Source organism: Thalassospira sp., from assembly GCF_030690045.1.
Classification (GTDB): domain Bacteria; phylum Pseudomonadota; class Alphaproteobacteria; order Rhodospirillales; family Thalassospiraceae; genus Thalassospira.
In genome coordinates, this window is the sequence record NZ_JAUYHK010000021.1 from 229,901 (window position 1) to 287,571 (window position 57,671).

The following is a 57,671-nucleotide window of genomic DNA, read 5'->3' on the forward strand; positions in this document are numbered from 1 at the left end:
GCGGCATAATAAAGCGCATTAAGGCCCGACAGCTTGCCCATGGCGGCGCGCACATCTTCGATCTTGTCGGTGTAATCGATCATGAAATAACGCAGCCCGTCAGCTTTAAGGCGGTTAAGATAACCCAGAATATAGTCGCTTTCGCTTTTTTCCGTCGCCACGCCATAGCTATCGATGCCGTAAAACGGGCTTTCGATCATCAGACCGTCCAGCGACCGGATATAATTTCGTGCCGGTTCGGCGGTGCCGCGGGTTGCAAACAGGCTGGTTTCTAAAAATTCGGTCAGTTCCAGCCCGTTCAGGGCGATGACTGAGAAATCTGTCCGGTATGTCTTTGCCCAGCGGCTGAGTTTGATGACGAAATTGCGCATTTCTTCTTCAAACGCGACGGCGGGTTTGTCATCAACCTGCGGGATGCTGTTGGGTGCTGTGCGACTCAGGCTGTTGGGCGGCGGCAGGAACGGTTCAAGCTGTTGCGACCGGGCAAGGTCGGGTGCCGCCAGCCAAAGGCCGGACAGGGCCAAAAGGCTTGCACAGGCCCGTATTGCAAACTGTCGGCTAAGGGGCTGGATCATGCGGTTGCTCGTGCCTGCTGTGGAATCAGAAGGTTTTTTACATGGTCGGCGATTGCAAGGCATGACGTCAATCCCGGTGATTCAATCCCGTATAGTGCGATCAGCCCGGACAGACCGTGATCGGCAGGGGCCGAAATCATGAAATCGCGGGCTTCTTCGCCCCGCGCCTGAATTTTGGGGCGAATACCGGCATATCCGGGCTGCAATGCCGTTTCATCCAGATCGGGGTAATAGCGCCGGATCGCCTCGGCAAAGGCCGAACGCCTTGCGGGATCGACGCTGTATTCCGGCTGATCAATCCAGGTGACATCGGGGCCAAAACGCGCCTGTCCCCCCATATCAAGGGTCAGATGAATGCCAAGTCCCGCCTGCTCGGGGGCCGGATAAATCAGGGTAGAAAAGGGCGATTTCCCCGACAGGGTGAAATAACTGCCCTTGGCATAATGTTGCGGCGGGATCGCACGCGGATCAAGGCCGGTAATATGATGCGCCAGGGTCTGCCCGTGCAGGCCGGTCGCCAGAACCAGTTCGGCACAGGTGACTGTCATGGCTTCGCCCCGTGCATCACGGGTTTCAACGGCAAATCCACCCGGAATTGCTGTGGCACCGATAACATCGGTATGCAGGGCAAGGCTGGCGCCGTTATTTTCGGCATCGCCCAGCAAACTGACCATCAGGGCATGCGAATCGATAATACCGGTAGACGGGCTTTCAAGGGCCGCAAAACAGCGCAATGCCGGTTCGCGGGCCATGGCGGTGGCCCCGTCCAGCCATGCCAGATCATCAACCCCGTTACGCCGTGCGGCGGTTTCGATATCGCGCAGTTTGGCCATTTGTGTTTCATCGCTGGCGACAATCAGTTTGCCGGTGCGTTTGTGCGCAATGCCGCGTTCGGCACAATAGGCATAAAGCGCCTTTCGGCCCTGGACACAAAATCGTGCCTTGAGGCTACCTTGCGGATAATACAGCCCGGCATGGATCACCTCGCTGTTGCGCGAACTGGTTTCGGTGCCAATCGCGTCATGGCGTTCGATGATCATGACTTCACGCCCGGCGGACGACAAGGCGCGGGCGCAGGCAAGGCCAATGACGCCGGCACCAATGATGATGGTTTCGATATCGGGTGTCATGTCGGCTTATTCATCCATCTGACGAAAAAACACGGTCTGGTCCTGATTGTCCTGACCTTCGCCAACCACAATGGTCGGGGACTGGCTGGTGTAATGGCCGCGTGCCGATGCACCATCGCTGCAAAAGATATACCAGCGGCCAAAGGGCATGGTGTCGGATTGATAATTGCCGCCTTCATGACGCCAATATCCCTCGCAATAGCGTGCGCCAATTTCAAGGATCATCGACCCTTCGCCAGAAGGCTGATCAAACTTCAACATGCCATTCCCGGTTTCATTGTTCCAGCGCCCGACGATATCAATGCCTTCATTCGGGTCAAGCCGCGCTGCGGCGGTCGGGGTGGCGGTACCCGGTTCGGCAATAATCGCCACGCCAATTTCATCGGGCAGGGTCAGGTTGAACCGGCCAAAAAAGGATGCGGTAAATTGCTGTGCGTCACCATCGGCAATCGGCATGATTGCGGGGGCCTCGCCCTGTGCAGTTCGGGGTGCTGGGGCATCAATCGGGCGGGCGGCAAAGGGCAGGCAGTAATAACCCAGCAACCGGCTGCCGCGTTTTTCCGGGGTGGTGGGGCTCCATTCGCCGACAAAGCTGATGCATTGGGTATTGTTGCGGATGAACGGGACAACGGCGACCGGGCCAAAACGGGCTTCGTGGACAAAACTTGCGCCATTGACCGTGCTGTTGCCCTGCAACCCTTCAAACATGGTCAGCAATTGTTCGGGCGGGGTTTGCGTTGCAAAGGCAAAACCGGGGGCGGATGTTGAAAACACTGATTCCAGAAAAATTTCACGCGCAACAGCCTGTTCTGGCGTGCTTTTATCAATCCACCGACTGACAAAAACCGTGCTGTTGGGGCGGTATTGGCGCATATGAACGGGTTCGATATCGAACGGGGACCGATAGGATGCCGGGCTTTCGGTTTCCGGGATGGTTTCAAACGGGCCGACATCCTGTGCGGAGGCCATGACCGCCTGACTGACAATGGCCAGCATGATCAGGCTGCCTGTAACGAGTCCCCGGTAAATCACTTTTTGCCTCTCCCGATATCGATGCGGTTTCGCACCGGTTTGGTTTCACTACATTATCTTTACCTGTGGCGGGTGCATTTGGCTAGCAAAGCGCGATACAAACAAGAGAGATCTGTCATATGCCTTACAGGCAAACAATGCTTCGTCATGTCATTAAGACTTGATTTTTGGTTATAAAGGCGTTCATTCACGGATCAGGGACAGTTATGATTCGACCAGAACGGAGCAAGGCGCGATGACGGGGCAGCCGACCGACGCGACGGGGGAAAACACCACCGCGACAAAGCCGCGCAAGCGTGCGCATGTCATTGTGATTGGCAATGAAAAAGGCGGATCGGGTAAATCGACCACGGCAATGCATTTGGTCGTTTCCCTGTTAAGAATGGGGTTTCGGGTTGGCTCGATGGATATCGATGCCCGGCAGGGAACCCTGACGCGCTATGTCGAGAACCGGGTAGCTTTTAATGCGGCGCGCAAATTGTCGATGCCGATGCCCGAACATCGCAGCGTACCGCGCAGTGAGATTGAAGACGGAACCGCCGCCAAACTGGACGAGCGGGACCGCTTTACCAATGCGCTGGGTGAACTGGTGATGACGTGCGATTTTGTCATCCTCGATTGCCCCGGCAGTGACAATTACCTGTCGCGGCTTGGGCATTCCTGCGCCGATACGCTGGTGACGCCGATCAATGACAGTTATATTGATCTCGATATGTTGGCCCGTGTCGATTCCGAAACCCTTGAAATCAAGGGACCCAGCATTTACGCCGAAATGGTCTGGGATGCGCGCAAGCGCCGGGCGGCGGTGGATGGCGGCACCATCGACTGGGTGGTGATGCGCAATCGCCTGTCGCATCTTGATGCACGCAACAAACGCGATATTGCCGATATCCTTGATAAACTGGCCGAACGCATCCGGTTTCGGGTGGCCCCCGGTTTTGGGGAACGGGTGATTTACCGTGAATTGTTCCTCAAAGGGATGACCCTGCTGGATTTGCGGGAAAAGGGCACGGGCATTTCGCTCAGCATGTCGCATATGGCGGCCCGGCAGGAAGTTCGGCAATTGCTCGAAGTGATCGGCTTCTCACCTGCCGAGGGTGAAGAGTTGCCGATCTGATGTAAACTGCCGATATTATATCGCAGGATTTCATCACACACAGACCGGCATGACGAAAAACAAGGACGTAACATCTTCTTCATCCCCTGCGGATGCCGTTGCCGAATTTCTGGGCAAGGCACGGGCCTTGTCGGCTGTTGCTCCGGCATCGGGTCCCGCACAGGCGCGGCTGATTTTTGCGATGGATGCCACCGCCAGCCGCCAGCCCAGCTGGGACAAGGCCGCCGACATTCAGGCCGGTATGTTTGACGCGGTGGCGCGTCTGGGCACACTTGATATTCAACTGGTGTATTTTCGCGGTTTTGGCGAATGCAAGGCCAGCAACTGGTGTCGGGATGCCGCGATGTTGCGCGACCGCATGACGGCGGTGGAGTGTCGGGCCGGGCATACGCAGCTTGGCCGGGTTTTGGAACATGTGATCCGCCAGCATCAAAAAAAGCCGGTCAATGCCCTGATTTATGTCGGTGATTGTCTGGAAGAAGATGCCGATCATCTGGGCCATCAGGCCGGGCAACTTGGCCTGACCGGGGTGCGGGCCTTCATGTTTCACGAAGGATCGGACCAAAAGGCCGAACAGGTTTTTCGCGATATTGCCCGTGTCACCGGTGGGGCATTTGCCCGGTTTGACAGTTCGGCCCCTGACCGGCTGAAAGAATTGCTGGGCGCGATTGCCGCCTTTGCGATGGGCGGGTTTGATGAACTGACTCGTTATGAGGCCCGTCAGGGGTCGCCGGAATTGCGTTTGTTGACCGACCAGTTACGGCGGGACCGGTAATGGCTTGGCTGTTATTGGGAATTGCGTTGTTTGTGGCTGTCGGGTTTGTAGTTCGCTGGGCTGGCAATGCCGAACCGGCGGATGTCAAAAAGGCCGGATTTTATCTGGTTATTGCGGTTTTTGCCCTGCTTTTGGGCTGGCTTGTGCTGTCGGGCAAGTTGGCGGCGATGATTGCTGCCGTATTTGCGTCCCTTCCTTTCCTTTTTCGTGCCCTGAAAATTGGCTTATTGTGGCCATTATTGCGACGCATGGTTGCGGGAACACAGGGTGTGGGCGGCATGGGACAATCCCGCAACGGGGGTGGTTCCGGTCGTGTTTCTGAAATCAAAACCGCATTTTTGCAGATGCGCCTTGACCATGATTCCGGCCAGTTGGGTGGATTTGTCGTGGCAGGCAGTCTGGTCGGTCGCGATCTTGACACCTTGGGGATACAAGACTTGCAAACCCTGTTTGTGGAATGTTGCGGGGCAACAGATCAAAGCCATTCGGTTCTGGAAACCTATCTGGACCGGCGGCGCGATTGTCCGGGCTGGCGAAACTGGGAATGCGTGCGTCGCGCCAGTGGTTCCGGCACGTCGTATCACGATCAAACAGGAGATGACCGGGCAGAGGCGGCAGGCAGATTTCAGGATGGCACCATGGATGCGGTCGAGGCTCGCCGCATTTTGGGAGTTCCTGAAACGGCAAGCCGCGCTGAAATCAATCAGGCGTATCAAAATCTGATCAAGGCCTTTCATCCCGATCATGGCGGTTCGGATTATCTGGCCGCCAAAATCAACGAGGCGCGCAGTTTGTTACTGAAATTGTGCGGAGATTGATGCGGATGATCTCACGGCTTGCTTGATTGCCGGTTGTGAAATGTGGCAGAACAGGGGGCATGGCAATATGCGACCTGATACGGCAAATCCTGCTGTTTATGCCGCTAAAAACAAAGGAAAGAAGGCATGACGAAAAAAATCAGAAAGGCAGTGTTCCCGGTGGCTGGCATGGGGACGCGGTTTTTACCTGCGACCAAGGCGATGCCCAAGGAAATGTTGCCGGTTGTGGATAAGCCGCTGATTCAATACGCCGTTGAAGAAGCCGCCGCCGCAGGAATTGAAGAATTTATTTTCGTCACCGGTCGCGGCAAAACCGCGATCGAGGATCATTTCGACCGCTCTGGCGAACTTGAAGCCATTCTGGAAGAACGCGGCAAACTGGATCTGCTGGAAACCGCGATGGCGATGATTCCCAAGAATGGCCGGGTTTCCTATACCCGTCAGGGTAATCCGCTGGGGCTGGGGCATGCGGTTTTATGTGCGAAATCGCTGATTGGCGATGAACCCTTTGTGGTGTTGCTGGCCGACGATTTGATTCAGTCAGATACCCCCTGCATGAAACAGATGATCGAAAGTTATGGCCGGACCGGCGGCAACATGGTTGCCGTGATGGATGTCCCGCGCGAGGAAACCCAACGTTACGGCGTTCTGGAGGTCGAAGGCACCAATGGCCGTCTGGTCAGTGCGTGCGGCATGGTTGAAAAACCCAAACCCGAAGATGCGCCCTCCACCCTGTCGGCAATTGGTCGCTATATTCTGGATCCGGGTATATTTGAAACTCTGGAAACCATCCCGCGTGGGGCCGGTAATGAAATTCAGCTGACCGATGCACTGGCCGCGATGATCGGCAAGGTCCCGTTTTACGGATACCGGTTTGAAGGCCGCCGATTTGATTGCGGCAACAAGATAGGCTTTTTGCAGGCGACCATTGCCTTTGCCCTTGAACGTCCGGATTTGCGCGATGAAATGCGCGCCGTTGTCCGGGAATTTGTCGAAAGCGGCGCTGCGGAATAATCCTCTTTCACCTCGCTTTGATTAAAAAACATAAGGTAAAACCTCGATGCGCGTTGCTATGATTGGTACCGGTTATGTCGGTCTTGTGTCCGGTGCCTGTTTTTCGGAATTCGGTACAGATGTGATCTGTGTCGATAAGGATGCCGAAAAAATCAAACGTCTTGAAGACGGCATCATGCCGATTTACGAGCCGGGTCTTGAGGTTGTCGTTGAAAATAACGTCAAGGCGGGTCGCCTGACCTTCACCACTGATCTGAAAGAAGGGGTAAAGGGGGCTGACGCCGTCTTTATCGCCGTGGGAACGCCGACCCGCCGGGGCGACGGCCATGCCGATCTCAGCTATGTCTATGCCGCCGCCGTCGAAATTGCCGAGGCGATGGAAGGTTTCACCGTGATTGTCACCAAATCGACAGTCCCGGTTGGCACCGGGCGCGAGGTGGAACGCATCATCCGGGAAACCCGCCCGGATGCCGATTTTGCCGTCGTCTCGAACCCGGAATTCCTGCGCGAAGGATCAGCAATCGAGGATTTCATGCGCCCGGACCGGGTTGTCATTGGTACCAGTGACGAACGGGCCCGTGAGGTGATGCGCGATCTGTACCGTCCGCTTTTCCTGATCGAAACCCCGATTGTTTTCACCACCCGTGAAACATCGGAAATGATCAAATATGCCGCCAATACCTTTTTGGCAGCCAAAATCACCTTCATCAATGAAATCGCCGATCTGTGTGAAAAGGTCGGGGCCGATGTTCATGATGTCGCCCGCGGCATTGGCCTTGATGGCCGGATTGGCAAGAAGTTTTTGCATGCCGGTCCGGGCTATGGCGGGTCCTGTTTTCCCAAGGATACGCTGGCACTGGTGCGCACCGCCCAGCAACATTCATCCCCCTTGCGGATTATCGAGGCGGTGGTCGCCGTGAATGATGCCCGCAAGAAATCAATGGCAGGGCGGATTATCGAGGCCTGCGGCGGGTCGATTGCGGGTAAAACCATCGGTATTCTGGGGTTGGCGTTCAAACCCAATACCGATGACATGCGCGATTCACCCAGTCTGGATATCGTACCGATGCTGATCGAGGCCGGGGCGACTGTGCGTGGTTATGATCCCGAGGCGATGGGCGAGGCGGCCAAACTGTTGCCCGATATCACCTTTTGCGACAGCGCCTTTGACACGATCGAAGGGGCCGATGCCATGGTGATTGTCACTGAATGGAACGAGTTTCGCGGTCTTGATCTGAAACGGGTCAAGGCGGCATTGAAAACGCCTGTGGTCGTTGATTTGCGCAATGTTTATGAACCGCGCGAAATGCGTGAGCATGGCTTTGCATATAGCTGTATTGGCCGGGCCAATATTGGAGGTAAGGAATAATGGCAGTCTCTGCCGGACATAAATTCGATCCGTCTGTCTTGCGCGAATATGACGTGCGCGGCGTTGTCGGTAAAACCCTGCATGCCGAAGATGCCCGCGCCCTTGGCAAGGCATTCGGCACCAAGGTTCTGCGCAGCGGTGGCAAACGGGTTGCGGTTGGTCGCGATGGCCGTCTCAGTTCGCCTGATATGGCCGATGCACTGATCGATGGATTGCGCAGCACGGGTTGTAATGTCATCCGCATCGCGATGGGCCCGACCCCGATGCTGTATTTCACGGTCTATGACCAGAAAACAGACGCCGGAATCATGGTTACCGGGTCGCATAATCCGTCGGATTATAATGGTTTTAAAATGCTGAATGGCGGCAAGTCAGTGTTTGGCGACGCCATTCAGGAATTGGGTAAAATGGCCGCGGCGGGAGATTTTGAAACCGGCAATGGCACGCTGGAAGATGTCGATGTCGAAGACCGCTATGTCGAACGTCTTGTCGCGGAACTGGATGTCGATGTTGCCAAACCGATGACGATTGTCTGGGATTGCGGCAATGGTGCCAGTGGCAATGTTGTGCGCAAACTGACGGCAAAACTGCCGGGGAACCACCATTTACTGTTTGATGATATTGACGGCACTTTCCCCAATCACCATCCGGACCCGACGGTCGAGGCCAATCTGGTGGATATCAAGGCCGCCGTTAAGGCCCATAAGGCCGATTGGGGTGTGGCGTTTGACGGCGATGGCGACCGGATTGGTGTGGTCGATGGCCGGGGCAAGGTTCTGTGGGGCGATCAGCTGTTGCAGATTTATGCTGCCGACGTGTTGCAGCGTCAACCGGGGGCCGCGATCATTGCCGATGTCAAGGCCAGCCAGACCCTGTTTGACGAGGTGACCCGTCTGGGGGGCGAGGCCATCATGTGGAAAACCGGCCATTCCCTGATCAAGACAAAAATGATCGAATCCAAAGCCCCGATTGCCGGGGAAATGAGTGGCCATATCTTTTTTGCCGAACGGTATTATGGTTATGACGATGCGATGTATGCCGCCGTGCGGCTCTATCGCATTCTGGTACAAAGCGGCAAAAGCCTTGATATGTGGCATGATGCGATGCCGGTGGCCGTCAATACGCCGGAAACCCGGATAGAGTGCCCCGATGATCGCAAATTTGCCCTGATCGAAGAAGTCCGCGCCCGCCTGTCGCAGGCCGGGGCAGAGGTCAATGGCATTGATGGTGTGCGGGTGCGAACCGATGATGGCTGGTGGCTGTTGCGGGCCTCAAACACCCAGCCCGCCATTGTTGCGCGTTGCGAGGCCGCTGATGAAGCGGGCCTTGTCCGTTTGAAGGAACAGGTGACGATCCAGCTTGCCCAAAGCGGCCTGCGTGGGGATTTCTTTGCGCCGGGGGGCGGTCACTGATTTTGTGATTCTCTTCCACCCAAAACAAAAGGCCGCCGAAATTTCCGGCGGCCTTTTTCGTGGAGTGTCGCAGAAGAAACTCAGCCAGCTTCACCGGTTGCAACCGGGATGCAGGCAACCTTTTCCTTGATCAGAACACTACATGCATTCCGGGCTTCGGCTTCGGCCTCAAATCCAATCAGGCGGGCTCGATAGACAACCCCGTTGCTGGAATTTTGCCGTTCAACAGCCGCACGGGTCAGGCGCAGGACATCCGGTGCACTGCGGGCTGCTGCAAGGACTGCCTCTTGTGCCCGGCGCTGGTCGCTGAATGCGCCAACCTGAATGCCCCAACTGCCTTCAGTCGGACGCAGGCGCGTCACAACGGTTTCGGTATCGATCCGTGAGGGCTGCTGTTCGGCCTCGGTGGCGTTGTTCAGTTTGGCAATCAGCAATTGGGCATCGGCGGGCAGAATTTTGTTTTCCGGGCTGAAACGCGGGCGAGGGGGCGCAATGTCGCCGCCTTTTTTCAGATCAAGATAAGCCTGATCCAGTAATTTTTTCATCTGGTCATCGCGCGACCGCGCCGTGCGGCCACCAAAAACAACCCCGATCAGGCGTTTGTCATTGCGGTTGACCGATGCCAGCAGATTAAAGCCCGATGCATTGATATAGCCGGTCTTGATGCCATCGGTGCCGTAATAGGACGCCAGCAAATTATTGTGGTTGCCATAGGTGCGGTTGGCATAGGTGAATTTGGCGGTGCTGAAATAATGGTAATAATCACCAAAATTTTCACGCAACGCCACACCCAGTCGGATCATGTCCCGCGCCGTGGTCATCTGTCCACGATCCGGAAGGCCCGATGCATTGCGAAATGTGGTGCTATTCATGCCAATGGCTCGGGCCTTGGCCGTCATCATCTGGGCAAATTTGATTTCGGTTTCGCCCAGATGTTCGGCGACGACGACCGCAATATCATTGGCCGATTTGGTCACCAGCGCAAAAATCGCATCTTTGACGGTAATGGTTTGTCCGGCACTGAGGCCCAGTTTCGACGGTGCCTGACCCCAGGCGCGTTTGGAAACTTTCATCTTGGTCGACAGGCTGACCTTGCCCGAATCCAGAGCGTCAAACACCATATACAGCGTCATGATCTTGGTCAGGGAGGCCGGATAAACTTTTTGATCGGGCAGGTGTTCATACAAAACATTGCCGGTATCGGCATCAATCACCATCCCGGCATAGGTTCGTGCCTGTGCCGGTGTCACCATCATGCCAAAACACAGCATCAGGGCGAATGCAGCCATCAGGGTACGCAAGACGGGCGTACGCTTGAAAAGGCTGATTTTTTGCATCGCCGGTATCATGGCGACAAGAAGCGGAAGATGCATGACGTCTGTCCGACCTGATTAAGGAACCCCGAATAACGAATTACACTAACATGCCCGCATCGTGTTAAAAAAATGCTTAACGGATGTTAAATAGGTAGCTTGAAATGCGCCTTGCCGCTGCCTTAATTACACATAACCTTAGGCGCGTATGCGGGGTCTGTCAAAATAGAGGTATGGAATGACACATAAATTTCCCGGAAAAGGCAAAGGGTTGGGCCGGTCTGCCTTGCGGTTTGCGTCGGGGGTATCCCTTGTTGCGGCGGCGGCGATATTGGCCGGATGTGCGTTTACGGGCACCAATGACATTGCGAATCCTGTGACGCGCAAGGCGACGTGGTTTTCCTTTCTGAATGCCGATGATCTGCGAACGGCCTGCGATGCCGGACAGGCCGATGGGTGGATTCGGCTGGTTTATAACGCCAGATATTATGACGAAACCCGCAGCTTTGATCTGAGCCCGGCACCCGATGGTAGTGACCGTTTCGAGATGACATCGCGGATTTTTGGCCCGATTGATGTCAGTTCGGTTGATGTCACGGTCAATGCGCCGCTGGGCGCGTTTGGCGGTGATGAAGTCCGCAAAACCATCAGCCGGGATGACTATCTGGCCCTGACCGATGCCTTGCAGCAGGATGGGTTTGGCTATCAGAGTCGCGACGGCTTGCGGTTGAATTCCAACGATTATTACTGGGTTGCGATTGGCTGTTCGACCGGCAATGTCACGCTGGCGGCATGGACATCGGCCAGTGATGATCTTGGCGGCCTGCATTTCCCTGATGTCGTGGCGCAGATTTCCGGGCAAACCAGCCCGTTGCCACAGCCGCCATCTGCGGATGCTCCCAAATTACCGGACCCGGTTTATGGCGGCAATGATCGCAAAAATGACGGGCGTGATTTTTACCGGACGGTGCGCGGCAATATGCTGCGATAACCCGTCACGATAGGGCGAAACAGGGCCGCCGGGCGAAAATGCCGGGGGGCCCTGTTTTTTTCTGTGTGTGGGGCTTGAAATTTCTTGCGTGGTCATAAGGGGTTGGCAGAAAGACGCCGACTTTGACGGAATTGTCACCAAACTATCCTTGACGATAACGGGTATTTCCATCTAAGGTTATGTTGCGATGCAGCATGATTTCAGTGAATCCCCTTAAATTGTGGAGGACGGCACGATGGTGACGACCCCTAAAAAAACGTCTGCGAAAACAGCAAAAGTTTCAGGTGGCAAGGCAAAAGCTCCGGTTTCCGGCGTCAAGGCTCCGGTTTCCGGCGTCAAGGCTCCGGAAAGAAAGGTGATGCCAAAGGCTTCTGCTGCAAGTGCGAGTAATTCCAATATAAAGTCCGTGCCAACACCCCGGACTGTAACCACAGGTTCTGCTTTGGAAGCCAAGGCGGCGACCAGTGCGCCGGTTTCAGCCAAGCCTCCTGTCGCGGCGGCACCGAAGGCTGCCGAACCGCTGAAAGCGGCTCCCGTCAAGGCGGAGCCGGTGACGTCCGAAGCCAAGGCGCCGGAAAAGGCACTTGAAAAACTACCGGAAAAAGCGGTGGCACCCAAAGCGCCTGAGCCGGTGAAAGCGCCGGGGCCCAAAGCCAGTGCGCCCAAGCCGCAACCGGTTGCCAAGCCTGCGGCGAAGGCAGCAGAAGCACCGCTTGCTACGGCGACGATCCTGCCGTTTGAGCCGTTGCTGGAAATCTGGTCATCGCCCGAGATTGATGCGATGGTCGCGGCCAGTCAGGGGGCATTTGAAGACGGCGTTGCCGTTGCCAATGATGCCATTGTTCAGATTACCGATGCTTTTTCCGATCAGGCCGGTGTGTTTTCCGATGCCGGTTCCCGGGTTGTCGCCCAATATGAAGATTTGTGGCAGACCCAGCAGAAAAGCTGGAATGACATGTGGCAAATGTCGTCCGAACTGCTTGGCAAGGGCGGTTCGTTCGGGGCTGAACTTGTGGCATGGGCCCAGCGTGAAATGGACGCCTCGCAGGCGGACCTTGAGGCACTGGCAAAGGTTGAAAGTCTTGAAGAACTTCAGGAGCTCAACGCCCGCATTTTCAAACGCTATGTCGAAAGCGGTATGAGCGAGGCCGAAAAATTGCAGGCGATGTTGCAGGATTTCATTGATGATGGCCTTGCCACCATCAACAAGGCCACCGAAGAAGCCCTCAAACGCGCAGGCTGATATTGGGGGCAGGCAGACGACTCGCAAACGGGCGGGCATGGTCGATGATCATGCCCGTTTTTGTTTTTCCAGGGCGGCGGCGATGTGCCGGTACAAGGGAACTTTTACATGCCATCTTGCGCCGGTCTGTTCTTGCCCTACATGACTCAAAGATTGCTTTTAACGAAACGGAATGATGGTTGGCCTTGGAGGCGCGCCATTGTTGACCTATCATGGGTCAGGATTGAATGAGAAGGGTTGTAATAAGCGGGTATGAGTGATCAGGGCAATCAGGGTGACGGTCTGCCAACGACAGGGATCGTCACCAAGACGCGACCAAAGACCAAAAAACCGGCGATGTACAAGGTGTTGTTGCTCAATGATGACTACACACCGATGGAATTTGTCGTCCATGTGCTGGAACGGTTTTTCAGCAAGGGCCATGAAGAGGCAACCGAAATCATGTTGCAGGTTCATCGCAAGGGGGTCGGTATTTGCGGTGTCTTTACCTACGAAATTGCCGAGACCAAAGTTAATCAGGTGATGGATCTTGCTCGTCAGAACCAGCATCCGTTGCAGTGCACGATTGAGAAGGAGTAACCCATGCTCTCACGTAATCTGGAAGAAAGCCTGCATCGTGCGCTTGGATATGCGTCTGAGCGGCGTCACGAATATGCGACGCTGGAACATTTGCTGTTGTCGCTGACCGAAGATCAGGACGCGATATCGGTCCTGCGCGCCTGTCGGGTGGATGTGGATCGTCTGCGGGGCGAATTGCTGGAATTCACCGATAGCGAATTGTCCGGCCTGATCAGTGCGCGGCTGGTTGATCCCAAACCGACCGCCGGGTTCCAGCGGGTTATTCAGCGTGCCGCCATTCATGTGCAATCGTCGGGCCGCGAAGAAGTGACCGGTGCCAATGTTCTGGTCGCGCTGTTTTCCGAACGGGAATCGCATGCGGTTTATTATCTGCAATTACAGGACATGACGCGCCTTGATGCGGTCAATTATATTTCGCATGGTATCGCAAAATCGCCGGAACTGAACGAACGCCGCATTCCGCGGGGGGCTGACGAAGACATCGCCCCGGCAGGGACCAGGGATGCCGAGGATGCGTCTGCCCCCGATGATGGCGAAGCCCTGAAGGCTTATTGCGTCAATTTGAATGTCAAGGCGCAGGCGGGCAAGATTGACCCGCTGATCGGCCGTCAAAGCGAGATCGAACGCACCATTCAGGTCCTGTGCCGCCGCACCAAGAACAATCCGCTTTATGTCGGGGATCCGGGGGTGGGTAAAACCGCCATTGCCGAAGGATTGGCAAAGCGGATTGTCGAGGGTGATGTGCCTGAAGTTCTGGCCAATGCCACGATCTTTGCGCTGGATATGGGATCGCTTCTGGCCGGGACCCGCTATCGCGGGGATTTTGAAGAGCGTCTCAAAGCGGTGGTCAAGGAACTGGAAGCGCATGACGGGGCGGTCTTGTTTATTGACGAAATCCATACCGTGATCGGGGCCGGGGCAACGTCGGGCGGGGCGATGGATGCCTCAAACCTTCTGAAACCTGCCCTTGCCAGCGGCTCGTTGCGCTGCATCGGCTCGACCACCTACAAGGAATTCCGTGGGCATTTTGAAAAGGACCGCGCACTGGTGCGCCGGTTCCAGAAAATCGATGTCGATGAACCGTCACTGGAAGACACCATCAAGATACTCAAGGGGCTGAAACCCTATTACGAGGAACATCATCATGTGCGTTACACCAATGAGGCAATCCGCTCGGCGGTTGAACTGGCATCGCGCTATATCAGCGACCGCAAACGGCCTGATAATGCGATTGACGTGATTGACGAGGTGGGTGCGTCGCGGATGCTTGTCGCACCCGGCAAGCGCAAACGCACCATCAGCAAACGCGATGTCGAGGAAATTGTCGCCAAAATCGCCCGCATTCCGGCAAAATCGGTATCGTCCGATGATCGCAAGGTTCTGCAAACGTTGGAGCGGGACCTTAAAACCGTGGTGTTTGGTCAGGACAAGGCCATTGAGGCACTGGCAAGTGCAATCAAACTGGCGCGGGCAGGGTTGCGCGAACCGGAAAAGCCGATTGGCAGTTATTTGTTTTCCGGCCCGACCGGGGTGGGCAAAACCGAAGTCACCAAACAGCTTGCCCATGTCATGGGGATCGAATTTATCCGCTTTGACATGTCGGAATATATGGAACGCCACAGCGTCTCACGCCTGATCGGGGCACCACCCGGTTATGTCGGGTTTGATCAGGGCGGATTGTTGACCGATGCAGTGGATCAGCATCCCCATGCGGTGGTGTTGCTGGACGAAATCGAAAAGGCGCATCCGGACCTGTTCAATATTCTGCTGCAGGTGATGGATCACGGCAAACTGACCGATAATAACGGCAAGAATGTCGATTTCCGCAATATCGTTTTGGTGATGACGACCAATGCCGGGGCGTCGGACATGGCTAAACCCGCCATCGGCTTTATGCGCGAACAACGCTTTGGCGAGGATGACGAGGCGATCAAGCGCACCTTCAGTCCGGAATTCCGCAACCGTCTGGATGCGGTTATTCCGTTCGACAATCTGAAACCCGATGTCGTCAAGATGGTGGTTGATAAATTCATCCTGCAACTTGAAGCGCAGCTTGCGGATCGCAATGTGTCGATCGAACTGACCGAGGCCGCGCGGACATGGCTTGCCGACCGGGGATATGACCCGGCCTTCGGGGCGCGTCCGCTGGGCCGTGTCATTCAGGAATATGTTAAAAAACCACTGGCCGAAGAATTGCTGTTTGGCAAACTTGAAAAAGGCGGGGCTGTTCTGGTTGATATTGCCGATGGCAAGGTTGTTTTCCATTATTCCGGCATGCCGGGGCAGGTGGCGGAAACCCGCGATCCTGAAATGGTGGAATAAAGCGTGTACCTATCCTGAATTGCGGGGGCTGTGCCCGGCGCTTGCTATTGGCTGCAAGATAGTATCTTGATGGTTGTCCGGATTGCTTTATGATCCGGACAATCTTTTCATGAGGCGGTTTTAGCGGTTAATGGATTCATCAGCCCGACGACAAAATCTGAAGCAGGTAGAGCATTTTCTCTCGCAGCTTGAAAAACGTGGACGTATTTTGGTAGCCCTTGCCGCCCGGCTGGAGCGCGAGGCCGATACGCTTGACATTACCGCCTACCGTCCGTTTCGCGAAGAAGTTGATAATTTCAAGGCGCTGTCGCTGATCCTGACCGAACGGCTGGCGAAAATGGAAAGCCATTCCCGCAAGGACGAACTGGAAATCAATTTCCACCGTTTGCAGGTTCTGATGTTGCGGGTGGTGATTAAATCCAGCCTGAAATTCTTTTTTGTCATGAGCGCCAAATCCGTGCTGCCGCTGGGTTCCAAGGAACTTTTCCAAAGCGAATTGCGCACCCTTTACGAAGCAGAACGGATGTTGTCCGACCCGCGTTATGAAAGCGAACTGGACGAAAGTGCTCGCGATGATCTGGAGCTTGCCAAGGAAATCCTTGAGGAAATTATTCAGCATGCACCGACCTTGCTGAATTTTGGCGACCGCAAACCCAAACGGAAAAAAGCCCGTAAGGCCTCCTGATTTCGCATTTTGCAAAATGTGAATTCGCAAAATGCGAAAAAATAATTGCAAAACGCAATTAAATTGGACCTCAGATGGTTGTTTTGTGTCTGGTATGGTAAAAAAACTCCGGAAATTCCCTCTTTAAGACCCTTGCACAAAACTGGCACACCCTATGCATAGGGTGTGTTGGACAGTTGTTCTTTGCAGGGATGCACGCGAGTGTGTCTGGAACAATGTAATCTTCTGCAGTTTGCTCGTGTCCCAACCAAAACTCGGCGGCGGATTTTTTCCGCCGCTTTTTTCTTGGGCAAAATTCCCCCTTTCCTATCCTTTTGTGCATTTTTATCAATCCGGATGGTGTTTTGCGTATTGAAAGCGCAACGCAGCATCCTCATGTGTGCTGCATGGGTATTTTCCATATTTATAATATTCGTTAACTATACTTATGTTTAGAATCCACAGGTTTCGGGACGGGCTTTTTATTCCTGTATTGCGCGTTCTGATGATGCACAGGATGGGAGAGAAACGATGAAAATCATCCACGCAATAGTGGGTCGCGCCGTGCTGGTGGGCGGGCTGGTCGCCCTGCCACTGGCAAATGCCTGGAGCAAGGCAGAACTACCGGGGGCACCCGCATCCCTGATTGATCAAGCCTTTATTGATGATGCTCGCGACTGGCTATCCAACCCGGTTGTGGAATTGTCGGTCCAGTCGCAAAACAAATTGCGCAAAGATATGACCCAGGCCGATATCGATGCGGCTGACCAGCAATGGCTGGCCGAACGGACGGCAGATGATCAGCCCCTTGTGGCGGCGACGCTGACCAATCCGCTTTCCAGTTATCTGACGCAAATTCAGGCGCGGTCAGGCGGGGTGCTGGCCGAAGTTTTCGTTATGGATGCCAATGGACTGAATGTCGGGCAAAGCTCGATTACATCCGATTTCTGGCAGGGTGACGAAGCCAAATTCCAGAAAACCTATCCTGTCGGTATCGATGCCATTTTCATTGATGAAGCGGAATACAACGAGGACCACGATGCCTGGTTGTCGCAATTGAATATGACCTTGGCCGATGCGAATGGCGCTGCGATTGGCGCGGTAACCATTGAGATCAATCTCAATGAGTTGGCCCGGCGTCGCGGTTTATAGGAGAGTGGGATGAATTTTTTCAAAAATATGAGCATTCCGGCCAAGCTGACATCGTGTTTTGCGGTGATGGTGGCCGTGATTTTGATGGTGGCCGTGGCGGGTGTTTTTTCGATCAGCCAGGTCAAAAAGGCCGGTGATCTTCGCAATCAAATGACCGATCTTGAAGATGCCTATCGTGATCTTGACAGGTCCTATCTGATCGCGCGTCAGGAACTTGTGTATTTTCTGACCACCGGCGACCGCCGGGGGCTTGATGCCCATCAGGCGGCGTTGGGGGATATTGATCAGCAGGCCGATGTTCTGAAATCCTTTGCCGGATTTGACGCCGAAATTTCCACCCTTGTCGATGAGATGGATTCGGCTATTGACCGCTGGGAAGAAATCGCGGTCGAGCAGACACAATTGATGCGTCATTACCTGACGGTCAATCATGCCCGCGCCATTGAGGCATCGGGTGAACCCCGCGAACTGGCCGATAGCGTCAGCCGGATCGCAACCCAACTTGCCAGCCATATCGATGAAATTCTGACTGAATCGCAGCAAAGCGAACAACAGGCGATGACCCTGTTTGAACTGACGCTGGGTATTGGCGTTTTGGTTCTGATTGTCATGGCGGTTCTGTTTGGCGGTACTCTGTCGCGGATGATCGCAACACCGATCCGCAAAATGACCGAGGCGATGGGCAGTCTGGCATCGGGCAATCTGGATGTCGAAATTCTGGAAATGCAGCGCAATGACGAAGTGGGCGCAATGGCGAAATCCTTGGAGGTTTTCCGCGAAAATGCCCGTGAACGCGCCCGGATGACCGAACAGGAACGTCTTGAGGCCGAACGGCAGACCCAGCGCAACAAGCGCATGGGCGAACTGACCGCCGGGTTTGACCGCAAGATTCAGGAAGTTCTGGTGGCGGTCAGCGGTGCCTTGGGCGAAGTACGTCAGGCATCGGAAAAACTGTCGGGCCATTCCGAACAGGCCAATCAGGATGCCCGTAATGTGGCCGAACAGGCGCATGAATCCTCGGCCAATATCGAAACCGTGGCATCGGCAACCGCCGAATTGTCATCGTCGATTGCCGAAATTTCATCGCAGATCGCCCGTGTGACCCATGTCACCCAGCAGGCGGTGGCCGATACCGAACGCACCAATGCCCGTGTGGAAATGTTGAACGAGGCCGCGCAAAGTGTCGGCGAGGTTGTCAGCCTGATCAGCGACATTGCCGATCAGACCAATCTTCTGGCCCTTAATGCCACGATTGAATCGGCGCGGGCCGGTGAGGCGGGCAAGGGTTTTGCTGTGGTGGCGAACGAGGTCAAAAATCTGGCATCGCAAACCGTCAAGGCAACCGAACAGATCACGGTCAAAATCACCGAAATGCAGTCGGAAACCGGGGCGGCGGCCGATGCGGTACGCGGATTTGCCCAAACGATTCAGCAGATTGATGAACTGATGGCCGCCGTGGCCAGTGCGGTCGAAGAACAGGGTGCCGCGACCGAGGAAATATCGCGCAGTGTCGAAGGGGCCGCGAATGGCAATATTGCGATTAGCAATGCCGTTAAAAACGTGGCGCAATCGACCACCGAAAGCGGCAGCCTGTCACATGGTCAGCTTGATTGTGTCGGGCGTCTTGCCGCCGCCAATGACGAATTGCGCACCCATGTTGATGGTTTTTTAAGCGACGTCAAAAGCGTTTAGGTCCGATCATCGCCCTGTTGCCCGGTTTGGCGATAGGGCGAATGTTCGGTTTTCAGATAGTCAGAACTGGCATATATGCTGGCCCGCTCCTGATCCAGGAAGCGGGCCACGGCATTTCTAAGGCCGGGATCGCGGATCAGATGGGCGGAATGGGTCAGAACCGGTTCATAACCGCGCTGGATTTTATGTTCGCCCTGTGCCCCGGCCTCGACGGTTTTCAGGTTCCGGGCAATCGCAATGTCGATGGCCTGATAATAACAGGTTTCAAAATGCAAAAGCGGGGTGCGGTCGATTGTGCCCCAGTTGCGGCCATAAAGGGTATCCGCCCCGATCAGGTTAAGCGCCCCCGCCACCATCTCGCCATCCTTGTGCGCGCTGACCAGAATCACCTTGTCGCGCAGTCTTTCATGCAGCAATTCAAAAAAGGCACGGGTCAGATAGGGCGTGCCCCATTTGCGGTCCGATGTATCGCGGTAAAAATGATAAAACCGGTCCCAGTGCCGGGGATGCAGATCATCCCCCGATAGCGGGGCAAAGCTGTATCCCGCCTCGATCACCTGGCGGCGTTCCTTGCGCAGGTTTTTGCGTTTGCGCGAATTCAGGGCGCCCAGAAAATCATCAAAGCTCTGATATCCCTGATTTTGCCAGTGATATTGCAAACCGATCCGCCCCAGAAATCCCTGATCCTCCAGCGCGGTTCTCTCATCTTCGCTGCAAAAGGTAATATGCAGGGATGACACGCCCAGTTTTTCCGGCAATGCCATCAGGCCGCGCATCAAAAGGGCGTGCAATGATGGGGCATCGGGATGGTCGGCCTGCACCAGAAGGCGCGGGCCGGGCACCGGCGAAAAAGGAACCGCGACCTGTAATTTCGGGTAATATTGGCCCCCGGCACGCTCAAAGGCTTCGGCCCAGTTCCAGTCAAACACATATTCGCCGTATGAATGCGATTTGACATAGATCGGCACAATCCCGGCAATCTTGCCGTCCTCTTCTTCGGCAACCAGATGCATCGGGTGCCAGCCATTTTCAGCCGCCACCGATCCGCTGTCTTCAAGGGCCGACAGAAAGGCAAAACTGACAAAGGGATTGCAATCCCCCGCACAGCGATCCCATGCGGCGGCACCAATGTCATGGATATTGGTGACTGTTTTAAGGACGGGTTGCGCCGTAATTTTCAAATCCCCCTGTTGCGGTCTGTCGGTCTTGTCATGGATATACGCAATACCCGGTACATGCGTTCAGAAGATAGGCGCAATGCGTCATCGTGCAAGGGAAAGCCTTTGACGCGGGCAGGCTTAGGCCCTATTTCATGAAACGCAATGGCAAAGGGATCGACCCTGTGCCTCTTTCGCGAAGAAAAAGGATGGTGCGCCGTGAACAGCAAACTTTCGTTTGAAAAGGACAAGATCAAGATTGTCCTGCTCGAAGGTATCCATGAAAACGCTGTAAAAATGTTCCGTGATGCCGGTTATTCCAATGTGGATCATTACCCGGCGGCACTGGATGCGGATGAATTGAAATCCGTTGTCTCCGAAGCACATTTTCTGGGCATTCGTTCCCGCACCAAACTGACCGAAGAAATTATCGAAGCGGCCCCGAAACTGACCTCGATTGGCTGTTTTTGTATCGGCACCAATCAGGTTGACCTCAAGGCAGCCGCCATGCGTGGCATTCCGGTGTTTAACGCACCCTATTCCAATACCCGTTCGGTGGCCGAACTGGTACTGGGTCAGATCATCATGCTGATGCGCGGGATTCCGCAACGCAATGCCGCCGCCCATGCCGGGGGTTGGCTTAAAAATGCGCAAGGGTCCTTTGAGGCGCGCGGCAAGACGCTGGGCATCATCGGATATGGCCATATCGGATCGCAATTATCGGTTCTGGCGGAATCGCTGGGCATGAATGTGATTTATTACGATGTGATCAACAAACTGGCGCTGGGCAATGCCTCATCCTGTTCAACGATGGATGAATTGCTGGCGCGCGCCGATGTGGTGTCGTTGCATGTGCCATCCACCGAACAGACCAAAAACATGATCACGGCGGCCGAAATCGCCAAAATGAAACCCGGTGCGCATCTGATCAATGCGGCGCGTGGTAATGTCATCAATATTGATGATCTGGCCGCTGCCCTTGAACGCGGCCATCTGGCCGGGGCGGCACTGGATGTTTTCCCGGTCGAACCGGCGGGCAAGGATGAAGAATTCATCTCGCCCTTGCGTGGCATGACCAATGTGATCCTGACCCCGCATATCGGCGGATCGACCCAGGAAGCACAGGAAAATATCGGCCTTGAAGTCGCCGACAAGCTGATCACCTATTCCGACAATGGATCAACCCTGGGCGCGGTCAATTTCCCCGAGGTATCCCTGCCGGTCAAGGATCGCAAACATACCCGTTTCATGCATATTCACCGCAACGTGCCGGGTGTGTTGTCAAAGATCAACGATGTCTTTGCCTCGCGTGGCATGAATATCAGCGGGCAGTATCTGCGCTCCGAAGGCGGCGTCGGCTATGTCGTGGTCGAAGTTGACGAAGAAATCAAACCGGGCCTTGGCGTGCGCAAGGAACTCGAAGCCATCGACGGAACGTTGCGCGTGCGCTTTCTGTTCTGATCGACCGGATATCGAACATACAAGGCAGGGCATGAATTGTGCCCTGCCTTTTTTATGTGTCGATTATGACAAAAACAATACCATTTGTTAAATTGGTATTTAATTTTCAGAAAATGGTAATATTTGGTATTAAATAGGTATTTGATTCATTGTCTGCCTGTGGTTTCATGGGGTGTCGAATTTCCGGCATGATTGCTATGGAGCGGAAAATGAAACTGACAAAAATTCTGAAGGTTGGGTGTTTTGCAACGGCACTGTCGCTCAGCGCGGCAACGATGACGATCCCGGCATTTGCCGCCGATCCCGCCGATGCGGCGCGCATTCGCGAACTGGTTGATACTGGTATGCAATATTACTGGTCGGGCGGGGATATCAAAAAGGCCGAGGCCGAGGTGTTCAAGGGCATCACCCTGCATGGCCGTTACGATGTCGTCGAAAAGGCCTTTGCCGAGGCCAGCAGCCTTGCCCCGGAACGTCTTGATCTGCGCTATGGCATTGCATCGGCGCAAATTCTTCAGAAAAACCTTGAAGGGGCGGTCGAAACCTATCAATCAATTACCCGCGTTGATCCCAAGGCATTTGATGCCTATGCGTGGCTGGCGGCGATTGCGCATATTCAGGGCAATGAGGCGTCCTATCGCAATTATCTGGACGCGATGGCCGGGATTGACCGCGATCTGGCAAGCCTTTATCGCAAACGCTTTAACCGGGCGGACCAGATCATGGCAACCGCACCCAATGCCGATGTTCCGGCCCTGTCGGGCAATCCGACCATTGTGGTTCTGGGCTATGCCCTGGCCGAAGATGGCAGCATCCGCGAACCCTTGATGCAGCGTCTGGAAGTGGCCCTGAAAGCCGCGCAGGCCAATCCGTCGGCACGGGTGATGGTCACCGGCGGACAACCGCAATCGGGCGTGACCGAGGGCGATGTCATGATGCGCTGGCTGGTCGAACAGGGGATTGATCGCGACCGTATCATGGTCGAGGACAAATCCAAGGATACGGTGGGCAATGTATTGAACATCGCCAATCTTCTGGAACGCCATACCGCCGATCAGGTTATTCTGATCACCAGTGCCAGCCATATGCGCCGGGCGCAAACCCTTCTGGAAGATGCCCTGTGGCAATATGATCTGGATGCGCCGGTATATCCGGTAATCGCCCTTGATTTTGCAACGATGGACGAGGCAAGCGTGGTCAGCGATGCCGAAAGAATGGTGGTCTATCGCGATATGTTGCGGGTATCGGGCCTTTGGGCGTTTCCGGGTATCCAGCAATAACCGGTTTGCCGGAACACCAGGTAAAGCCCGGTGGCGTTACGCGCCATCGGGCTTTTGTTTTGGATCGGTACCCAGCAGGACAGCTTCGATAATGGCGTTTTCGGCCTCGAAGGGCAGGGTGGCGCGACCGGCGAGGGCGCGGGCCAGTTCGATGCGGTATTTTTCGCGCGAAATTTCAATGACACCAAACTGTTTGAGGTGATCATTGACGAACTGGGTATCAAGCAGGGTAAACCCGCCCTGTCTGAGCAAGGCCACCAGATGCACAAGTGCGACCTTGGAGGCATTGGTGGCGCGTGAAAACATGCTTTCGCCAAAAAAGACCTGCCCCAGACTGACACCATAAAGGCCACCGACCAGTTCCCCGTCCAGCCAGGCTTCGACCGAATGGGCGCATCCCATGTCATGCAGCGCGCAATAGGCATTGCGGATACCGGGATTGATCCATGTTTCGGCGCGGTTGCCGGTCGGGGTGGCACAGGCCTCGATCACGTCGCGAAAGGCGGTGTTGACATGGATGCGGAACCCGCCATGCCGGACGGCCTTGCGCAGGCTGCGCGGCACATGAAACCCGTCCAGCGGCAAGACACCACGCCATTCCGGATCAATCCAGTACAGCGTTGGATCATCATGGCTTTCGGCCATCGGAAACAGTCCGACGGAATAAGCCCGGATCAGCAAATCGGGTGTCAGTTGACTGGACATGATGGCGGCTATGATCTTGCTGTCTCCAACACAGGTGATTGTATGGATATGTGGTATTTCGCGTCGTCCGACAAGATATGTTATGCCAAGAAAAACGGGGGCGCGATGGCCCCCGTCTGGTAAACCGGCCCGCAGGCGGTTATTTTTTCATTCCCATGAATTTTTCCAGCCAGTGGATGTCGTAATCCCCTTTCTGAATGTCTTCATTCATCAACAACCGTTGATGCAGCGGAATGGTGGTTTTGATGCCGCCAATCGCATATTCGGCCAGCGCCCGGCGCAGCCGCATCATGCATTCCTGCCGATCACGGCCATGCACAATCAGCTTGGCGATCATGCTGTCATAATAGGGCGGGATCGAATAACCGGTATAAATGCCGCTATCGACCCGCACACCAAGGCCACCCGGCGCATGATATTCGGTAATTTTGCCCGGCGAGGGGGCAAAGGTTTCCGGGTCTTCGGCATTGATGCGGCATTCAATCGCATGGCCCTGAATTTCGATATCCTTTTGGGTAAAGGACAATTCAAGACCGGCTGCTACACGGATCTGTTCACGCACCAGATCGACCCCGGTGATCGCTTCGGTCACCGGATGTTCGACCTGAAGGCGGGTATTCATTTCGATGAAATAAAATTCGCCATTTTCAAACAGAAATTCGATGGTGCCTGCATTGCGATAACCCATGCCGATCATCGCATTGGCAACCGTGGTGCCGATGCGTTCGCGTTCTTCGGGCGTCAGGGTCGGTGACGGGGCTTCTTCCAACACTTTCTGATGGCGGCGCTGCAACGAACAATCGCGTTCAAACAGATGCACGGCATTGCCATGCGAATCGCCAATCACCTGCAATTCAATATGGCGCGGCTTGGCAAGGTACTTTTCAATATACACCGCTGCATTGCCAAAATTCTGCATGGCTTCCTTGCGGGTCATCGAAAAGGCTTCGGCCAGTTCTTCGTCGCGTTCGACCACTTTCATGCCACGGCCGCCACCGCCACCCGATGCCTTGATCAGGACCGGATAACCGATTTCCGCCGCACATTTGCGGGCTTCTTCAACCGATGTGATTTCCCCGGCCGATCCCGGAACAACCGGAATACCCAATTTTTCGGCGGTCTGCTTTGCTGCAATCTTGTCGCCCATCGTCCGGATATGTTCCGGGGTCGGGCCGATAAAAACAAACCCGTGTTCCTCGACCATCGCCGCGAAATCGGCACTTTCCGACAAAAAGCCGTAACCGGGATGAATGGCTTCGGCCCCGGTAATTTCGGCCGCGGTCAGAATGGCCGGGATATTCAGGTAACTGTCCTTGGACGATGCCGGTCCGATACAGACGGCTTCGTCGGCCAGACGCACATGCATGGCATTGGCATCGGCGGTGGAATGCACCGCAACGGTTTTGATGCCCATTTCGCGGCAGGCGCGCTGAATGCGCAACGCAATTTCACCGCGATTGGCAATCAGGATTTTATCGAACATAACGTTCTTGCCCCAGTTTATTCAATGATGACCAGTGGCTCGTCATATTCGACCGGATTGCCGTCAATCGCAATAATCTGGGTGATTTTGCCGCTGCGGGTCGCCCGGATCGGATTGAAGGTTTTCATCGCTTCGATCAGCATCAGGGTCTGGCCTTCGGTGACGGTGGACCCGACCGAAACAAACGGTGCGGCACCCGGTTCGGGCGCGAAATACACGACACCGACCATCGGCGATTTGACACAGCCCGGATGGGCGGCACTGTCATTGACCGGGGCGGCCGCCGGGGCCGCTGTGGCCGGGGCATGATGTGCCGGGGCAGGGGCCGCTGCAACCATCGTGCCCTGACGGACAACACGAATGCGATTGTCACCGGCGGCGACTTCGATTTCGGTCAGATTGGTTTCGTCCAGCAGATCGGCGAGCTGGCGAATGGCGTCATTGTCAATGTTGAACTTGCTCATTGCTCTTATCTTTTATGAATGTGTATCGGTCAGTTGCTTGATGGCATCAAGTGCCAGAACATAACCCTGCGGACCAAATCCGCAAATCATGCCTTTTGCAACCTTGGAAACATAGGAATGATGTCTGAACTCATCCCGCTGATGAATATTTGATAAGTGAACTTCGACGACCGGCAGATCGGATGCCAGCAAGGCATCCAGAATTGCGACCGAGGTGTGCGTATATGCCGCAGCATTGATAATAATGCCAGAAGCTTCGTTACGGGCCTGTTGAATCCAGTCAACCAGAACACCTTCATGATTGCTTTGACGAAAGACAACCGCAAGACCGATGGCCGCACCATGTTTCAGGCACATGGCCTCGACATCCTGCAAGGTCGTCGCGCCATAGATTTCCGGCTGACGATGTCCAAGCAGGTTCAGGTTCGGCCCATTTAAAATGAAGACGGGTTTTGTCATCCGGTTCCACACACCCTAAAGTTTGTGATGCGTTTATATCACGACGATAGTCTAACGCAATGTTGCATTCCGGGCTTTTCCGGGTTTCTTGTGCGATGCGGCCCTGTTCGCATTGCATGGCAGAAACCGCCGATCACAGCTTGCGTCGCGCGGCGGCCCTGCGCATACTGCGCGCCAGAAAATTAAAATTTGATGATATCGCGAGGATTTGACAAAAAGATGCGCCTTACGATCAACGGTGAAGACCGCACCATTCATAATGCCGCCAGCGTCGCAGACCTTTTGGGCGAACTTGATATTGTCGCGACCAAGGTCGCGGTGGAACGCAATCTGGAAATCGTGCCGAAAACCGCCTATGCCGATACGGTGCTGGCCGATGGTGACCGTCTGGAAATTGTGCATTTCATCGGGGGTGGGTCGCCTGCCGCCGATCTGGCCGCGGCGGCGGATGACGGATTTGTCGTTGCCGGGCATAAATTTTCGTCGCGTCTGCTGGTCGGGACCGGCAAATACAAGGATTTCGAGGAAACCCGCATTGCGATTGAAGAATCCGGGGCGGAAATCGTCACCGTTGCCGTGCGCCGGGTCAATGTCAGCGATCCGGGGCAGCCGATGCTGGTCGATTTTGTCGATCCGAAAAAATACACCTATCTGCCCAATACGGCGGGCTGTTTTACCGCCGATGATGCGGTGCGCACCCTGCGCCTTGCGCGCGAGGCCGGGGGATGGAATTTGGTAAAACTCGAAGTTCTGGGCGATCAGAAAACGCTGTATCCCAATATGCCCGAAACGCTGAAAGCCGCCGAATCCCTGATCCGTGACGGGTTTGATGTGATGGTTTATTGCAGCGACGATCTGATCCAGGCGAAAATGCTCGAAGATATGGGATGTGTGGCGATCATGCCGTTGGGGTCCCTGATCGGATCGGGCATGGGGATTTTGAACCCGGTCAATATCATGCTGATCAAGGAAAACGCCAAGGTGCCGGTTCTGGTCGATGCCGGGGTGGGGACGGCATCCGATGCGGCGGTGGCGATGGAGCTGGGCTGTGACGGGGTGTTGATGAACACCGCCATTGCCGGGGCGCGTGATCCGATCCGCATGGCGCGGGCGATGAAACATGCGGTGATTGCCGGGCGTGAATCCTTTCTGGCCGGGCGGATGCCGCGCAAAAAATACGCCGATCCGTCCTCACCATTGGCCGGGATCATCTGATTTTCAGGAAAACCTGTTTATGACAAAGGGCCGTTTCGAAATCGAAACGGCCCTTTGTGGTTTGTTAGGATCGGGTAATGATCACAACTGCATGTGCAGTAAAATCAGGAAGCGTTTTCCAGCCCGGCCTGCACCAGCGCCTTGACCCGGTCCATATCGGCCCCGGAAACCAGTTGCCCGTCGATCAGAAAGGCCGGGGTGCCGGAAATGCCAACCGCGCGTGCCATCGCATTGTTTTGCGCCAGTGCGCCCAGAATTTCCTGGGACTCCATGTCGGTCCGCATTTGGGCGACATCAATCCCCAGATCGGCGGCGATTTCATCAATCCGGTCATTGTCCAGCAGGCCACGGCTATCCATAAAGGCGCGATGGATGTCGATATATTTGCCCTGTTTGGCGGCGGCAAGGGCGGCGGCGGCGGCCACACCGGATTCTTCGCTCAGGATCGGGAATTCAACAAAAAGGGTGCGGACCTTGTTGTCGGAATTGTCGGCAATATCCATCAGGCCGTTAAAGGCCTGTTTGCAATAACCGCAATGATAATCGAAAAATTCAACAACCGTTACCGGGGCATCGACCGGCCCCACCGACGGGATCGATGAATCCGTAACAACAGAATCCCAGACACTGATCAGCGCATCGGACTGACGCCGGGTCTGTTCAGCGGTTTGCCATGCCTGAACATTTTGCAGGGCACGCATCAGCACATCGGGGTTTTCCATCAGATATTGTTCAATGATGGCTTCGACTTCCTGTTTTTGCGCGCTATCAAGCGGTTCGGCTGCCCGAAGCGGCGTCAACGAAGTCGAAAGAAGGATGGCAGCAGCGCCAACAGAAATCTTCAGGAAATGCGAGGCCATGTGGGTTCCTTTTGCATGGGATGCAGTCTGTTATCTTCTGATAGCGGACCATCGCCCTAACGGGAAAGTAAAATATGCGAAAGATATATCACACCTTTGTCATAATCCGAGGCCGGACGCGGCACCGATATGCCGATCCAGACCAGTTTGACCGACAGGGGATCAATATCGGGCCAATAGCGCCGGTGCAGGGCAGGCAGATCAAAAAAATCGCGCTGCCATGATGACGTTTGACCGGTGTCGGATGTGATGCCGGTTTCAGAAACTCCGACCGGGATGCGGATGATATGGTCAACGCCCGGGATGCCTGCCCCGAAATCCCGTTCGGTCCAGCTATCGACCGCTTGCTGACGAAATCCCAGAACCAGTTCGCCGTCCCCCGCCTGTGCCGCCCCTGTTATCCGCCAGTCAAAGGCCAGATAGGGGCTGCCCAGAATGGCAATATTGGTCCGGCGTCCCAGATGCACAGGCCCCGCTGCCGGGCGCAGGCCAAGGGCGATCCGACCGTCGATATCCCCCCAAAACAAAGGGGAAGCAGGATCGTCGCTGGCGAAATGTCCGGGTTGGGGATTTTCGTAATGCCAGAAAGGCGGCAGATTTTGCAGAGAAAACGGCGCATACAGCAATTTCAGATCACCGCCGGAATCAACCCCGGCCCCCGGCAGGCCGCAGGCCTGCACCCCCCATATCGCCGCAACTCCGATCAGGATTTGACGCAGCTGCCGCGATACCGCATCCACGATCACTTTTTATCTTCCGTCTCGGTCGCCCGTAAAATGTCCTGAACACGCTGCCATGCTGCCGTGCCGCTTTCGACAGCTTTGTCGGCCTGGACGGCATGGTAACGCGCCGCACTGCGATCCCCGGTCAGAAGGCTGTATTCCGCCTGTGACAGGGATGCTTCGCCCTGATTGCCCAGACGGGATTCGGCGATGGCGCGCAACCGCCATGCCGATGCATTGTCGCGTTCGCGTGACAGCACGCCCAACAGATTTTCACGGGCTTCGGGGATCAGGCTGTCATCATTGCTTTCAACGCCGGCATGGGCCAAAAGCAACCGGATCAGCGGTGCCCCCTTGGAATATTCCGATGCCTTGCGCAACGGCTCCAGCGCATCCTTGGCGCGACCAAATTCCAGCAGGGTCTGGCCCTTTAATTCATAAAAATACGGATTTTCCGGTTCTTCGGCGATCAGACTGTCCATCAGGGGGATGGCTTCGTCAATCTGTGAGTCGCGGTAATAACCGATGGCGCGGGCATAGCGGCCAGAAATGCTGGTGTCGGTTTCAGGATAAATCCGCAAGGTGCGTTGCAGATTGTTGGTAAAGGCATAAAGTTTGGCCCGCATCCGGTCATGGCGTTCATAAAGTACCGGATCGACCTTGTTATCCTTTAACGGTGATGTCGCCACATAGTTTTCAAGGAAATCAAGGCGCTCACGGGTCAGCGGGTGACTGCGCAGATAGGGGTCCTGCCGGTCGGTGCTCAGCAATTCCTGCCCGGCCAGCGTATCCATGAATTCCATCAGTCCGCGCGACGTGATGCCGCTTTCGGTCAGGAATTTAACACCGGCCTGATCGGCGCTGCTTTCCTGGGTGCGCGAATAGGCAAGGAAATTACGGGTGGCGACATTCTGCCCGCCAATGACGGCGGCAGTCCCGACATCGGCCCGGCCCGATGCCACACCGGCGGCAACGCCAATCACGGTGGACAGGATCGACAGGGCCGATGCGTTGCGCAACTGGTCATGAACACGCGACAGATGGCCGCCCGCAATATGGCCGGTTTCGTGCGCGATCACGCCCATCACCTGCTCGGGATTGGAGGCTTTCAACAACAGCCCGGTATTGATAAAAAGCTTTTGACCACCGGCAACGAAAGCATTGAGGCTGGCGTCGGAGACGATATACACCGATACTGCGCGCGGATCGAGACCGGCGGCTGTAAACAACGGTGCCGAATAGAGATAGAGGGTTTCTTCTATCTCGGTATCGCGGATAAAAGAACGGCCTTGCGCCGCCGCTATCTCGGGAAGGGCGACAACACAAATGGCAATGAGAGATAATATGCGTTTGAGCAAGTTTTGCGTTCCGTATCTTCGTTTATCCGATGCCGGCAAAAAGCCGACGCGCACGCCATCATGGCCGATGATTGCGGTTATCGCAATGACTGCCGGACTGTCGGCCTGTTCGGGTACAGAAACAGATAATCTTGGCCAGATCGGGGCAGTGCAGGGTTTTCTGGGCGGTGTTGTTGCCGATGAACCGCGTGCCGTGCGCACCGCCCGCGATGTGTTGTCCGCCGGGGGCACTGCGGCCGATGCCGCCGTCGCCCTTTATATGACCATGACGGTCACCAAACCATCGGTCGCAGGCATTGGTGGTGGCGGAGTCTGCATTGTTCATGACCGGGCATCCAAAAAAGTCGAGGTTCTGGATTTCTGGCCGCGTCCGGGCACCCGGACGGCTCCGCAACAAATTCAAACCGCCGTTCCCGGCGTACCGCGTGGGCTTTATGCCCTGAATGCCCGTTACGGGCGTTTGCAATGGGGGCAACTGGTGGCCGGGGCCGAACAACAGGCGCGATTTGGCGTCCCGGTGTCGCGGTCGCTGGCCGCGGATATCGAATCGGCTCATGCCCAAATCGCGGTCAGCCCGTTATTAAGTGCGACCTATATCCGCAATGGCAAGCTGATCGGTCTTGGCGACCGGCTCGAGGCCATCAATCTGGGGGCCTTGCTGACCTCGTTGCGGGTCAAGGGGCCGGGCGATTTTTATAATGGTGCGCTGGCATCGCAGATCGTGAATTCCGTGCAGGCCGAAGGCGGCACCCTGACCCTTGATGATTTGCGGCAATATGCGCCGGTCTGGCGCGAAGCGGCATCGGTCAAGGTTGGCAATGAGGAATTGTATTTTGCCAATCCGCCCCGCACGGGTGCAGGTGCGCCACAGGTGATTGGCGGCGGTAATGATCTGTCGGCGATGCTGGACCGCTATCTGGCCGATATCCGCCAGCAGGGCGATAACCGGGCCGTCGGGCAGGGACGCAGCGGATTTGTCGTTGTGGATCGCAATGCCAATGCCGTGGCCTGTCAGACGACGATGAATGCGCCTTTTGGCAGTGGCATCGGGGCCAACGCAATCGGTCTTAACCTTGCATCGGGCGAGGCCGTGGCCGCACAACAACCCCTGATCGGCCCGGCCTTGTTGGTCAATCCGTTTGTGTTTGAATATCGTTATGGCATTGCCGGAAGTGGTACCCCTGCCGGGGCGACCAAACAGATTGCGACAATTGCATCTGATCTGATTGCCGCCAACAGTGTTTCGGGGCTGGCGGCCAATGATAACGGTCAGGCGTCGGTCAATGTCATTCGCTGTTTGCAGGGTATTCCGCCCCATCCCGAAAGCTGCGAATTCGTTGCCGATCCGGCCGGTTTTGGCATGGCAGGGCGATAACGCATTTTTCCGGGATAGAACAGAATGGCTTTGAAACAGTCCGAACGCGGGGCGATCTCGCCCTTTATCGTCATGGATGTTTTGCGGGCGGCCAATCGCCGTCAGGAAAGCGGCAAGGCGGTTTATCATCTGGAAGTCGGGCAACCCGGCACCCCGGCCCCGCGCAAGGTGCGCGAGGCGGCGGCAAAGGCGCTGGAAAATGACCTGATTGGTTATACCGACGCCATGGGGATAGAACCGCTGCGCACCGCGATTTCCGGGCATTACAAATGCAAATTCGGGGTTGATGTCGATCCGGCCCGCATTTGCATTGCCAGTGGGTCTTCGTCAATCTTTGTGCTGGCCTTTCTGGCGGCGTTTGATGCGGGCGACCGGGTGGCGATGGCCGCCCCCGGTTATCCGGCCTATCGCAATATTCTGGGCGCATTGGGCATTGAAACCGTTACCCTGCTGGCTGGCCCCGAAAGCCATTATCAGCCGACGGTCGCGATGTTGCGCGATCTGGATCGTCCGGTTGATGGTCTGATCGTTGCCAGCCCGTCCAACCCGGCAGGCAGCATGATGGACCGCGAAACTTATCGCGAACTGGTTGCCTATTGCCGGGCAAACGGCATTCGCCTGATTTCGGACGAGATTTATCAGGGGATATCCTTTGGCGATGTCGCGGAATGCAGCGCGCTGGAATTTGGGGATGACGCCTTTGTCATCAACAGTTTTTCCAAATATTTTTCGATGACGGGCTGGCGTCTGGGCTGGGCGGTGGTGCCGCCCGATTTGTGCCGGGCGGTCGAATGTTTGCAGCAAAACCTGTTTATTTCCGCCCCGGCGCTGTCGCAGATTGCCGGGGTTGCCGCCTTTGACTGCGAGGATGAATTGCAGGCCAATATCGCCGCCTATGCCCGCAATCGCGATATCTTGCTAAACGAATTGCCCAAGGCCGGGTTTGACCGTTTTGCCCCGGCTGATGGCGCGTTTTATCTGTATGCCGATATCCATCATCTGACCGATGACAGCGAGGCATTCTGCCGCCGGATGCTGAACGAAACCGGGGTGGCCGTGACGCCGGGTACCGATTTTGACCGGTTGCGCGGCCAGAATTATGTCCGGTTTTCCTTCGCCCATAGCGAACAAACCATGCTGGGTGCGGTCAAGGCATTGCAGAACTGGCAGAAATAATTCCGGTTTTGCACCGGATGCAATGAAAGAAGGGATGCCGCGAAAACCGGCATCCCTTCTTTTTTTATCATCAGACGTGGTGTTGTCAGGCGTTATTTGCCAAGGCTCCACCAGCCGCGTTTCTTCGGCTTGGGGGCCTCGTCACTGGCCGGAGCTTCCACCGTGGGCGTTTCAACCGGTTTTTCGGCTTCGGGTTTTGCTTCCTGCGCCGGGGTCGGAGCCGGGGTAGGTGCCACAACCGGGGTTTCCACCTTTTCAACAGCCTGGGGGGCTGTCGGTTTGGGGGTGGGGGCCGGTTCTGCCGGGGCCTCGGTCTGCGGTGCCGGTGCGGTTACGGTTTCAACCGACGTTTCAGGGGCCGGGCCGGACTGGATCGGGATGTTGCGCACATCGCCTGCATCCCGTACCGGGCGGCGGTCACGACGGCCCCGACGGTTTTCGTTCCGGTCCCCGCGGTCGGCACGTTCGCGGCGCGGACGGGCCGGTGCCGGGGCGGTATGATCGCGTTCTCGGGCGGCATTCACGCCGGTTTCCGAACCGTCATCGTCATTCACATCCGCCGTATCGGCATCAATGACAACGTCCTGTTCCGTGCCATCGTCGGCGGTATGCGGGCGGTCACGGCGCAGGGCCGTTGCCGCCGGATCGTCATTTGGCGACAAAGTGCGCGGGGCGGCATCGGCCTGATCCGGGCGACGTGACCGGCGACGGCCCCCGCGTTTGCCGCGACGGCGGCGCTTGCGCTGGGCTTCGTCATCGTCGTCATCTTCGTCGTCGGCGTCCGCATCGCCATCGGCGTCTTCTGCCGTGTCTTGCGCGGTGTCTTTATCATCAGCGGCGGCTGCCGGACGTTCGGTGCGGTCGGTGTTTTCATCCCGGTCGTCATTGCGACCGCGACGGCGACGGCGGCGACGGCGGCGCTTGTTGCCCTGATCGTCGTCTTCCTCGTCTTCGCTGACACTTTCTTCGACTTCGTCATCTTCGATCGGAGCCTGAAGGGCCGGCAGTTCGACGCTTTCGGCATTCAGAACGGTGGAAATTTCATCCGTGCCGTCGTCGTTTTTGGCAGCACGGGTGCGTTCGATCCGGTAATCCGGGGAAATCAGGCTGTCATCGCCAAAAATCATCACGGTAAAGCCATAACGCTTTTCGATTTCCAGCAGGGAATCCCGTTTGCGGTTCAGAACATAAAGCGCGACTTCGCCGGTGACATGCACGGTCAGAACGCCGGAACGCCGCCGCATGCCTTCTTCTTCGATCATGCGCAGCAGATGCAGGGCGGCACTTTCGATGGAACGGACAAGGCCAACACCACGGCAATGCGAACAAACTTCAAACGCGCTTTCAACCAACGACGGGCGCAGGCGCTGACGCGACATTTCAAGCAGACCAAACGGGCTGATACGGCCAATCTGAAGACGGGCGCGGTCATTGCGCATCGCTTCTTTCAGTTTGCGTTCAACCGCACCCTGATTGCGATGGTCTTCCATATCGATGAAATCGATCACGATCAGACCGGCCAGATCGCGCAAGCGCAACTGACGCGCCAGTTCTTCGGCGGCTTCAAGGTTGGTCTTGTAGGCGGTTTCTTCAATATTGCGTTCGCGGGTTGACCGGCCGGAATTGACGTCAATCGCCACCAGCGCCTCGGTCGGGTTGATCACGATGTAACCGCCCGATTTCAACTGAACAACCGGGTTGAGCATCGCATCAAGCTGGCTTTCCACCTGAAAACGATGGAACAGCGGCACGCCCTGATCTTTATAAGGCTGCACGCGCTTGGCATGGGATGGCATCAACATTTTCATGAAATCTTTGGCGATCCGGTAACCTTCGTCACCTTCAACCAGAACTTCATCAACATCGCGGGCATAAAGATCGCGGATCGACCGTTTGATCAGATCGGCTTCTTCGTAAATCAGGCACGGGGCCTGACTTTCCAGCGTTGTTTCGCGGATACGATCCCACAGCCGCATCATGTAATCAAAATCGCGTTTGATTTCGACCTTGGTGCGTTCCGAACCGGCGGTGCGGACAATCACCGCCATGCCGCCCGGAATTTCCAGTTCGGCCAGAATGGATTTCAGACGTTTGCGATCCGCCGCATTGGTGATCTTGCGCGAAATGCCACCACCGCGCGGGGTGTTGGGCATCAAAACGCAATAACGACCGGCCAGCGACAGGAAGGTGGTCAGGGCGGCACCCTTGTTGCCACGTTCTTCCTTGACGACCTGAACCAGCAAAATCTGGCGACGTTTGATGACTTCCTGAATTTTATAGCGTTTCTGCATTTGCGGACGACCGGCGTCCGAAAATTCATCGGCGTCATCACCGCCAAAATCTTCGATATCTTCGTGGGCGGTTTCAACGGTGGCAATATTGCCGACATCAACGCTCAGTTCGGCAATTTCGGCGGCCATGGCGGCGGTGCCACCATTACCACCACTGCCATCCTTGGGGCCGTCATCGTCGCTGCCGACGTCACCCTCATTGCCATTGTCATCCGCCGATGCCGTTGCATCGCCGTCTTCGGCTTTTTTACGACGATTGCGGGGGCGGCGACGGCGCGGCTTGGCATCGTCTTCGGGCGCGGTGTTGCCGGTGTTTTCATCGGCATCGGCCGAAACAACGTTATCGCCATCAACCCCGGCATCAGATGCCACAGCGTCGCCAGATCCGGCGGCATCCTTGCCACGCGGTTTGCGGCGGCTGCGGGAACGCGCCGGTTTTTTGTCTTTTTTCGGGGTGGTTTCGCCATCATCGCCGTTATCATCGACGATTTCCGCATCCTTGACGGCCAGGGCTGCATGATGATGCTCCATGGCTTCGCGGTCGGCGACGGGGATTTGATAATAATCGGAATGAATTTCGCTAAAGGCGAGGAAACCATGACGATTGCCGCCATATTCAACAAAAGCAGCCTGTAAGGAAGGTTCCACCCGCGTCACTTTCGCAAGATAGATGTTTCCCTTAAGCTGTTTCTTCGTCGAAGTTTCGACGTCGTATTCTTCTAGCCGATTTCCATTAATAACAACGACGCGGCTTTCTTCCGCGTGCGTTGCATCGATAAGCATACGTTTGACCATTCGGAACCTGTTCCTGAAGGTCCCGCCAGTTTGATGCGTCTTGCGATATTATGCTGATATGCACACAAACCGGCGTAACCGGAGGCGCCGCCCATAAAGGTCGCGATATGTCCTGTCTTTGAATGGTTCATCGCGTTTCGGCTGCTCTTCCGGTAGGGACCTGGTTTTGGTGTTGAAAAAAAAGGGTTACGTGTCGTCGAGCGCGCCATGACAGCCTGAGAAAGGAGGGCTCTATCGGGAGCGGGACTTGCCGCGTCACCGAGACACCGACCCGTGGAACTGTCACGTCGCGTCCTCAGCCTGACGAAAAAATAGGATTTTTATCCGCAAGGCATAGGAATCTCAGCGACAACATATCCCTTTTATTCCGGCGCGACAAACTGTTTTGTCAGACATGTTCAAACCTTTATTGCATTTGGCACTCATGGACGTGACAGGATTTGCCAAATTGCCCGCCGGATCGGGCCTTATGCTAAGTAATTGTTCTGAAATCTGTTGTCGGGTTTTCTGCTCATCGACATGTGATCCCGCTTAATGCGGTCTCCCGTGTCTTTCCCGCATTTTTCCGGGGGGGCGGTCAATTGCCCGTTAACGAACAGGTTGCTATAAGCGGGCATGATTGCATGTGTGCGGTGCTGGCAGAAAGAGGTCAAAGGTGGGTTTTCGCCCCTTGGAACATAAAAGGGACGTTTCGGTGTGCAGCCTGATGCGGCTGATGCAGATGATTTGTTGTGTGCTGGTTTTGCAGGGAATATTCCTGTCCGGTGCGATGGCCGATACCGCCAAGGTATTGGGGGCGCGTCTGGGCGTTTATCCCGATTATACCCGCTTTGTCATCGATCTGGACCGCGAGGTCGATTTCACCCATTTTCTGTTGCCCGACCCCTATCGCATCATTATCGACATGCCGGAAATCGACTGGACCGCGCCGCCCGGCAATGTGACCGCCGGGGGCGGGCTGATTTCCGGGTTGCGCTATGGCCTGTTCAAACCCGGCACCTTTCGCGTGGTGCTGGATGTTGGTCAACCGTCAGTGGTGTCCAAAATTTTTCTGTTGCCGCCCGGCGATGGCAAATCATACCGGTTGGTGATCGATCTGGTGCCGACCGGGCGGGATGCCTTTATGACGGCGTCGCGTGACAGCATGCAGGCCTATTCCGCACGCAGCCGCAACGACACGTCATCCACCGAACAAAGTGCCGATGTCGCCGTCAGTTCAGGCCGTCCGGGCAATAACAAACCCGTCATTGCCATTGATGCCGGTCATGGCGGGGTCGATCCCGGCGCGATTGGTGCAGACGGGGTTTATGAAAAAAACCTGACACTGGCCGCCGCCCGCGAACTGGCCAAAACCCTGACAGATACCGGGCGCTATCAGGTGTTGCTGACCCGCGACAAGGATGTGTTTTTGCGTCTGCAACAACGGGTGGAAATTGCGCGCAAGGCCAATGCCGATCTGTTTTTGTCCTTGCACGCCGATTCTATTGGTGATTCCAAACATCGCGGTGCATCAGTCTATACCTTGTCTGAAAATGCGTCGGACAAAGAGGCCGCCGCCCTTGCCAGCAAGGAAAACAAGGCCGACGTGATTGCCGGTATTGATCTGTCGGTGGAAAATTCACTGGTGCAAAGCATTCTGATCGATCTGGCACAACGCGAAACCATGAATTTGTCGGCAACGCTGGCATCCAACATGGTGACGGAACTGGGCCAGGATATTCAGTTGCAACGCCGCACCCATCGGTTTGCCGGGTTTGCCGTGCTCAAGGCCCCCGATATTCCGTCGGTTCTGTTTGAAATGGGCTATCTGTCCAACCAGACCGATGCCAAATTGCTGCAAACCCCGGCACACCGCAAGAAAATCGCCAAGGCGGTTTTGCGGGCGATTGACCAGTATTTCAAGCAGCACGAATTTTAAATCCCATATGCAGAAATCGAAGGGCTGACATTCCTGTTCGCGCAACCGTGACTGTTTATTCGCTGTGGCTTGCGATAGAATTTTCCCTTAAATAACTGCGGAAATGACGCCGATCACAAAGCCGACATTTTTTAGATGTTATAACCGTGCTATGTCACGCCGTGCGGCGGCGATGTCGATGCGGTCATGCAAATGATCATCAGAAAAACCTGACAGAAAAAGTTCCGTATTGATGCGTATTTTTCTTAGTATTGTGGGCGTGTTGTTTTTGATGGGGCTGGCCGGGGTGGCGGGCGTCATTGGCGTTTTCTGGCATTTTGGCAAAGACCTGCCGGAATATTCCCAACTGGCTGATTATCAGCCCAGCGTGATGACCCGTGTGCATGCCGGTGACGGCGCACTGATTGCCGAATATGCCCGTGAAAAACGGGTGTTCGTGCCGATCGAAGCCATGCCGCGTCATGTGATCGATGCGTTCATCGCCGCCGAAGACAAGAATTTCTTTTCCCATTACGGCATCGATTTCGCCAGCGTGCTGCGCGCCGCTGTGACCAATCTGGCCAATATGGGCACCGGGCGTCGTCCGGTTGGCGCATCGACAATCACCCAGCAGGTGGCGAAAAACTTTTTGCTGACCGGCGAGGTTTCCTATGAACGCAAGGTCAAGGAAGCCATCCTGTCGTTTCGCATCGAACGCGCCTTTAGCAAAAACCACATTCTGGAACTCTATCTGAACGAAATCTATCTGGGTTCTGGCAGTTATGGCGTTGCGGCGGCGGCGTTGCGGTATTTCGACAAATCGCTGGAAGAACTCAATATCGAAGAAGCCGCCTATCTTGCCGCCCTGCCCAAGGCACCGTCCAATTATCATCCGATCCGCAACCATGACGAAGCCAAGGTGCGCCGCGACTGGGTGATTGGCCGGATGCTCGAAGAAAAACTGATCACCGAGGACGAGGCGCAGGCCGCCTGGACCAGCCCGCTGATCGGCAAGGAACGCCTGTCGGTCGATGCGTATCGTGCTGATTTCTTCGCCGAGGATATCCGCCGCGAACTGGTGAACCGGTATGGCGAAGACATTCTGTATCATGGCGGTCTGTCGGTGCGGTCCTCCGTGGACCCGTCCTTGCAGGATGTCGCCGACCGTGCCCTGTTTAACGGACTGGTGGCCTATGACCGCAGGCATGGCTGGCGCGGACCGATCACGCAGATTGATCTTTCATCGGGCGACTGGCGCACAAAATTACAGAAAATCAGCGCCCCGCGCGATATTCCGTGGGTGCGTGCCGTTGTCACGCAACTGGATGGCAATGATGCCGTGATCCGTGTCGAAACCGGGGCGACGGGCAAAATCCCGTTTGCCGAATTGCGCTGGGCCCGCCCGTGGGTCAAGGGTCAGAAACTGGGCCCGTCGGTGACCAAGGCGTCCGAGGTTGTCAATCCCGGCGACGTCATTCTGGTCGAAGCCATCAGCAAGGACAGCGACGGCAAGGATTATCCGGCAGACAGCTATGCCCTGCGTCAGATCCCCAATGTCAATGGCGGTCTGGTGGCGATGGACCCGCATACCGGGCGGGTTCTGGCGATGGCAGGCGGTTTTTCGCATGATCTGTCGAAATTCAACCGCGCCAGTCAGGCCCGCCGCCAGCCGGGATCGTCGTTTAAACCGTTTGTCTATCTCGCCGCCCTTGATCGCGGCTATACCCCGTCCACACTGGTGCTGGATGCGCCCTTTGTGATGGATCAGGGGCCGGGGCTGGGCAAATGGAAACCGGGCAATTACAGCGGCAAGTTTTATGGCCCTTCGACCATGCGTCTGGGCATCGAATTGTCGCGGAACCTGATGACGGTGCGTCTGGCCCAAACCATCGGCATGCCGGTGGTCGCCGATTACGCCAAGCGGTTTGGCATTGTCGATACCATGCCCGAAGTCCTGTCAATGTCGCTGGGGGCTGCTGAAACCACCGTGATGCGGATGACGGCGGCCTATGCCATGCTGGTCAATGGTGGCAAGAAAATCACCCCGACCCTGATTGACCGTATTCAGGACCGTCGCGGGCAGGTGATTTACAGCCGCGATGACCGCGATTGCGCCGATTGCCAGAATGTCACCTATCACAATCAGATGCCGCCGGAACTGCCCGATACCCGCGAACAACTGACCGACCCAGCCAGTGCCTTTCAACTGGTGTCGATGCTTGAAGGTGTGGTTCTGCGCGGCACCGGTCGCCGGATTTCGGAACTTGGTTTTCCGTTGGCCGGTAAAACCGGTACCACCAATGATTTCCGCGATGCGTGGTTCGTCGGGTTTTCGCCGGACCTTGCCGTGGGGGTTTATGTTGGTTTCGATGATAACCGGTCGCTGGGTGACAATGAACAGGGTGCAAGCCTTGGCGCACCGATCTTCAAGGATTTCATGGCGGCAGCCCTTGGCAAGACCAAGGCCGTCCCGTTCCGGACCCCGCCCGGTATTCGCATGGTCCGGGTTGATTCACGTACCGGCATTCCGGCCCGTCCGGGTGACACCAATGTGATCTGGGAAGCCTTCAAACCCGGCACCATTCCGGCCTCGATCGATAATGTGATTGACGGTGGCGGAAATGGTGGCAGCACCGGAGGCGGTGCAACGCCGTCCGTTCCGGGCGGGATTTACTGATTTCCCCTTTCCTGAATAACCAGAACCCGGTGTTAAAGATGCCGGGTTTTGATTTTCCGGGCGGGCAGGGGTTTCCTTGCCGGGAAAAACTGTTATACAGGGCGCCAAATTTCAACGCGATGCGTTACACCCGACCAACCAACGGAGACAGTCAATGCGCGCCGAAGCACAGGCATTGGTAGATGAAATCAAGCAGTCGATGGCGCTGCTGAGGAGGCATCTTTGACTGGGATAATGCCCTCAGACGTCTGGATGAGCTAAACGCGCTGGCCGAAAATCCCACCTTGTGGGACGATCCGGCCAATGCGCAAAAAGTCATGCGCGAACGCACCCATCTTGAAGATTCGATCAATGGTTACAAGTCCCTGGCCCAGGAACTTGATGACAATATCGAACTGATCGAACTGGGCGAAGCCGAAGGCGATACCGATACGGTGGCCGAGGCCGAAGCCGCACTGAAATCGGTCCGCGATATTGCTGCCAAGCGCGAACTGGAAAGCCTGCTGTCGGGCGAAGCCGACCAGAATGATGCCTATCTTGAAATCCATGCCGGGGCCGGTGGCACCGAGGCACAGGATTGGGCCAGCATGCTGGCGCGGATGTATTATCGCTGGGCCGAAGCCCACAAATACAAGCTGGAAATGCTCGAAGAAAGCGACGGCGAAGAAGCCGGGATCAAATCCGTCACCTACAAGGTGTCGGGGCTGAATGCCTATGGCTGGCTGAAAAACGAAGTCGGGGTGCATCGTCTGGTGCGTATTTCGCCTTATGACAGTGCCGCCCGCCGTCATACCAGCTTTTCATCGGTCTGGGTTTATCCGGTGATTGATGATGAAATCAATATCGAGATTCTGGACAAGGATTTGCGGGTTGATACCTATCGCGCTTCGGGTGCAGGCGGACAGCACGTCAACCGGACCGATTCTGCGGTGCGAATCACCCATATTCCAACCGGGATTGTGGCGCAGTGTCAGAATGACCGGTCGCAACACAAAAACCGCGATACGGCGATGAAGATGCTCAAAGCCCGGCTGTATGAGGCCGAACTGCAACGCCGCGAAGCCGAATCCCAGGCGGTGGAGGACAACAAGACCGATATTGGCTGGGGCCATCAGATCCGGTCTTATGTCTTGCAGCCCTATCAGATGATCAAGGATCTGCGCACCGGGGTCGAAACATCTGACACCCAGGGCGTTTTGAATGGCGATCTGGATGAATTTATGGGGGCGGCCCTTGCGGCGCGCGTCACCGGATCGGCGGGCGATATTCAGGATATCGATTGATCCTGCCATGCCGGACGGTATCAAGCGGGCAGCTTTCGGGCTGTCCGTTTTCTGTTCCATCCCGATGGCGCAGACTCGGTTTTCCGGGGATGGGGTATTTGGTCGTCACATGGCCGCGATTGCGGCGTCTATTGTCATCGGAATGAAATTTTTTTCCGGATGAAAAACCGGGAAAACCGCCATTGCATGAGGGATGGCGGGAATGTGAATGTGCCCGATGCAAACAGCATCTTTTGCCGTTCTCTTTTCGTGCTATGTTCTTTTCCCATTCATGGTACCCGGAATGGGAAGGCCGGATTTATCGGTCGGATTTCTATACGGATGATTGCCATCGCAGAAAAATCCGGGACCTGATGGCTTGTATGATGTGCATCGCAACGGTTTCTTTGGCTGTTCGGTAGCGGAGAATGACAATGCCTATGAAAAAAATACGACGTGAAATTGCGTCGGGGGACAAGTTTCGAGTCAAACAGGGCAGCAGCCTTGTCTATGAAGTTCTTGAATTGCGCGAGATGCAACCTGCCCCTCATGCAATTGTTTTCAAGCAGAATGAACGCAAATCACCTGTCCTGATTGCGGTTTCAACCCTGCTGGATGGTGATCTCTACGAAAGAATCTAGGGTCTTTGCCCCCCCGGCCATTGCCCTTTTGCGTTTATCGGGTTGTGATCAGCCCGATAAACGTCATGCTGTCATAATGTTGCCGGAAGTTCCGGTCAGGATGACGACCCTATTGGCGTAATCATCCCTATCGGAAACACTTGTCTTCCCGGATATGTATTCCCCTTATATGAGAGCCGCCCTTCAACGGAGGTGGACCAAATGTCGCGAAAAGTGCGATTACAGATCGCGGTAGGCGACAGATTCAAGGTTGCGAACAGTCGTAACCAGATATTCGAGGTTCTGGCGATCCGCGACATGATTCCGGCTCCCCATGCCTTGATCGTCAAGGAACATGATCGTCAGTCGCCGGTTTTGATTGCGGTTTCCGTGCTTCTGGACCGTAATTTTTATGAAAAACTGACCGAAGAAGCCCCGCCCGCTTTTTAGGCGGCGGCGAATGTCGGAGTCCGAATCTGGCGAGAAATTTTTCCAGGTTCTGTTAGGCTACCGGTATGGAACAGCTTGATGATGACATTTGCTATACGGCATTGATTTCCCGCGACCGGCGGTTTGATGGACGGTTTTATACCGCCGTCCTGACCACCGGTATATTTTGCCGCCCGGTTTGCCCGGCGGTCACGCCCAAGCGGGCCAATGTCCGGTTTTATCCAACAGCCGAGGCGGCCATCGTCCACGGGTTTCGGCCCTGTTTGCGATGCCGCCCCGAAGCCGCCCCCGGCAGTCCGGCCGCATCGGGCATTGTTGCGACCGTGCAACGCGCCGTGCGCCTGATCGAAGACGGGGCCCTTGAACGCGGATCGGTCGAGGATTTATCCGCCCGTCTGGGTATCGGCAGCCGCCATTTACGGCGCATTTTCCGCGATCATACCGGCGTTTCGCCACAGGACCATTCCCGGGCGCGTCGCCTGTTGCGTGCCCGACACCTGATAGTCGATAGCAACCTGTCGATGACCGATATCGCCGATATTGCCGGATTCGGGTCCTTGCGCCGGTTCAATGATGCAATGAAACAGGCCTATGGCCATGCGCCAACCGCCTTTCGGCGCGGCACATTACCGGCAAGCGGACCATCGGCAAGTCAGGATGATCTGGTCTTGCGGTTGCGTGCCCGACAACCCTTTGATCCCAAATATTTGCTGTCTTTTTTCCGCGCCCGAGCCATTCCGGGGCTGGAACATGTCGATGACGGGCACTATTGCCGGGGTTTTCGCATGGGTGAGGCGGTGGGCCTGATGATGTGCCGCTTTCCCCCGGATGGCAGCGGCGTGATCATTACCCTGCGCGGCGATGCTCGGCACAAATTGCTGGAAATTGGCGGGCGGGTGCGTCGCCTGTTTGATCTGGATACCGATATTGGGGCGATCACGGCCTTTTTGGCCGGGGATGATTTGCTTGCCCCGCTGATTGCGCGGCGACCGGGATTGCGGGTGCCGGGATGCTGGGACCGGTTTGAACTGGCCCTGCGGGCTGTTTTGGGCCAACAGGTCAGTGTCGCGGCGGCCCGCACATTGGCCGGGCGGCTGGTGGTCCGTTTTGGCGAAGCCTTGCCCGAAAATCTGGCATCGGGCAGTGGCGTCACTCATCTTTTCCCGACACCGGATGCTTTGCAGGCGCAGGATTTGATATCGATCGGCCTGACCACCCGGCGCGCCCAAACCCTTGCCGATGTGATCGATCTGTTTGTCCGTCCGGGCTGTGCGGATCGTCATGGGGCGGATGTGCTGGCCGATATGGCACGGCTTAAGGGCATTGGTCCGTGGACCCTGAATTATTTCGGGTTGCGTGGCCTTGGCGAACCCGATGCTTTTCCGGCAGGTGATCTGGGGATTCTCAAGGCCTCGATCATGGGCGGCGGGCCGCAAAAAACCAAGGATCTGGAAGATTATTCACAACGCTGGCGACCGTGGCGTGCCTATGCCGCGCAATATTTATGGTCGGCCCTGGAACCGGAGGAACCGCAATGACAACGCGCGTGGACGTAATGCGTTATGCTAGCCCGATGGGTGAACTTTCCCTTGCCACCGTGGCGGGCAAGCTGGTGCATCTTGATTTTCCCGGTAATGATGATCGCCTGCGCATGATCCAGACCCGGCGTTTCAAACGCATTGACTGGGCAGAGGGGGCCACCACCACGGCCCCGCAATCGGTGCTGAGGTGGCTGGATGCCTATTTTGCCGGTAAGGCCGGGCGATTGCCGATGGAAGACATCACCCTGATCGGCACGGATTTTCAACAAAACGTCTGGCAGGCCCTGATCGCCATTCCATCCGGGCAAAGCCGGTCTTATGGCGGGCTAGCGGTCACACTGGGCAAGCCCAATGCCGTGCGGGCGGTGGCACGGGCCAATGCGCTGAACCCGGTATCGATCATCGTACCCTGTCATCGGGTAATTGGATCGGATGGCAAACTGACCGGCTATGCCGGGGGGCTGGACCGCAAACAGTGGCTGTTGGATCACGAAGCCCAAATGCGCAGTGCGGCGGCCTGAATGAAGAAACGGGGTGCAATGTGTACTGCACCCCGTTTTTCGGATGGATCAGATCGACATCACAATGCGGCCATCAATCGTGCCCGCCCGCATGCGGTCAAAAATCGAATTGATGTTTTCAAGCGGTTCGGTGGTGTAGTGCGAATGCACCTTGCCGTCGCCTGCGAATTCAAGGGCTTCCTGCAAATCGGCACGGGTGCCGACGATGGAACCGCGAATGGTTTTGCGCGACAGAACGGTGTCGAAAATATCCAGTTCAAATTTTCCCGGTGGCAGGCCACACAGCGCCATCGTGCCATGACGGCCCAGCATGCCAACCCCTTGTGAAAAGGCGCTTTTTGAAACGGCGGTGACCAGAACGCCTTGTGCGCCGCCCATCTGTTTCTGGACTTCGGCCACCGGATCGGTGGTTTTGGCATTGATCGTCCAGTCCGCGCCCAGTTTTTTGGCAAGGGCCAGCTTGTCGTCGCTGATATCAACCGCGATCACCTTCATGCCCATGGCCTTGGCATATTGCACGGCAAGATGGCCAAGGCCGCCAATGCCGGAAATCACCACGGTTTCACCGGGTTTGCATTCGGTTTCTTTCAAGCCCTTATAAACAGTCACACCGGCACACAGTACCGGGGCGGCATTGCCAAATTGCAGGGCATCGGGCAAATGACCGACATAATTGGGATCGGCCAGAACATATTCGGCAAACCCGCCATTGACGGCATAGCCGGTATTAAGTTGTTCCCCGCACAGGGTTTCCCAGCCGGTCAGGCAATGATGGCAATGACCACAGGCCGAATGCAGCCACGGCACGCCGACGCGGTCGCCCTCGCGAACGGCCTTGACACCGGCACCGACCTTGGCAACAAAACCAACCCCTTCATGGCCGGGGATAAAGGGCGGATTGGGTTTGACCGGCCAGTCACCCTCAACAGCATGAAGATCGGTATGGCAGACACCGGATGCCTCGACCTTGACAAGAATGGTGCCGGGCGCAACATCGGGAATAGTCACTTCCTCAATCGATAACGGCTTGCCGAATTCGCGGGCGACGGCGGCTTTCATGGTGGCGGGCATGGCTCTAACCTCGTTTGCTGTGTCACATAGCCCCATCCCCCCATCAGAAGGGCGGGCGATTATGTTTCAGGCAAAAGAGTATCTTTTCTGGAATGAGAAAACTTTGCGCTATCTCAATGCGTGGGATCAGGCGTCGTTTTCATCGGGTAATTCAAGGACATAGTCCTGATAATAATCCGGCGGCATCCCGGCGTCATAGCGTGCCGCGTCGTTAAAGGGCGGTCTGAGCGGCCCGCGCAGATGCTTGCGCAACAGCGCATGCCATGTGGTGTAATAGGGCAGGCCGCGTTTGTCGCACATCATTTCATAATATTTGCGACCGGCGGCAACATGGGCGATTTCTTCTGCCGCGATCAGGCGCAAAATCTCGGCACTTTCGGTATCGCCACTGGCAATCAGCCGTTCAACCGTTGGCGGCGTGGCGTCCAGTCCGCGGGCCTCAAACACCATCGGCACAACGGCCAAACGCGCCAGCAAATCATAGGCGGTTTCCATCGAGGATTGCCACAATCCGTCATGGGCGGGCAAATCGCCATAGCAGGCACCCAATTCACCCAGCCGGGCGGTCAACATGCGGAAATGTTTGGCCTCGTCATCGGCGATCTGAACCCAGTCATCGTAAAAATCGCGCGGCATGTTTTCATCGGGAAACCGCGCGGCGATATCCCACGCCAGATCAATGGCGTTCAGCTCGATATGGGCCAGCGCATGCAAAAGCCCGATCCGGCCTTTAAGGCCACCCTTGCCGCGTTTGGGCATCCGGGCGGGGGAATGCAATTCGGGTTTGTCGGGGCGACCGGGGCGGTCCGGCAGATCGACGCGGCCGGTTTCCGTAATGATACCACCGCGCCATTGTTGGGCGAATTCTGCCGTCAATAACGACTTTTCCATCGGGTCGCGGGTCAAAAGAACCTGTCTGGCGGCATCGGCAAGGCTGATCATGGGGCGGTTCCGGTCTGAAACAAAAGGACCGGGCATCTCTGCCACGGTCCGCTTGCAGGGTCAAATTTTTGTCAGGCGCAATATTTACGTGATGTTGAACCGCGCCAATGCCTCGGCCAGATCATCGCCAAAACTGCCGCCTTTGCGGATGATCGCGGTGCGCAGCGGCAAATCATGCAGCGACGGGTGATTGGGCGCATCGGCGGTCAGAACAGCAATTGGAATATTGCGGGTTTTCGGCATGGCTTGCAGGGCATTGGCAAGATCAACCCCGTCAAGTTCATCAATGGTTTTGGCAACCAGAATGAAATCCGGGCGGGTGCGCACCGCCAGTTCCAGCGCCTCGAACGAGGATTTCGTCACCGAACTGCGATAACCGCAGGCGGCAAGTTCACGTTCGACAATCCCCGCCATCGATTTTTGCGGAATCACCAGAAGGGCTTCGACATTGGCCTTTTTCAGCCAGTTGGGATCAATGTCGGGCGACCGTTTGGACGGCAATTCACGGACAAATTCGGCAGAATCGGTTGAATCCCCGGTGATTTCACCATCCAGAATGCCCAGAATTTTATCGACAAAGGACTGAATGTCATTGATCGCGTCTTCGTTCAGATCGCGGCACGCCGTGGCATAATCGGCAAGACGGTGGCTGGTCAGATTGATCAGCGGTGCATTGACCGATTTGCCCTTGTATCGCAGATTGAAAACCTCGCGCTGAATGCCGGTAAGGGCCGCGTCGATATTGGTTTTGGAACGGGCATTTTGAAGATGGACGTCAATTGCATTGACGATTTCGCGGGCTTCATCCTGAAAATCGGCCAACATCTGATCATCAAGATCGATAACATTCTTTGTCATTTTTATCCCCTGCGACCCCGGAATACCGGCGAGAGTTTGTCGTCTGGCGTTATTGCGACGCGAACACTCTCATCCCCTTATATTGTCGCTAGGGTTTTAGCTTGCAACAACAAAGATGGCAATAAAAGGCAACAGAAGTACAGGACCGCTATACCGGTTGCCGGCCCTGTACCCGATCCCGATGTCAAAGGGCCTTTACCGCCGCCAGAACCTCGCTGGCATGGCCCTTGACCTTGACCTTGCGCCAGACATTGCGCACGACACCTGCCCCGTCGATCAAAAAGGTGGCGCGTTCAACGCCCATGTATTTTTTGCCATACATGCTTTTTTCAACCCATGTGCCATAACTTTCGCAGGCGGTGCCGTCTTCATCGGCGGCCAGCACAAAGGTCAGGCCATGCTTGGCTTTGAATTTGTCATGGCTGGCGGCACTGTCGCGTGAAATACCGATGATTTGCGCGTCAATGGCGCTAAAATCGGGTTGCAGATCGCGAAAATCGCAGGATTCCGTGGTGCAGCCTGGCGTCATATCCTTGGGATAGAAATAAATCACCACCGGTTTGCCACGCAATGCCGACAGCGTAACCGTGCCGCCGCCATCGGTCGGCAAGGTGAAATCGGGGGCGGGGGTGCCTGCTTCGATGGTCATGTTCAATCCCTTTTCAATCGTGTTTTCATGGATGTGCCTGCATATTGAGAAAACGGTACCAAAAATTAGAAGGTACAGGCGTCTTGAAATGACGCATGGCAATTAAATCGAGACCATACAAATTCTCATGGAATGCAGGAGAAGACTCGACGACTTCATGCCTTTCGGATGCCAATATCGCTTCCATATGCTTTTGGTATGCAGCTATCTCATCTGGAAATTTGATCGGTGCCTCAGTTTCTCCGCACTCATACTGAGCCTGATGAAAATAAAGGTGGCCAAAAAAGTCCTCTTTCAATGGATGCCATAATTGGCTGCATACTTCGGGGTAGGCTTCCGATTTTTGCCCGGAAACGACTCTTTTATACCAACCTTCTTCCTCAAGGATGACACTCCAACCTGCAAGTGTCGGCAACAGCCAAGATGTCGCCATAAGTTCCTTGATCCGGTCTTCTTCTGGTTTGCCAAAGACCAATTCAACCAAGTCATCCAATGAGTCTGTACCAATCGGAAAATTCCTCATGACCTTGTAGCTGTAATCAATCCGACCAATGATTTCGCCCAACCATTCCTTCGCTTCTGAATAGTGGCCTGCTAACATCAGATAGGAAAGAGCCAGCGAAACTTCAATCGTGTTGCTGTCGAGAGCCGGAGATCCGGATACGGGGTTTTTCGTAATAATCCCAAGAAGGATTCGTGAGACTTGATCCATATCGATGATGGAGGTTGGCTCATTGGGGGCTTCTGAAAAATAGATCGCGGCCAAACCTATCGAGGCAACTAGGCCGATATGCTCAAACACCGTCAATGAAAGAACCGAGCTTTCACTGGTGTATCCGCTAAAGCCATCCTGTACTTGGCTATGGAGTTCAATTTTTTGCAGGTATGCCATCGAGGTTGCAACATAAGTATCAATTAGCCGATAGAATTCCTCGGTCAGCTTTTTTTGATCCTTTTCTGGTGCTTTTGAAATTCTCCACCATGACCATAACAAAGTACGCTCAGCAGCCTTAAGGGCGATTTTTGTATCACCGTCATTGGAAGCCCAACCAGAAACAATTCGCGCCGTGAGGTTCGCACGAGTAAGAGCTTTGACAAGTACTGGAGTTGATATTTTGTTGTCTAGTAACTCGCCATCGACGTTCAATCCGAGTTGACGGAGAAGGAGCTTATGGAAATCAACAAGAGAATAGTCTGGCTCTCCAACCAAAGCTAAAACACGCCGCAGATCAGTCCTGTCATCGGATTGGAATAGATGCTCATCAAGAAGATGGCGTTCAATTAGAACCGCAAGCTCATCTGCTCCCCAAAAATCAAACTCGGCCTCACCCTTTTTTCGCTCGGTGTACCCTGCCCAATTTGGCTGCACCTCTTCTTTTAAATCCCCAGTGGTGCCAAGCACAATTTTGACCGGATGCTTCCCATGTTTCTGTGGCACATGGCTACGGAGATATACATTGAAAATTTCATCTAGACTGGGTTCAACACATTGAGGACCTTCCCCATTCCATATGCGACGGCCAATATCTCCCTTCTTTAGGACGAATAAGAAGAGCTTCTCTATCCCATCTTTATCAACGCCAACGGCGGAAAGGTCTACACCAAACTGGCGTGTGCCAGTTTGTGGTTTTGAGAGCGGAATAATTCCCATAGACAACAGCAAATCAGGCAACAGGGCGTCGAATTCATCACGCTCTTTCAGAGTCCGTAAATAGGCAGATAAGATGAGTTTCATTTACTGCCCCTTCTTGGAATTTCGGTGTATCAATCGAGACAGTTCATAACCGACAGTGTCCTGCACATAGCGTCTAGGCAAAGTGATGCTGTGGCTAAACGATTGCAGATGAGATGACTCTCCTATCTCCCCATCCCGGAAAGAAAAAAATGCAGACCCAGCTTTAAGAGGAATGCAAGTGGCTAATTGACGAACGATGGACTTCTCTTCAGCGGCTTTTTTATAGGCTGCCATGGTCTTACCGTGCTCTTTTTGGATTTTGACCTGCAAATCATGGGAAGGACGTAATTCCTTGATCTGCGGCAAAGCCTTCAAAGCGTCAAAATAGTCATCTATAGATTTGATAACATATTCACACATATGCTGAATTTCTGGGTTTTTAGATTTGGCCCTCAACTCTTTCAGGCGATCACATGTTGATGCAGGAAAATCAAATCCAACTTCTTTCGTCAGCACCTCTTTAACGAGGGGCAACGGGTTTTCATCTGCCCCATCTACGGACAAAAGTGAAAACAGCAAAGACAGGAGATGCTCTTCATCGTTAACGTACCCGAGCATTCGGCGAATCAATAGAATGAGGTCGTCTTTATCGAATTTTTTCACCATATCTTGAGAGAAGGTGATCTGATGCACTTTACATAGATGCAATTCGCTTAAGATAGCGTCAGCGGCTTTTTGCATTTGATATTCGTCACGGATTAGCCACGATGTCATCATCCGTGACCGCATGTCTTCGTCGTTGAGTAATTTATGAAAGGTTGAATCAAAAAGCTTTGTAAGTTCCTTCGTTTTCGGCATGTCACCGGCATTGCGGAGTATCCATGTTTCCAACACGGAGAGGACAAATTCTTGACGGCCTTTTTTCAATAATCCCGCCAACACGAAGTCCAAATTGTCCAACGCTGCTTCTTCGTTTGCTGACAGAGCGGAAAGTGCCATTACCCAGCCATCAAAATATGGGCTGGTCTCGGCTTCATCGGTACGTTGAAATATGACCAGAGCCAGTGTTCGCAATAAATCTTGGTCTTCCTTTTCAAGGAGATTATTTAGCGTGTCGGTCAGAGGTGGATGGATCAGAGCTCCTTCTGCAAGGGCCATATATGCTGCGAGGCGGATTTCCTCGTTTGCATTAGTAACGGCTTCCGAAAGATAATCAGTGGAGTCCGATAATTTTGTCTCTGGCACACGATGCAAAAGAAATAGACGACCCAAGGCCCATGTAGCGTTTGCCCTTAAAACAGGATTTGTCGTGTTTACATCGCGAAATATGTATCCGATCGTTTCTTCTGGTTCCGTTTCAGAAATTCTCAATAGTGACATTGTGTAGAGGGAGGCCGTACTGTTTTTCAGACCTTCTCGCACAGCTTCAATGATCAATCGGAACAAATCCAGATTTCCTTGATAACAATCAGCAAAAACAGTGAAGAACCTGCCCTGCATAAGATCACGTTTAGTGTGCTCGTACTGAGCGTCACACAAGGAAATCAAGCCATCGACTGATGGAACATCAATATATGGTAGTGCTGATTGGACAACATCGAGAACATCAAAGGTACTATGATTTTCTGCGACCACCGAATTGGCCGCACACTGGAATATATCCGTCCGCGAATGAGCTAACGCCAAATACCTGCCTGCCGCGCCATGCTCTCTCCAGCCCTCTTGGTTCCTGATTTCTAGGGCTGTCGCAATCGGGGCGAAATCTTCTTGATGTTGATCTCGTTCAAAAAAATGTTCCGAAGCAAATTGGTTTCTACATTCCGGATCGGAAAACTTGAGCACGTTCCGACTGACTGTGAACTCTATGGATGATACTGTTTCTAGAAGAACTAAATCCTCTTCGTTTAAGTCGTGTGATAACCCTTCCTCGCCTTTTTTAGACAAGCAATCTACGGCGATTTGACGAACACGCTCTAACTGGTGCGTATCTAAGGGCTGAGGTTCCACCATTTGAGTTCTTACTTCTCATCTTAGAGCCTGACCGAAAATTAAGTTGAATGATTTCAATCAATTATGGTTTTCTGTGGTTTTCAAAAACGACGGAGGATCACATGCTCTGGACCAAAACCACTCGTCGACATTATGATCAGTGAAGGCTGCGTTATGCAAGTGATTGCACCGGCAGAGAATGGGAAATCATTGGGGTTATTCTGAAACGCACAGTCATGGCCGGACGGCCATACACGCACGATTTGCGCGAGATATGGTCGGATTCTTATAGGGCGGGTTTGGCATCCCGGTTCAGTCCGCTTTCTCGTCCGCCGCCAGTTTTTCGGCCGGATCGGTGATCAGGCGGTCATAAACCGATTTAATCCGGGCGGCGGTGGCGTCAAGTTTTGCCTCCAGATCCCCAAAATTCTCGCAATGACCGGCGCGGGCCAGCATCCTGCGCAAATCGGTGCTGGCATTTTCCGGGTCAAAACGCCCTTCGGTGGTCAGGCGCAACATCGCCTGTATCGCCAGCCAGAATGCCCCGGATTCGGCCAGAAAGGCGGCTTCTTCGGCATCGAGAATCCCCGCCTTGCCCAGCCGCCTGAAAACGCTGCGGGTGGTCGGGGACAGGATACCGCGATATTCATGGGCGTGGCGCAATTGCAGATATTGCGCAATGAATTCCAGATCGACAAGGCCGCCCCGCCGCATCTTGATATCCCACGGATGGTCGCTGCCTTTGCCCGCGGTCATGCGGTTGCGCATGTCATAAACATCGCGCAGCAATTTGTCCGGGTCGCGCTGTTTGCGCAAAACCTTGCGCGTGGCGGCGATCACGCGACGGCGCAGGGCTTCGGGGCCATAAACGGCGCGCAACCGCGTCAGGGCCATATGTTCCCACGTCCAGGCTTCGTCGTTCTGATAGGTCTCGAAACTTTTGACATGGCAGGCCAGCGGCCCCTTGCTGCCGCTGGGCCGCAGGCGCAAATCGGTTTCAAACAGCACCCCCTCGGCGGTCGGGGCCGACAGGGCGTTGATGTAACGCTGGCTAAGGCGGATGAAATAATGGCCGGGCGACAAGGGTTTTTCGCCGTCCGATTCTTCCACCCCCTCGGGCACGTCATAGACAAACACCATATCCAGATCGGATCGCGGCGATAATTCCTGTCCGCCATGTTTGCCAAGGGCAAATACCGCAAGCCCGCCCTGATCGAAATGGCCGTGACGCCGGGCAAAATCGCTGGCGATTCTTGGAAACAGGGCGCGGATCGACACATCGGCAATATCGGCCAATGCCCGTCCGGCCTGATGCGGCGTCTGGCGGTTCTGGATGGTCTGGACATCGATCTGGAATTTCTGGTCATTGGCCCAGCGCCGGGCAATATCCAGCCAGTCTTCGACCATATCGGCCTGCGACAAAAGCCCGTCCAGTTCGTCATACATCGCATCGGCATCGGGCATACGGTCATGGAACCCCGACATCAGGACATAATCCAGCACCCGGGCATTGCGGCCCAGATATTTGGCCATGCGCGGGGCGGTTCCGGCAATTTGCGCCAAAAGGCGCAACAAATCGCGATTGGCCGTCAATAACGAAAATAACTGTACCCCGGCGGGCAGGCCGCGCAAAAATTCGTCAAAGGCCCGAAATGCCATATCGGGATTGGCGGTTTCCGACAGGGCGGTCAACAGGGCAGGCATCAGTTCCGTCAGGATTTCACGCGCCCGGCGTGATCGTGTGGCGCGATAGCGGCCATGATGCCAGCCGCGCACCGTACTGGAAACATTTTCGGCATTCTCAAACCCCATCTGACGCAGATTGGCCAGCGTATCGGGGTCGTCTTCGGTGCCGGTAAACACCAGATTGCCATCCGTGCCACCCAGAGGCGTGTCGTCTTCAAACAGATCGGCATAATGCGATTCAACCAGCCGCAAATACCGGATCATGTCATCGCGAAACAGCGGACAGGAATCATACCCCATAAAACAGGCCAGTGCCGCCAGCCCGTCATCGGTATCGGGCAGGGTCTGGGTTTGCTGATCATTGATCATTTGCAGGCGATGTTCAACCGTGCGCAAAAAGCCATAGGCGGCAATCATCTCATCGCGGACCTGTGCGCTGATCTGGCCAAAATCGGTCAGGGCGCGCAAGGTGTCGCAGGTCGCCCGCCCGCGCAGCGACATTTCCCGCCCGCCCCAGATCAGTTGCTGGGTCTGGGCGAAAAATTCGATTTCGCGAATACCGCCCCGGCCCAGTTTGATATTATGGCCCGCAACGGTCACGGTGCTGCCGCCCTTATGGGCGTTGATCTGGCGCTTGATCGAATGAATGTCCTGAATCGCCAGAAAATCCAGATGCTTGCGCCAGACAAACGGGCGCAACATATCGAGAAACGCATTCCCTGCCGGATAATCCCCGGCAACAATCCGCGCCTTGATCATGGCCGCCCGTTCCCAGTTCTGCCCGACCGTTTCATAATAGGTTTCAGCCGCCAGGGCGGAAATAATCGGCGGGGTCGATCCCGGATCGGGGCGCAGGCGCAAATCGGTGCGAAACACATATCCATCCCCGGTGCGTTCTTCCATAACCCGCGTCACATCGCGCACCACACGTACCAGAACCTGTTGAATCCGGTCGGGCTCCAGCCACGTCATGGCGTCGCCGTCATACAGGAAAATCAGGTCGATATCGGATGAATAATTCAGTTCACGTGCCCCCAGTTTACCCATGCCGATGGCAAAAATTCCGCAATCGCGCAGTGGGTCTTCGGGATGGGGCAGGGTAAAGCCGCGTAATTTGGCGGTTGCCGACAGGCAATGGGCAAGGGCGAAATTCAGGGTGGTTTCGGCGGTTTCGCTGATGGCGTCGGTAACTTTTGCCAGATCCCACTGACCGGCAATATCGGCAATGGCAATCAACAGGGCCGCCCGGCGTTTGGCCCGCCGCACCAGCATCATGGCGGTGGCCTGATCGGTCCCGGCGGCATTGGCCGCATGGGCGACATCGGACAATGCAAAGGCAAATGCCGCGTCCAGCCCGTCATCAAAGGCCATGCAAACGGTTTCGGGTTCCCGCAAGGCCAGACTGCCAAGATAGGGGCTGTTGCCAAACAGGGCGGCCAGAATCTCCTGCCCGGTTTTTTCCGCCGCAATTTTGCCAATCCGGTCTGCCATATGGTCAAAAGCCGGTTTTTCCGACAAGGCCAGCCAGCGGTCAAAGCCGTGCTGGCTGCGTTCAGAATCAAAAGGCCGGGGCAGGGATGTTTCGATCCGGGAAAGGGACACGTTATTGCTTTCCGTAAAGGTTGCAGGGCCGGTCATATTATCCATGACCTTATTCATAGCCTTTCTGGCGATTTGCCAAAAGGGGCTGGTGAAAATTTGTCCGGTGGCGGCGGAATATGCGGATATTGTCCGCGCAAAGGCCGCCGAAACCCTTGACGCCACCCCGGCTTTGGTTGGATATGAACACATGTATGTAAATGGCAGGATTGCAGGCGCGTGAGCCATCTTGGAAAAATGACCCGTGGGGTCTTGTGGCTTTGTGCAGCACTGTTGTTGTTCCTGTCGGTATTTGTCGGCGTTCTGATCTGGCGGATATCGGACGGGCCGGTGTCGTTGCACCGTCTGACCCCCTATGTTCTGGAACAATTGAATGCCGGCAGCGGCGGCCATCGCCTTGATGTCGATGACATGGTCCTGATCTGGCGCGGGTGGGAGGACAAGTTTGACCTGCGCCTGAAAAACCTGTCGTTCTCATCGCAGGATGGCACCAGTCTGGTTAATGTCCCCGATGCCGATGTCAGTTTTTCCAGTCAGGCCCTGTTGCAAGGTATCCTGGCGTTAAGCGAGGTCAATCTGATCGCGCCGAAAATCCGTCTGATCCGCTATCCGGATGGCCATCTGGATATGGGATTTGGCGGGCAGGATGATACCGCCGATACGCCCCCGGCCGCGACGGATACCGCCCCGTCCTTTGGCGAAGACGATTTGCGCAGCGGCAGTGAAATGATGCGGCAGGTTGTCGCCATCTTGTCGGGCGAAACCGTTGCCTTTCCCGCCGCCGCCTATTTTCGCAGTTTTGGCATTGTCGATGCCGATCTTGAGGTCGAAGACCAGGTTCTGGGGATTGTCTGGTCGGCCCCGGCGGCCGATATCCGCCTGTTTCGGCAGGCATTGGGCATTGATGCCGATATGGCCATGACGGCGAATGCCGGGGATATGTCGGCCAACATTCATGCGACGGCGCAATATCTGACGCATGAGGAACGCATTGATCTGACGGTGAATGTCGATGAATTTGTTCCGGCCAAACTGGTCAGTATTTCACCGGCATTTACCGATCTTGAACAGATCAATGTTCCGGTGCAGGGTAAATTTACCGCCCGTCTGGGGGCGGATGGCGGGTTGATTGATCTGCGTGCCGATCTTGATCTGGGGATTGGCCGGGTCGATTTGCCCGCCCCGCTGAATGCCAGCTATAATATTGATGGCGGCAGTGCCACGCTGAAATACACGCTGGGGGCAATCGATATTGAACAATTGCGTCTGGATATCGGGCGCAGCATCGTCACCGCACAGGGGAAAGTTGTGCGGCCCTTCGATGACTGGGCGTTGCAGATGCAGGCCCAGGTGACCGATGTTGCCACCAATGATTTAAAGGTTTTGTGGCCGGAAACGCTGGCCGACAATGCCCGTGACTGGGTTGTCACCAACCTGTCCGAAGGCATCGTGCATCAGGCCAGTCTCAATCTGGGGCTGCATCACGATGCGTCATCGGGCGACATCATTCTGGATCGTGTGGATGGCGACATGAATATGTCGGGCATTGATGTTGAATATATCCCCGGTATGCCCAAGGTCATCGGGGCGGTCGGGCGCGCCGAATATAACGACACAAGTTTTACCGTTTACGCCAGTCAGGGCAATGCGGCGGGCATCACGGTTGATGAGGCCAAACTGGTCTTTTCCGAACTGCATACCGAAGACCCGCTGGCCGATATCGAACTGGTGGTGCATGGCGGCGTGCGCGAGGCACTGGAACTGATTGATTATGAACCGCTGGGTTTTGCAACCCGTCTGGGCATTGATCCGGCACAGGTGTCGGGTGAACAGGCAACACGGGTGGTTCTGGCATTTCCTCTTTTGAATGATCTGGATCTGGAAGATATCGACGTTGCCGCCGCCGCCCGGATCGAAAACGCCGCGATCCGGAAAGTTTTCCGGGACCTTGATCTGGCGGGCGGTAATTTTGAATTGCAGGTCAATGCCAAGGGGCTTGAACTGGAAGGTGCGGCGGAACTTGGCGGGACACAAAACACAATCCGCTGGGTCGAAAGCTTTACCGACGAAACGCCGCTGATCAGCCATTATCGTCTTGAAGGCGATTTTGGCATGGCCGCAATGGCCCGGACCGGGCTGGATGTGGCCCCCTATCTGACCGGGATTGCGCGGGGCAATGTCGAAATCCAGTCTTTGCGCAATGGCGATGTTACCATTATCGGCAAAACCGATCTG

48 protein-coding genes (2 of these 48 running past the window's edge) are annotated in these 57,671 nt (G+C 55.3%); 27 read left to right on the forward strand and 21 right to left on the reverse strand.

The genetic code is table 11. The features are described from left to right. The 3 genes in view from Q8O73_RS18385 to Q8O73_RS18395 are tightly spaced (at most 6 nt apart) and all read right to left on the reverse strand, a layout consistent with a single transcriptional unit that may run on beyond the window. Positions 1-575, reverse strand: partial view of a hypothetical protein gene (locus Q8O73_RS18385; RefSeq protein WP_305559658.1) — the 5' portion only. The gene continues 541 nt to the left of window position 1, outside the view; only the first 575 of its 1,116 coding nucleotides appear in the window; it begins with the start codon at positions 573-575; its stop codon lies beyond the left edge, outside the window. Beyond that, positions 572-1,705 carry an NAD(P)/FAD-dependent oxidoreductase gene (locus Q8O73_RS18390; protein WP_305559659.1) on the reverse strand — a complete coding sequence of 378 codons (1,134 nt, stop codon included), beginning with the start codon at positions 1,703-1,705 and terminating at the stop codon, positions 572-574. Before Q8O73_RS18390 ends, Q8O73_RS18385 begins: the two co-directional genes overlap by 4 nt. A gap of 6 nt (positions 1,706-1,711) precedes the next feature. Continuing rightward, positions 1,712-2,737 (reverse strand): hypothetical protein, encoded by a 1,026-nt coding sequence (locus Q8O73_RS18395; protein WP_305559660.1) that lies wholly within the window; start codon positions 2,735-2,737, stop codon positions 1,712-1,714. A gap of 235 nt (positions 2,738-2,972) precedes the next feature. Between Q8O73_RS18395 and Q8O73_RS18400 the strand changes: the two genes are divergently transcribed. The 6 genes from Q8O73_RS18400 (at position 2,973) to pgmG (ending at position 9,242) form a co-directional block, all read left to right on the forward strand. Continuing rightward, entirely contained in the window at positions 2,973-3,854 is an 882-nt protein-coding gene (locus Q8O73_RS18400) for a division plane positioning ATPase MipZ (RefSeq protein ID WP_305559661.1), read from the forward strand. Positions 3,855-3,903: 49 nt separating this feature from the next. Next, the gene (locus Q8O73_RS18405) at positions 3,904-4,629 is read left to right on the forward strand and encodes a VWA domain-containing protein (RefSeq protein ID WP_305559662.1); all 726 of its coding nucleotides are present in this window, start codon (positions 3,904-3,906) and stop codon (positions 4,627-4,629) included. Beyond that, positions 4,629-5,447, forward strand: a complete 819-nt coding sequence (locus tag Q8O73_RS18410; RefSeq protein WP_305559663.1) for a DnaJ domain-containing protein — start codon at positions 4,629-4,631, stop codon at positions 5,445-5,447. The genes Q8O73_RS18405 and Q8O73_RS18410 overlap by 1 nt, the downstream gene beginning before the upstream one ends. Positions 5,448-5,573: 126 nt before the next feature. Then, on the forward strand, positions 5,574-6,461 hold the full coding sequence (gene galU / locus Q8O73_RS18415; protein WP_305559664.1) for a UTP--glucose-1-phosphate uridylyltransferase GalU: 888 nt from the start codon (positions 5,574-5,576) through the stop codon (positions 6,459-6,461). Between the two features lie 46 nt (positions 6,462-6,507). After that, positions 6,508-7,830, forward strand: a complete 1,323-nt coding sequence (locus Q8O73_RS18420) for a UDP-glucose/GDP-mannose dehydrogenase family protein (protein WP_305559665.1) — start codon at positions 6,508-6,510, stop codon at positions 7,828-7,830. Further along, a complete protein-coding gene (gene pgmG, locus Q8O73_RS18425) occupies positions 7,830-9,242 on the forward strand; it encodes a phosphoglucomutase/phosphomannomutase PgmG (RefSeq protein ID WP_305559666.1) in 1,413 nt (470 codons plus the stop codon). Before Q8O73_RS18420 ends, pgmG begins: the two co-directional genes overlap by 1 nt. A gap of 80 nt (positions 9,243-9,322) precedes the next feature. On the opposite strand, the gene Q8O73_RS18430 is transcribed toward pgmG, so the two are convergent. Then, positions 9,323-10,615 carry a D-alanyl-D-alanine carboxypeptidase gene (locus tag Q8O73_RS18430; RefSeq protein WP_305559667.1) on the reverse strand — a complete coding sequence of 431 codons (1,293 nt, stop codon included), beginning with the start codon at positions 10,613-10,615 and terminating at the stop codon, positions 9,323-9,325. Between the two features lie 178 nt (positions 10,616-10,793). Between Q8O73_RS18430 and Q8O73_RS18435 the strand changes: the two genes are divergently transcribed. Then, a complete protein-coding gene (locus Q8O73_RS18435) occupies positions 10,794-11,546 on the forward strand; it encodes a hypothetical protein (protein WP_305559668.1) in 753 nt (250 codons plus the stop codon). 213 nt (positions 11,547-11,759) lie between these two features. Here Q8O73_RS18435 and Q8O73_RS18440 read toward each other — a convergent pair whose 3' ends face one another. Further along, positions 11,760-12,164: a hypothetical protein gene (locus tag Q8O73_RS18440; protein WP_305559669.1), complete on the reverse strand. Its 405-nt coding sequence runs from the start codon at positions 12,162-12,164 to the stop codon at positions 11,760-11,762. On the opposite strand from Q8O73_RS18440, the gene Q8O73_RS18445 reads away from it, so the two are divergent. The 6 genes from Q8O73_RS18445 (at position 12,154) to Q8O73_RS18470 (ending at position 19,198) form a co-directional block, all read left to right on the forward strand. After that, a complete protein-coding gene (locus tag Q8O73_RS18445; RefSeq protein WP_305559670.1) occupies positions 12,154-12,789 on the forward strand; it encodes a phasin family protein in 636 nt (211 codons plus the stop codon). The two genes, Q8O73_RS18440 and Q8O73_RS18445, sit on opposite strands and share 11 nt — an antisense overlap. Positions 12,790-13,041: 252 nt before the next feature. Then, positions 13,042-13,368: an ATP-dependent Clp protease adapter ClpS gene (gene clpS, locus Q8O73_RS18450; protein WP_305559671.1), complete on the forward strand. Its 327-nt coding sequence runs from the start codon at positions 13,042-13,044 to the stop codon at positions 13,366-13,368. A 3-nt stretch (positions 13,369-13,371) separates the two neighbouring features. Continuing rightward, entirely contained in the window at positions 13,372-15,690 is a 2,319-nt protein-coding gene (gene clpA / locus Q8O73_RS18455; RefSeq protein ID WP_305559672.1) for an ATP-dependent Clp protease ATP-binding subunit ClpA, read from the forward strand. Between the two features lie 130 nt (positions 15,691-15,820). Further along, positions 15,821-16,375 carry a hypothetical protein gene (locus Q8O73_RS18460; protein WP_305559673.1) on the forward strand — a complete coding sequence of 185 codons (555 nt, stop codon included), beginning with the start codon at positions 15,821-15,823 and terminating at the stop codon, positions 16,373-16,375. Between the two features lie 510 nt (positions 16,376-16,885). Further along, the gene (locus Q8O73_RS18465; RefSeq protein WP_305559674.1) at positions 16,886-17,506 is read left to right on the forward strand and encodes a hypothetical protein; all 621 of its coding nucleotides are present in this window, start codon (positions 16,886-16,888) and stop codon (positions 17,504-17,506) included. A gap of 9 nt (positions 17,507-17,515) precedes the next feature. Beyond that, positions 17,516-19,198 (forward strand): methyl-accepting chemotaxis protein, encoded by a 1,683-nt coding sequence (locus tag Q8O73_RS18470; protein WP_305559675.1) that lies wholly within the window; start codon positions 17,516-17,518, stop codon positions 19,196-19,198. Here the strand turns inward: Q8O73_RS18470 and Q8O73_RS18475 are convergent. Next, complete coding sequence (locus tag Q8O73_RS18475) at positions 19,195-20,379, reverse strand: GNAT family N-acetyltransferase (RefSeq protein ID WP_305559676.1); 1,185 nt, start codon at positions 20,377-20,379, stop codon at positions 19,195-19,197. The two genes, Q8O73_RS18470 and Q8O73_RS18475, sit on opposite strands and share 4 nt — an antisense overlap. A 141-nt stretch (positions 20,380-20,520) precedes the next feature. Between Q8O73_RS18475 and serA the strand changes: the two genes are divergently transcribed. Beyond that, on the forward strand, positions 20,521-21,816 hold the full coding sequence (serA, locus tag Q8O73_RS18480; protein WP_371135107.1) for a phosphoglycerate dehydrogenase: 1,296 nt from the start codon (positions 20,521-20,523) through the stop codon (positions 21,814-21,816). A gap of 209 nt (positions 21,817-22,025) precedes the next feature. Continuing rightward, positions 22,026-23,096: an ElyC/SanA/YdcF family protein gene (locus Q8O73_RS18485; protein ID WP_305559678.1), complete on the forward strand. Its 1,071-nt coding sequence runs from the start codon at positions 22,026-22,028 to the stop codon at positions 23,094-23,096. 36 nt (positions 23,097-23,132) lie between these two features. On the opposite strand, the gene aat is transcribed toward Q8O73_RS18485, so the two are convergent. From aat to aroQ, 4 genes are all read right to left on the reverse strand, one after another. Further along, the gene (gene aat, locus Q8O73_RS18490) at positions 23,133-23,801 is read right to left on the reverse strand and encodes a leucyl/phenylalanyl-tRNA--protein transferase (protein WP_305559679.1); all 669 of its coding nucleotides are present in this window, start codon (positions 23,799-23,801) and stop codon (positions 23,133-23,135) included. A 139-nt stretch (positions 23,802-23,940) separates the two neighbouring features. Next, on the reverse strand, positions 23,941-25,284 hold the full coding sequence (accC, locus tag Q8O73_RS18495; RefSeq protein WP_305559680.1) for an acetyl-CoA carboxylase biotin carboxylase subunit: 1,344 nt from the start codon (positions 25,282-25,284) through the stop codon (positions 23,941-23,943). A 17-nt stretch (positions 25,285-25,301) separates the two neighbouring features. Then, positions 25,302-25,748 (reverse strand): acetyl-CoA carboxylase biotin carboxyl carrier protein subunit, encoded by a 447-nt coding sequence (locus tag Q8O73_RS18500; RefSeq protein WP_305559681.1) that lies wholly within the window; start codon positions 25,746-25,748, stop codon positions 25,302-25,304. A gap of 12 nt (positions 25,749-25,760) precedes the next feature. Beyond that, positions 25,761-26,207 (reverse strand): type II 3-dehydroquinate dehydratase, encoded by a 447-nt coding sequence (aroQ, locus tag Q8O73_RS18505; protein WP_305559682.1) that lies wholly within the window; start codon positions 26,205-26,207, stop codon positions 25,761-25,763. 219 nt (positions 26,208-26,426) lie between these two features. On the opposite strand from aroQ, the gene thiS reads away from it, so the two are divergent. Beyond that, positions 26,427-27,422, forward strand: a complete 996-nt coding sequence (thiS, locus tag Q8O73_RS18510) for a sulfur carrier protein ThiS (RefSeq protein WP_305559683.1) — start codon at positions 26,427-26,429, stop codon at positions 27,420-27,422. 104 nt (positions 27,423-27,526) lie between these two features. Here thiS and Q8O73_RS18515 read toward each other — a convergent pair whose 3' ends face one another. Genes Q8O73_RS18515 through Q8O73_RS18525 form a run of 3 tightly spaced genes read right to left on the reverse strand, consistent with a single transcriptional unit; the run spans position 27,527 to position 30,362 of the window. Further along, entirely contained in the window at positions 27,527-28,282 is a 756-nt protein-coding gene (locus Q8O73_RS18515) for a DsbA family protein (protein WP_305559684.1), read from the reverse strand. 56 nt (positions 28,283-28,338) lie between these two features. After that, a complete protein-coding gene (locus Q8O73_RS18520; RefSeq protein ID WP_305559685.1) occupies positions 28,339-29,028 on the reverse strand; it encodes a hypothetical protein in 690 nt (229 codons plus the stop codon). Beyond that, positions 29,025-30,362, reverse strand: coding sequence for a M48 family metalloprotease (locus Q8O73_RS18525; protein WP_305559686.1), 1,338 nt, complete (start codon positions 30,360-30,362; stop codon positions 29,025-29,027). Before Q8O73_RS18525 ends, Q8O73_RS18520 begins: the two co-directional genes overlap by 4 nt. An 85-nt stretch (positions 30,363-30,447) precedes the next feature. Here Q8O73_RS18525 and Q8O73_RS18530 point away from each other — a divergent pair, with 85 nt between their 5' ends. Further along, entirely contained in the window at positions 30,448-31,737 is a 1,290-nt protein-coding gene (locus Q8O73_RS18530; RefSeq protein WP_305559687.1) for a gamma-glutamyltransferase, read from the forward strand. A 24-nt stretch (positions 31,738-31,761) separates the two neighbouring features. Beyond that, a complete protein-coding gene (locus Q8O73_RS18535) occupies positions 31,762-32,913 on the forward strand; it encodes a pyridoxal phosphate-dependent aminotransferase (RefSeq protein ID WP_305559688.1) in 1,152 nt (383 codons plus the stop codon). A gap of 92 nt (positions 32,914-33,005) precedes the next feature. Here Q8O73_RS18535 and Q8O73_RS18540 read toward each other — a convergent pair whose 3' ends face one another. Then, positions 33,006-35,999 (reverse strand): Rne/Rng family ribonuclease, encoded by a 2,994-nt coding sequence (locus Q8O73_RS18540; RefSeq protein WP_305559689.1) that lies wholly within the window; start codon positions 35,997-35,999, stop codon positions 33,006-33,008. Positions 36,000-36,714: 715 nt separating this feature from the next. Between Q8O73_RS18540 and Q8O73_RS18545 the strand changes: the two genes are divergently transcribed. The 7 genes from Q8O73_RS18545 (at position 36,715) to Q8O73_RS18575 (ending at position 44,967) form a co-directional block, all read left to right on the forward strand. Further along, entirely contained in the window at positions 36,715-37,917 is a 1,203-nt protein-coding gene (locus Q8O73_RS18545; protein ID WP_305559690.1) for an N-acetylmuramoyl-L-alanine amidase, read from the forward strand. A gap of 232 nt (positions 37,918-38,149) precedes the next feature. Next, on the forward strand, positions 38,150-40,573 hold the full coding sequence (locus Q8O73_RS18550) for a penicillin-binding protein 1A (RefSeq protein ID WP_305559691.1): 2,424 nt from the start codon (positions 38,150-38,152) through the stop codon (positions 40,571-40,573). 154 nt (positions 40,574-40,727) lie between these two features. Continuing rightward, a protein-coding gene (prfB, locus tag Q8O73_RS18555; RefSeq protein WP_305559692.1) for a peptide chain release factor 2 occupies positions 40,728-41,856 on the forward strand; the annotation gives its coding sequence in 2 pieces (ribosomal slippage) (positions 40,728-40,796 and positions 40,798-41,856; 1,128 coding nt in all). Positions 41,857-42,269: 413 nt separating this feature from the next. Next, positions 42,270-42,476, forward strand: coding sequence for a hypothetical protein (locus tag Q8O73_RS18560; RefSeq protein ID WP_305559693.1), 207 nt, complete (start codon positions 42,270-42,272; stop codon positions 42,474-42,476). Between the two features lie 201 nt (positions 42,477-42,677). Beyond that, positions 42,678-42,905 (forward strand): hypothetical protein, encoded by a 228-nt coding sequence (locus tag Q8O73_RS18565; RefSeq protein ID WP_305559694.1) that lies wholly within the window; start codon positions 42,678-42,680, stop codon positions 42,903-42,905. A gap of 65 nt (positions 42,906-42,970) precedes the next feature. Then, positions 42,971-44,443 (forward strand): DNA-3-methyladenine glycosylase 2 family protein, encoded by a 1,473-nt coding sequence (locus Q8O73_RS18570; RefSeq protein WP_305559695.1) that lies wholly within the window; start codon positions 42,971-42,973, stop codon positions 44,441-44,443. After that, positions 44,440-44,967 carry a methylated-DNA--[protein]-cysteine S-methyltransferase gene (locus Q8O73_RS18575; RefSeq protein ID WP_305559696.1) on the forward strand — a complete coding sequence of 176 codons (528 nt, stop codon included), beginning with the start codon at positions 44,440-44,442 and terminating at the stop codon, positions 44,965-44,967. Before Q8O73_RS18570 ends, Q8O73_RS18575 begins: the two co-directional genes overlap by 4 nt. Before the next feature lie 48 nt (positions 44,968-45,015). Here the strand turns inward: Q8O73_RS18575 and adhP are convergent, their stop codons facing one another. The 7 genes from adhP to Q8O73_RS18610 all read right to left on the reverse strand — a co-directional run bounded on the left by adhP (position 45,016) and on the right by Q8O73_RS18610 (position 55,439). Then, positions 45,016-46,038 carry an alcohol dehydrogenase AdhP gene (adhP, locus tag Q8O73_RS18580; protein WP_305559697.1) on the reverse strand — a complete coding sequence of 341 codons (1,023 nt, stop codon included), beginning with the start codon at positions 46,036-46,038 and terminating at the stop codon, positions 45,016-45,018. A 126-nt stretch (positions 46,039-46,164) separates the two neighbouring features. Further along, the gene (locus Q8O73_RS18585; RefSeq protein ID WP_305559698.1) at positions 46,165-46,980 is read right to left on the reverse strand and encodes a ferritin-like domain-containing protein; all 816 of its coding nucleotides are present in this window, start codon (positions 46,978-46,980) and stop codon (positions 46,165-46,167) included. Positions 46,981-47,064: 84 nt separating this feature from the next. Continuing rightward, positions 47,065-47,838, reverse strand: coding sequence for a hypothetical protein (locus Q8O73_RS18590; RefSeq protein ID WP_305559699.1), 774 nt, complete (start codon positions 47,836-47,838; stop codon positions 47,065-47,067). A gap of 184 nt (positions 47,839-48,022) precedes the next feature. Beyond that, entirely contained in the window at positions 48,023-48,487 is a 465-nt protein-coding gene (gene bcp, locus Q8O73_RS18595) for a thioredoxin-dependent thiol peroxidase (RefSeq protein WP_305559700.1), read from the reverse strand. Between the two features lie 25 nt (positions 48,488-48,512). Beyond that, positions 48,513-50,222, reverse strand: a complete 1,710-nt coding sequence (locus Q8O73_RS18600; RefSeq protein ID WP_305559701.1) for a hypothetical protein — start codon at positions 50,220-50,222, stop codon at positions 48,513-48,515. Beyond that, positions 50,223-52,172, reverse strand: a complete 1,950-nt coding sequence (locus tag Q8O73_RS18605) for a HEAT repeat domain-containing protein (protein WP_305559702.1) — start codon at positions 52,170-52,172, stop codon at positions 50,223-50,225. Between the two features lie 291 nt (positions 52,173-52,463). Then, on the reverse strand, positions 52,464-55,439 hold the full coding sequence (locus Q8O73_RS18610; protein WP_305559703.1) for a bifunctional [glutamine synthetase] adenylyltransferase/[glutamine synthetase]-adenylyl-L-tyrosine phosphorylase: 2,976 nt from the start codon (positions 55,437-55,439) through the stop codon (positions 52,464-52,466). Positions 55,440-55,482: 43 nt separating this feature from the next. Between Q8O73_RS18610 and Q8O73_RS18615 the strand changes: the two genes are divergently transcribed. Both Q8O73_RS18615 and Q8O73_RS18620 read left to right on the forward strand, forming a co-directional pair. Then, positions 55,483-55,659: a hypothetical protein gene (locus Q8O73_RS18615; protein WP_305559704.1), complete on the forward strand. Its 177-nt coding sequence runs from the start codon at positions 55,483-55,485 to the stop codon at positions 55,657-55,659. Then, on the forward strand, positions 55,656-57,671 hold the 5' portion of the coding sequence (locus tag Q8O73_RS18620) for an AsmA-like C-terminal domain-containing protein (RefSeq protein ID WP_305559705.1). 1,377 nt of this gene lie beyond the right edge of the window; only the first 2,016 of its 3,393 coding nucleotides appear in the window; its start codon is at positions 55,656-55,658; the stop codon falls past the right edge of the window. Before Q8O73_RS18615 ends, Q8O73_RS18620 begins: the two co-directional genes overlap by 4 nt.

What these genes read in the sequence shown, in the direction of transcription:
- Q8O73_RS18485 (WP_305559678.1), top strand. Translation starts at nt 22,026, where the DNA reads ATGAAACTGACAAAAATTCTGAAGGTTGGGTGTTTTGCAACGGCACTG.
- Q8O73_RS18405 (WP_305559662.1), top strand. Translation starts at nt 3,904, where the DNA reads ATGACGAAAAACAAGGACGTAACATCTTCTTCATCCCCTGCGGATGCC.
- Q8O73_RS18590 (WP_305559699.1), bottom strand. Translation starts at nt 47,838, where the DNA reads ATGACAAAGAATGTTATCGATCTTGATGATCAGATGTTGGCCGATTTT.
- Q8O73_RS18430 (WP_305559667.1), bottom strand. Translation starts at nt 10,615, where the DNA reads ATGCATCTTCCGCTTCTTGTCGCCATGATACCGGCGATGCAAAAAATC.
- Q8O73_RS18435 (WP_305559668.1), top strand. Translation starts at nt 10,794, where the DNA reads ATGACACATAAATTTCCCGGAAAAGGCAAAGGGTTGGGCCGGTCTGCC.
- thiS (WP_305559683.1), top strand. Translation starts at nt 26,427, where the DNA reads ATGCGCCTTACGATCAACGGTGAAGACCGCACCATTCATAATGCCGCC.
- Q8O73_RS18570 (WP_305559695.1), top strand. Translation starts at nt 42,971, where the DNA reads ATGGAACAGCTTGATGATGACATTTGCTATACGGCATTGATTTCCCGC.
- Q8O73_RS18470 (WP_305559675.1), top strand. Translation starts at nt 17,516, where the DNA reads ATGAATTTTTTCAAAAATATGAGCATTCCGGCCAAGCTGACATCGTGT.
- Q8O73_RS18400 (WP_305559661.1), top strand. Translation starts at nt 2,973, where the DNA reads ATGACGGGGCAGCCGACCGACGCGACGGGGGAAAACACCACCGCGACA.
- Q8O73_RS18585 (WP_305559698.1), bottom strand. Translation starts at nt 46,980, where the DNA reads ATGATCAGCCTTGCCGATGCCGCCAGACAGGTTCTTTTGACCCGCGAC.
- Q8O73_RS18390 (WP_305559659.1), bottom strand. Translation starts at nt 1,705, where the DNA reads ATGACACCCGATATCGAAACCATCATCATTGGTGCCGGCGTCATTGGC.
- clpA (WP_305559672.1), top strand. Translation starts at nt 13,372, where the DNA reads ATGCTCTCACGTAATCTGGAAGAAAGCCTGCATCGTGCGCTTGGATAT.
- Q8O73_RS18465 (WP_305559674.1), top strand. Translation starts at nt 16,886, where the DNA reads ATGAAAATCATCCACGCAATAGTGGGTCGCGCCGTGCTGGTGGGCGGG.
- serA (WP_371135107.1), top strand. Translation starts at nt 20,521, where the DNA reads ATGGCAAAGGGATCGACCCTGTGCCTCTTTCGCGAAGAAAAAGGATGG.
- clpS (WP_305559671.1), top strand. Translation starts at nt 13,042, where the DNA reads ATGAGTGATCAGGGCAATCAGGGTGACGGTCTGCCAACGACAGGGATC.
- Q8O73_RS18565 (WP_305559694.1), top strand. Translation starts at nt 42,678, where the DNA reads ATGTCGCGAAAAGTGCGATTACAGATCGCGGTAGGCGACAGATTCAAG.
- Q8O73_RS18550 (WP_305559691.1), top strand. Translation starts at nt 38,150, where the DNA reads ATGCGTATTTTTCTTAGTATTGTGGGCGTGTTGTTTTTGATGGGGCTG.
- Q8O73_RS18605 (WP_305559702.1), bottom strand. Translation starts at nt 52,172, where the DNA reads ATGGTGGAACCTCAGCCCTTAGATACGCACCAGTTAGAGCGTGTTCGT.
- galU (WP_305559664.1), top strand. Translation starts at nt 5,574, where the DNA reads ATGACGAAAAAAATCAGAAAGGCAGTGTTCCCGGTGGCTGGCATGGGG.
- Q8O73_RS18460 (WP_305559673.1), top strand. Translation starts at nt 15,821, where the DNA reads ATGGATTCATCAGCCCGACGACAAAATCTGAAGCAGGTAGAGCATTTT.
- Q8O73_RS18615 (WP_305559704.1), top strand. Translation starts at nt 55,483, where the DNA reads ATGACCTTATTCATAGCCTTTCTGGCGATTTGCCAAAAGGGGCTGGTG.
- pgmG (WP_305559666.1), top strand. Translation starts at nt 7,830, where the DNA reads ATGGCAGTCTCTGCCGGACATAAATTCGATCCGTCTGTCTTGCGCGAA.
- Q8O73_RS18530 (WP_305559687.1), top strand. Translation starts at nt 30,448, where the DNA reads ATGACTGCCGGACTGTCGGCCTGTTCGGGTACAGAAACAGATAATCTT.
- accC (WP_305559680.1), bottom strand. Translation starts at nt 25,284, where the DNA reads ATGTTCGATAAAATCCTGATTGCCAATCGCGGTGAAATTGCGTTGCGC.
- Q8O73_RS18410 (WP_305559663.1), top strand. Translation starts at nt 4,629, where the DNA reads ATGGCTTGGCTGTTATTGGGAATTGCGTTGTTTGTGGCTGTCGGGTTT.
- Q8O73_RS18560 (WP_305559693.1), top strand. Translation starts at nt 42,270, where the DNA reads ATGCCTATGAAAAAAATACGACGTGAAATTGCGTCGGGGGACAAGTTT.
- Q8O73_RS18515 (WP_305559684.1), bottom strand. Translation starts at nt 28,282, where the DNA reads ATGGCCTCGCATTTCCTGAAGATTTCTGTTGGCGCTGCTGCCATCCTT.
- Q8O73_RS18540 (WP_305559689.1), bottom strand. Translation starts at nt 35,999, where the DNA reads ATGGTCAAACGTATGCTTATCGATGCAACGCACGCGGAAGAAAGCCGC.
- aroQ (WP_305559682.1), bottom strand. Translation starts at nt 26,207, where the DNA reads ATGACAAAACCCGTCTTCATTTTAAATGGGCCGAACCTGAACCTGCTT.
- Q8O73_RS18420 (WP_305559665.1), top strand. Translation starts at nt 6,508, where the DNA reads ATGCGCGTTGCTATGATTGGTACCGGTTATGTCGGTCTTGTGTCCGGT.
- Q8O73_RS18600 (WP_305559701.1), bottom strand. Translation starts at nt 50,222, where the DNA reads ATGAAACTCATCTTATCTGCCTATTTACGGACTCTGAAAGAGCGTGAT.
- Q8O73_RS18545 (WP_305559690.1), top strand. Translation starts at nt 36,715, where the DNA reads ATGCAGATGATTTGTTGTGTGCTGGTTTTGCAGGGAATATTCCTGTCC.
- aat (WP_305559679.1), bottom strand. Translation starts at nt 23,801, where the DNA reads ATGTCCAGTCAACTGACACCCGATTTGCTGATCCGGGCTTATTCCGTC.
- bcp (WP_305559700.1), bottom strand. Translation starts at nt 48,487, where the DNA reads ATGACCATCGAAGCAGGCACCCCCGCCCCCGATTTCACCTTGCCGACC.
- adhP (WP_305559697.1), bottom strand. Translation starts at nt 46,038, where the DNA reads ATGCCCGCCACCATGAAAGCCGCCGTCGCCCGCGAATTCGGCAAGCCG.
- Q8O73_RS18575 (WP_305559696.1), top strand. Translation starts at nt 44,440, where the DNA reads ATGACAACGCGCGTGGACGTAATGCGTTATGCTAGCCCGATGGGTGAA.
- Q8O73_RS18535 (WP_305559688.1), top strand. Translation starts at nt 31,762, where the DNA reads ATGGCTTTGAAACAGTCCGAACGCGGGGCGATCTCGCCCTTTATCGTC.
- Q8O73_RS18500 (WP_305559681.1), bottom strand. Translation starts at nt 25,748, where the DNA reads ATGAGCAAGTTCAACATTGACAATGACGCCATTCGCCAGCTCGCCGAT.